This window comes from Enterobacter sp. Res13-Sevr-PEC09-46, assembly GCF_015672585.1.
Taxonomy (GTDB): domain Bacteria; phylum Pseudomonadota; class Gammaproteobacteria; order Enterobacterales; family Enterobacteriaceae; genus Enterobacter; species Enterobacter hormaechei_C.
Window position 1 is genome coordinate 1 of record NZ_JADABR010000009.1, and the last position, 57,465, is coordinate 57,465.

The 57,465-nt window shown below is 55.2% G+C and carries 53 protein-coding genes, 1 tRNA gene and 1 pseudogene (1 of these 55 only partly in view); 30 read left to right on the plus strand and 25 right to left on the minus strand.

Annotated elements, in window-relative coordinates; genetic code table 11:
- From IMQ56_RS05210 to IMQ56_RS05270, 13 genes and pseudogenes are all read left to right on the plus strand, one after another.
- Positions 1-214, plus strand: a pseudogene (locus tag IMQ56_RS05210) (hypothetical protein); the annotation flags it as partial.
- A 227-nt stretch (positions 215-441) separates the two neighbouring features.
- The gene (locus tag IMQ56_RS05215) at positions 442-1,065 is read left to right on the plus strand and encodes a common pilus major fimbrillin subunit EcpA (RefSeq protein WP_003860995.1); all 624 of its coding nucleotides are present in this window, start codon (positions 442-444) and stop codon (positions 1,063-1,065) included.
- Positions 1,066-1,110: 45 nt separating this feature from the next.
- Complete coding sequence (locus IMQ56_RS05220) at positions 1,111-1,788, plus strand: pilus assembly protein (protein ID WP_015570085.1); 678 nt, start codon at positions 1,111-1,113, stop codon at positions 1,786-1,788.
- A 6-nt stretch (positions 1,789-1,794) separates the two neighbouring features.
- Positions 1,795-4,389, plus strand: a complete 2,595-nt coding sequence (locus IMQ56_RS05225) for a CS1-pili formation C-terminal domain-containing protein (protein WP_032620742.1) — start codon at positions 1,795-1,797, stop codon at positions 4,387-4,389.
- A complete protein-coding gene (locus IMQ56_RS05230) occupies positions 4,367-5,965 on the plus strand; it encodes a hypothetical protein (RefSeq protein WP_023302845.1) in 1,599 nt (532 codons plus the stop codon). The genes IMQ56_RS05225 and IMQ56_RS05230 overlap by 23 nt, the downstream gene beginning before the upstream one ends.
- Positions 5,966-5,971: 6 nt before the next feature.
- Entirely contained in the window at positions 5,972-6,625 is a 654-nt protein-coding gene (locus IMQ56_RS05235) for a hypothetical protein (protein WP_063932404.1), read from the plus strand.
- Positions 6,626-6,698: 73 nt separating this feature from the next.
- Complete coding sequence (locus IMQ56_RS05240) at positions 6,699-6,893, plus strand: hypothetical protein (protein ID WP_013094846.1); 195 nt, start codon at positions 6,699-6,701, stop codon at positions 6,891-6,893.
- A gap of 23 nt (positions 6,894-6,916) precedes the next feature.
- A complete protein-coding gene (locus tag IMQ56_RS05245; RefSeq protein WP_001196016.1) occupies positions 6,917-7,102 on the plus strand; it encodes a hypothetical protein in 186 nt (61 codons plus the stop codon).
- A 67-nt stretch (positions 7,103-7,169) separates the two neighbouring features.
- Positions 7,170-9,266 (plus strand): peptidase domain-containing ABC transporter, encoded by a 2,097-nt coding sequence (locus IMQ56_RS05250; RefSeq protein ID WP_017383654.1) that lies wholly within the window; start codon positions 7,170-7,172, stop codon positions 9,264-9,266.
- The gene (locus IMQ56_RS05255) at positions 9,263-10,012 is read left to right on the plus strand and encodes a hypothetical protein (protein WP_017383653.1); all 750 of its coding nucleotides are present in this window, start codon (positions 9,263-9,265) and stop codon (positions 10,010-10,012) included. Before IMQ56_RS05250 ends, IMQ56_RS05255 begins: the two co-directional genes overlap by 4 nt.
- A gap of 6 nt (positions 10,013-10,018) precedes the next feature.
- Complete coding sequence (locus tag IMQ56_RS05260; RefSeq protein WP_017693988.1) at positions 10,019-11,269, plus strand: HlyD family efflux transporter periplasmic adaptor subunit; 1,251 nt, start codon at positions 10,019-10,021, stop codon at positions 11,267-11,269.
- An 89-nt stretch (positions 11,270-11,358) separates the two neighbouring features.
- Positions 11,359-12,138, plus strand: a complete 780-nt coding sequence (locus IMQ56_RS05265) for an MBL fold metallo-hydrolase (protein ID WP_017693987.1) — start codon at positions 11,359-11,361, stop codon at positions 12,136-12,138.
- 25 nt (positions 12,139-12,163) lie between these two features.
- On the plus strand, positions 12,164-13,117 hold the full coding sequence (locus IMQ56_RS05270; protein WP_017383650.1) for a helix-turn-helix domain-containing protein: 954 nt from the start codon (positions 12,164-12,166) through the stop codon (positions 13,115-13,117).
- Between the two features lie 28 nt (positions 13,118-13,145).
- On the opposite strand, the gene IMQ56_RS05275 is transcribed toward IMQ56_RS05270, so the two are convergent.
- From IMQ56_RS05275 to IMQ56_RS05290, 4 genes are all read right to left on the minus strand, one after another.
- Positions 13,146-14,234, minus strand: a complete 1,089-nt coding sequence (locus tag IMQ56_RS05275; protein WP_023295682.1) for an AAA family ATPase — start codon at positions 14,232-14,234, stop codon at positions 13,146-13,148.
- 146 nt (positions 14,235-14,380) lie between these two features.
- Positions 14,381-15,340, minus strand: a complete 960-nt coding sequence (locus tag IMQ56_RS05280) for a DUF523 and DUF1722 domain-containing protein (protein WP_015570076.1) — start codon at positions 15,338-15,340, stop codon at positions 14,381-14,383.
- 102 nt (positions 15,341-15,442) lie between these two features.
- Entirely contained in the window at positions 15,443-15,853 is a 411-nt protein-coding gene (gene uraH / locus IMQ56_RS05285) for a hydroxyisourate hydrolase (protein WP_022650126.1), read from the minus strand.
- Positions 15,854-15,952: 99 nt separating this feature from the next.
- Positions 15,953-16,678 (minus strand): MerR family transcriptional regulator, encoded by a 726-nt coding sequence (locus tag IMQ56_RS05290; RefSeq protein WP_017383646.1) that lies wholly within the window; start codon positions 16,676-16,678, stop codon positions 15,953-15,955.
- Positions 16,679-16,795: 117 nt separating this feature from the next.
- Between IMQ56_RS05290 and IMQ56_RS05295 the strand changes: the two genes are divergently transcribed.
- Positions 16,796-17,320, plus strand: a complete 525-nt coding sequence (locus tag IMQ56_RS05295) for a lipocalin family protein (protein ID WP_032652079.1) — start codon at positions 16,796-16,798, stop codon at positions 17,318-17,320.
- A 1-nt stretch (position 17,321) separates the two neighbouring features.
- Here the strand turns inward: IMQ56_RS05295 and IMQ56_RS05300 are convergent, their stop codons facing one another.
- Genes IMQ56_RS05300 through IMQ56_RS05325 form a run of 6 tightly spaced genes read right to left on the minus strand, consistent with a single transcriptional unit; the run spans position 17,322 to position 23,357 of the window.
- Positions 17,322-18,329, minus strand: coding sequence for a fimbrial protein (locus tag IMQ56_RS05300; RefSeq protein ID WP_032104015.1), 1,008 nt, complete (start codon positions 18,327-18,329; stop codon positions 17,322-17,324).
- Positions 18,329-18,847 carry a fimbrial protein gene (locus IMQ56_RS05305; RefSeq protein ID WP_015570071.1) on the minus strand — a complete coding sequence of 173 codons (519 nt, stop codon included), beginning with the start codon at positions 18,845-18,847 and terminating at the stop codon, positions 18,329-18,331. The genes IMQ56_RS05300 and IMQ56_RS05305 overlap by 1 nt, the downstream gene beginning before the upstream one ends.
- The gene (locus IMQ56_RS05310) at positions 18,838-21,363 is read right to left on the minus strand and encodes a fimbria/pilus outer membrane usher protein (RefSeq protein ID WP_196063548.1); all 2,526 of its coding nucleotides are present in this window, start codon (positions 21,361-21,363) and stop codon (positions 18,838-18,840) included. The genes IMQ56_RS05305 and IMQ56_RS05310 overlap by 10 nt, the downstream gene beginning before the upstream one ends.
- Before the next feature lie 23 nt (positions 21,364-21,386).
- A complete protein-coding gene (locus tag IMQ56_RS05315) occupies positions 21,387-22,064 on the minus strand; it encodes a fimbria/pilus periplasmic chaperone (protein WP_017693983.1) in 678 nt (225 codons plus the stop codon).
- Positions 22,065-22,117: 53 nt separating this feature from the next.
- Positions 22,118-22,702, minus strand: coding sequence for a fimbrial protein (locus tag IMQ56_RS05320; RefSeq protein ID WP_032668879.1), 585 nt, complete (start codon positions 22,700-22,702; stop codon positions 22,118-22,120).
- 52 nt (positions 22,703-22,754) lie between these two features.
- Complete coding sequence (locus IMQ56_RS05325) at positions 22,755-23,357, minus strand: LuxR C-terminal-related transcriptional regulator (protein WP_196063549.1); 603 nt, start codon at positions 23,355-23,357, stop codon at positions 22,755-22,757.
- 834 nt (positions 23,358-24,191) lie between these two features.
- Between IMQ56_RS05325 and IMQ56_RS05330 the strand changes: the two genes are divergently transcribed.
- From IMQ56_RS05330 to IMQ56_RS05345, 4 genes are all read left to right on the plus strand, one after another.
- Positions 24,192-24,980 (plus strand): winged helix-turn-helix domain-containing protein, encoded by a 789-nt coding sequence (locus tag IMQ56_RS05330; RefSeq protein WP_032668878.1) that lies wholly within the window; start codon positions 24,192-24,194, stop codon positions 24,978-24,980.
- Between the two features lies 1 nt (position 24,981).
- The gene (locus IMQ56_RS05335; protein WP_196063550.1) at positions 24,982-25,461 is read left to right on the plus strand and encodes a hypothetical protein; all 480 of its coding nucleotides are present in this window, start codon (positions 24,982-24,984) and stop codon (positions 25,459-25,461) included.
- Between the two features lie 353 nt (positions 25,462-25,814).
- Entirely contained in the window at positions 25,815-26,585 is a 771-nt protein-coding gene (locus tag IMQ56_RS05340) for a helix-turn-helix domain-containing protein (RefSeq protein ID WP_229692537.1), read from the plus strand.
- A gap of 48 nt (positions 26,586-26,633) precedes the next feature.
- The gene (locus IMQ56_RS05345) at positions 26,634-27,077 is read left to right on the plus strand and encodes a GNAT family N-acetyltransferase (RefSeq protein ID WP_017383639.1); all 444 of its coding nucleotides are present in this window, start codon (positions 26,634-26,636) and stop codon (positions 27,075-27,077) included.
- Positions 27,078-27,109: 32 nt separating this feature from the next.
- Here the strand turns inward: IMQ56_RS05345 and IMQ56_RS05350 are convergent, their stop codons facing one another.
- The 5 genes from IMQ56_RS05350 to IMQ56_RS05370 all read right to left on the minus strand — a co-directional run bounded on the left by IMQ56_RS05350 (position 27,110) and on the right by IMQ56_RS05370 (position 30,246).
- Complete coding sequence (locus IMQ56_RS05350; RefSeq protein ID WP_225561440.1) at positions 27,110-27,697, minus strand: hypothetical protein; 588 nt, start codon at positions 27,695-27,697, stop codon at positions 27,110-27,112.
- The gene (locus IMQ56_RS05355; protein WP_072052498.1) at positions 27,694-28,059 is read right to left on the minus strand and encodes a tlde1 domain-containing protein; all 366 of its coding nucleotides are present in this window, start codon (positions 28,057-28,059) and stop codon (positions 27,694-27,696) included. The genes IMQ56_RS05350 and IMQ56_RS05355 overlap by 4 nt, the downstream gene beginning before the upstream one ends.
- 9 nt (positions 28,060-28,068) lie before the next feature.
- A complete protein-coding gene (gene tssD / locus IMQ56_RS05360) occupies positions 28,069-28,554 on the minus strand; it encodes a type VI secretion system tube protein TssD (RefSeq protein ID WP_017383637.1) in 486 nt (161 codons plus the stop codon).
- A 262-nt stretch (positions 28,555-28,816) separates the two neighbouring features.
- Positions 28,817-29,854, minus strand: coding sequence for a RhuM family protein (gene rhuM / locus IMQ56_RS05365; protein ID WP_058686471.1), 1,038 nt, complete (start codon positions 29,852-29,854; stop codon positions 28,817-28,819).
- Positions 29,855-29,904: 50 nt separating this feature from the next.
- Positions 29,905-30,246, minus strand: a complete 342-nt coding sequence (locus IMQ56_RS05370) for a SymE family type I addiction module toxin (protein WP_048219263.1) — start codon at positions 30,244-30,246, stop codon at positions 29,905-29,907.
- Between the two features lie 125 nt (positions 30,247-30,371).
- Here IMQ56_RS05370 and IMQ56_RS05375 point away from each other — a divergent pair, with 125 nt between their 5' ends.
- Positions 30,372-30,563 carry a toxin-antitoxin system HicB family antitoxin gene (locus IMQ56_RS05375; RefSeq protein ID WP_032610148.1) on the plus strand — a complete coding sequence of 64 codons (192 nt, stop codon included), beginning with the start codon at positions 30,372-30,374 and terminating at the stop codon, positions 30,561-30,563.
- 49 nt (positions 30,564-30,612) lie between these two features.
- Here the strand turns inward: IMQ56_RS05375 and IMQ56_RS05380 are convergent, their stop codons facing one another.
- Both IMQ56_RS05380 and IMQ56_RS05385 read right to left on the minus strand, forming a co-directional pair.
- On the minus strand, positions 30,613-31,980 hold the full coding sequence (locus IMQ56_RS05380; protein WP_196063551.1) for a HEPN domain-containing protein: 1,368 nt from the start codon (positions 31,978-31,980) through the stop codon (positions 30,613-30,615).
- A gap of 100 nt (positions 31,981-32,080) precedes the next feature.
- Positions 32,081-32,175, minus strand: a tRNA-Sec gene (locus IMQ56_RS05385).
- 287 nt (positions 32,176-32,462) lie between these two features.
- On the opposite strand from IMQ56_RS05385, the gene IMQ56_RS05390 reads away from it, so the two are divergent.
- Positions 32,463-33,854, plus strand: a complete 1,392-nt coding sequence (locus tag IMQ56_RS05390; RefSeq protein ID WP_047364913.1) for a glycoside-pentoside-hexuronide family transporter — start codon at positions 32,463-32,465, stop codon at positions 33,852-33,854.
- A gap of 12 nt (positions 33,855-33,866) precedes the next feature.
- On the plus strand, positions 33,867-36,185 hold the full coding sequence (yicI, locus tag IMQ56_RS05395) for an alpha-xylosidase (protein WP_048219259.1): 2,319 nt from the start codon (positions 33,867-33,869) through the stop codon (positions 36,183-36,185).
- Positions 36,186-36,313: 128 nt separating this feature from the next.
- On the opposite strand, the gene IMQ56_RS05400 is transcribed toward yicI, so the two are convergent.
- Both IMQ56_RS05400 and xanP read right to left on the minus strand, forming a co-directional pair.
- Positions 36,314-38,008, minus strand: a complete 1,695-nt coding sequence (locus tag IMQ56_RS05400) for an AsmA family protein (RefSeq protein WP_048219257.1) — start codon at positions 38,006-38,008, stop codon at positions 36,314-36,316.
- A gap of 118 nt (positions 38,009-38,126) precedes the next feature.
- Positions 38,127-39,518 carry a xanthine/proton symporter XanP gene (xanP, locus tag IMQ56_RS05405; protein ID WP_015570053.1) on the minus strand — a complete coding sequence of 464 codons (1,392 nt, stop codon included), beginning with the start codon at positions 39,516-39,518 and terminating at the stop codon, positions 38,127-38,129.
- Between the two features lie 225 nt (positions 39,519-39,743).
- On the opposite strand from xanP, the gene gltS reads away from it, so the two are divergent.
- On the plus strand, positions 39,744-40,946 hold the full coding sequence (gene gltS, locus IMQ56_RS05410) for a sodium/glutamate symporter (RefSeq protein WP_006812438.1): 1,203 nt from the start codon (positions 39,744-39,746) through the stop codon (positions 40,944-40,946).
- Between the two features lie 3 nt (positions 40,947-40,949).
- On the opposite strand, the gene recG is transcribed toward gltS, so the two are convergent.
- From recG to gmk, 5 genes are read right to left on the minus strand one after another with little or no spacing between them, the layout of a single operon-like run.
- Positions 40,950-43,031 carry an ATP-dependent DNA helicase RecG gene (gene recG / locus IMQ56_RS05415; RefSeq protein WP_196063552.1) on the minus strand — a complete coding sequence of 694 codons (2,082 nt, stop codon included), beginning with the start codon at positions 43,029-43,031 and terminating at the stop codon, positions 40,950-40,952.
- 3 nt (positions 43,032-43,034) lie between these two features.
- Entirely contained in the window at positions 43,035-43,724 is a 690-nt protein-coding gene (gene trmH, locus IMQ56_RS05420) for a tRNA (guanosine(18)-2'-O)-methyltransferase TrmH (protein WP_003860922.1), read from the minus strand.
- 4 nt (positions 43,725-43,728) lie between these two features.
- The gene (gene spoT / locus IMQ56_RS05425; protein ID WP_003860921.1) at positions 43,729-45,843 is read right to left on the minus strand and encodes a bifunctional GTP diphosphokinase/guanosine-3',5'-bis pyrophosphate 3'-pyrophosphohydrolase; all 2,115 of its coding nucleotides are present in this window, start codon (positions 45,841-45,843) and stop codon (positions 43,729-43,731) included.
- 19 nt (positions 45,844-45,862) lie between these two features.
- Complete coding sequence (gene rpoZ / locus IMQ56_RS05430; protein ID WP_000135058.1) at positions 45,863-46,138, minus strand: DNA-directed RNA polymerase subunit omega; 276 nt, start codon at positions 46,136-46,138, stop codon at positions 45,863-45,865.
- 54 nt (positions 46,139-46,192) lie between these two features.
- Positions 46,193-46,816: a guanylate kinase gene (gene gmk, locus IMQ56_RS05435; RefSeq protein ID WP_006177710.1), complete on the minus strand. Its 624-nt coding sequence runs from the start codon at positions 46,814-46,816 to the stop codon at positions 46,193-46,195.
- A 250-nt stretch (positions 46,817-47,066) separates the two neighbouring features.
- Between gmk and ligB the strand changes: the two genes are divergently transcribed.
- The 8 genes from ligB (at position 47,067) to etk (ending at position 57,133) form a co-directional block, all read left to right on the plus strand.
- On the plus strand, positions 47,067-48,737 hold the full coding sequence (ligB, locus tag IMQ56_RS05440) for an NAD-dependent DNA ligase LigB (RefSeq protein ID WP_045349563.1): 1,671 nt from the start codon (positions 47,067-47,069) through the stop codon (positions 48,735-48,737).
- A 704-nt stretch (positions 48,738-49,441) separates the two neighbouring features.
- A complete protein-coding gene (locus IMQ56_RS05445; RefSeq protein WP_017383628.1) occupies positions 49,442-49,738 on the plus strand; it encodes a hypothetical protein in 297 nt (98 codons plus the stop codon).
- A gap of 115 nt (positions 49,739-49,853) precedes the next feature.
- Positions 49,854-50,498, plus strand: a complete 645-nt coding sequence (locus IMQ56_RS05450; RefSeq protein WP_023295702.1) for a YjbF family lipoprotein — start codon at positions 49,854-49,856, stop codon at positions 50,496-50,498.
- The gene (locus tag IMQ56_RS05455) at positions 50,495-51,232 is read left to right on the plus strand and encodes a capsule biosynthesis GfcC family protein (RefSeq protein ID WP_039269351.1); all 738 of its coding nucleotides are present in this window, start codon (positions 50,495-50,497) and stop codon (positions 51,230-51,232) included. The genes IMQ56_RS05450 and IMQ56_RS05455 overlap by 4 nt, the downstream gene beginning before the upstream one ends.
- Positions 51,232-53,325 carry a YjbH domain-containing protein gene (locus IMQ56_RS05460; protein WP_075262134.1) on the plus strand — a complete coding sequence of 698 codons (2,094 nt, stop codon included), beginning with the start codon at positions 51,232-51,234 and terminating at the stop codon, positions 53,323-53,325. Before IMQ56_RS05455 ends, IMQ56_RS05460 begins: the two co-directional genes overlap by 1 nt.
- A gap of 43 nt (positions 53,326-53,368) precedes the next feature.
- Complete coding sequence (locus IMQ56_RS05465; protein WP_032646765.1) at positions 53,369-54,502, plus strand: polysaccharide export protein; 1,134 nt, start codon at positions 53,369-53,371, stop codon at positions 54,500-54,502.
- Complete coding sequence (locus IMQ56_RS05470; protein WP_033486987.1) at positions 54,490-54,933, plus strand: protein-tyrosine-phosphatase; 444 nt, start codon at positions 54,490-54,492, stop codon at positions 54,931-54,933. The genes IMQ56_RS05465 and IMQ56_RS05470 overlap by 13 nt, the downstream gene beginning before the upstream one ends.
- Positions 54,934-54,955: 22 nt before the next feature.
- Complete coding sequence (etk, locus tag IMQ56_RS05475) at positions 54,956-57,133, plus strand: tyrosine-protein kinase (RefSeq protein WP_045333517.1); 2,178 nt, start codon at positions 54,956-54,958, stop codon at positions 57,131-57,133.
- A gap of 26 nt (positions 57,134-57,159) precedes the next feature.
- Here etk and IMQ56_RS05480 read toward each other — a convergent pair whose 3' ends face one another.
- Positions 57,160-57,465: the final stretch of a trimeric intracellular cation channel family protein gene (locus IMQ56_RS05480; RefSeq protein WP_015570045.1), read on the minus strand. Its footprint extends 312 nt past the window's final position; the window shows 306 of its 618 coding nt (coding positions 313-618); the start codon falls outside the window, past its right edge — the gene reads right to left on this strand; it ends in the stop codon at positions 57,160-57,162.

A 57,465-nucleotide genomic window follows, 5' to 3' on the forward strand; every position in this document is an offset into this window, starting at 1 on the left:
CAGCGTGGAAAAGGTCGACGGCAGCAATATCTTTTATATTAAGGATAAAAAGCTGAATAAATCTGAAGATGATGCGGCGCCGGATGGCGTTGTAAACGAAATGTTACTTGATAATATCAACTTCTTCTATATTACCAGCGTAAAAAAACATGCGTGGTTAATTAAGGGGCTGGTGTTGCCTGTAATGATGTGTGTAGCTGTCCCGACGTCCTGATATTTCTCTTTATTGAAAAATCGATATTTATCTATTGCTCGGGAAATTGAGTAATTTACTCAATACGTAACAATAAGATACGAGAAATTTATTTATATTTTTATTGTTGCTCTCCGTCGAGTGAATTTTTCTGTATTGCCTCGTTATTTTGCGGCTGTCTATACTCCGCCTCGAAAAAGGGGCTCCCCTTTTTATACACGTGGATTCTTTTTTGAAGGACTAAATAAATGAACAAACTGAACGCTATCGTTCTGGGCTCCCTGCTGTCTGTTTCTGCCCTGAGCGCAGTTAATGCAGCTGAAACCACGGCTTCTGCCACCTGGCAGGCAACCGCGACCAAAGACAGCGAATCCGATCTGGTTGTTACGCCAACGCGTGCTTTGAACTTCGTTTACAGCGCCAATACCAAATCTTTCAACACCGATACCGGTCTGTTTGATGTGGCTATCCGTGGCGATCACTCTACGGCGACCAGCTTCAAACTCGAAGCTATCCTCGACGATTCAAACAACACGCTGTTCAGCGTGGGTGGTGAAGCGACCAAGCTGAAAGTGGGTGCGCGTTGGGGCGGTAACGACCTGGGCTCTATCGGTGGCACCGTGGGGGCGAAATCGACCGCATGGACCACGCTGGTTGATTCTTCTTCTAACACCGGCGTCTCTTCTGGCCTGTGGAACCTGACCACCAGCGCAGGCGCGGCGGCAGATACCGAAATTACCGGCCAGGACAAATTCGTCTTCTACGTTGACTCCGCTCAGGACAACGCGGGTACTGCGAAAGAGTTCAAAGACCTGACCAACAGCCTGTGGGAAGGGACCGTGTCTGTTGCGTTCCGCGCAACCTGGGGCTAAGGCCTGATCGATCCAGGGGCGCAAGCCCCTGTTTAGGGAAATAGCATGTTTAACCTCAAATCCACCTTCTTATTTTTATTATTTATCTCTTCCTCCGCGCTGGCCATTAATGTGGGAAAAGTCACCACCATTATTTCTGCGGATGCTGACTCCACCGCCAAGGAAATAAAAAACGAAGCAGACAGCGTGCGTATTGTTTCTGTTCGCGCACAGCGGATCAGCAGCCCAATGGATGAAGGGATCGTCATTAATCCGGAGAAAGTGGACGAACTGTTGCTGACGCCCACGCGCATGGTAATGCCCGCCGGTACCAGCAATATCGTCAAATTTTACTATCACGGGAACGCCGATAACAAAGAGCGTTACTACCGCATTACCTTCACGGATGAAGGGGTAAGCGAAGAGGTGGACAGCGGTTCGCCAAAAAACGGCACCGGGATGACGCGTGCGGTGGTGAGCACCATTCTGGTGGTTCAGCCCCGGGATAAGAAGATCGACTTCGTCTATGTGGCGGGAAAAATAACCAATAAAGGGAACACCTCGTTTCGCGTCAATGCGACCGGGACCTGCCTGAAGCCGAATCCGGAATCCCCCGGCACGCCGTGTAGCAAAAACTTCTACCTGATGCCAGAGACCTCGCGCGCTATCGAGGATATCAACGTTACGGATAACCATTTTCATCTCGGAATATGGGACCTGAAACAGTTCATTCCTGTTAAGTAAGGATGCATGGTGAAAAATAAATTAGTGTTGCCGGTGATGATGGCTTGCGCATCCGGCACGCTGCCCGCGCTTGCGCATGCAGCCTCAAGCTCCGTGGTTATCGCTAATTACCGTTTTCCCGACTCGCTTTATGCACTGCTGGAGCAGGGGATCAAAATTCCCGTCTATCTGGTGAATACGCGTCCACACTCAGCACAACAAGGGAACCACGAAGGCACGGCGAGCGAATATGTTCGTATCGGTGACGTGACGCTCTTTGCAAAAGATCTGAAGCTGGGGCTGAGGGATGTTCAGGTCCAGGAGTCTGATAACGGCATTCGTCTGTCAAAAGAGATGCGGGCGTTACTGCAAAGCATTAACGATAAGCAGTTTGATGGCCAGATGCGTATTCCGGTTAGCGCGGGTTCGGCGTTCGAACTGGATCAGAAAAAAATGCGCCTGTTGCTGAATCTGTCGCAGAGCGACTACGGGGTGAATATTCGCCCGCGTGAGGTGGATATTGATGCGCCGGAGTCTGACGACCTGAGCGGCACGTTCTCCTACAACCTCGGGGCGTATCACACCGAGAGCGGCTACGGTGACAGCTGGTCGTCGGGCTATCTGAACGCGAGAAACTGGATCTCAATGGGCGTCGATCATGTGCTGATCGATGGCTCTGGCTACGTCAACGAGAGCAGCAGCGATACCCAGATGAACGCGGTTATGTGGGAGCGCGACTATCAGGGGATGCGCTACGCCGCGGGCATGCTGAACGGCTGGGCGATGCAGTCTCTGGCGAGCGTCAGCGGGATTTCCGGCGGTGAAGTCTACGGCGTTTCCATGGGCAACCAGGCCAACTCCCGCAAGCGCGATAACACGCTCTCTCTGACGCCGGTGGTGGTCTATTTTCCCACGGCGGGCGAGGCCCGTATTCGTCGTGACGGGCAGCTTATCGGCATTCAGCGCTTTGACGTCGGCAACCATGAAATTGACACCAGCAGCCTGCCCTACGGGATCTACAGCGTCGAAGTTGAAGTGGTGAGCGGAAGCCGCACCGTGTCGCGCAGCATGTACACCGTAAATAAACCGTTCTCCAGCAACGTGTCGGAAACGCTGCGCTGGCAGATGTGGGGCGGGATGTATAGCCGCGATAAATCCGTCGTCAATTATAAAAAATACGCGAAACGCAAAAACGAGCAGGATAACACCTACTACTACGATTACGACACCAAACATAAAGACACCATGTCGCTGGTGGGAGCCTCGTTCAGCAAGCGCAGCGGGATGGTCGACTGGAACGCCTCTACCTACATGATGCGGGAACACATCGTCAGCGAGCTGTGGGCCTCCCTGAACCTGACGGGCTATTTCTCGGTGAATACCCAGACCATGGCCGCCTCCGACGGAACGTATCGCGCCAACTATGGGGCGAATCTCAGCCTGCCGTGGCAGATCGGCTCGGTGTGGTACTCCCATGAACAGCTCTCCAGCGGCAAGTTCCTGGATATCTATGAGAGCAAGGGCAACACCTGGGGCGCTTCCTTTAGCCTGCCGTCATTCGGCCTGCCCTCGGCAGGCAACCTGAGCCTGATGCGTCAGGAAGACGACCTCTATCGCTATAAACGCTATCAGCTGGACTACTCCCAGGGGTTATACGCCGGTCGCTACGGTACGGCGCGCCTGCGGGTGGGAATGTCGCGCAACAAATACGACGGGTATTACGAAGAGAAAGATCGTTACGTGATGCTCGATTTCGCCATACCGCTCGGCAATACCGTGTCGGTTGGCGTTTCCCACAATCGCGATACCGGCACGGCGCTGAACGTCAGCGCCAGCCGCCAGTTTGAGGGCGATTACCTGAAATCGGCTACCGCCAACGTCTCGAAAGCCTTTAACAGCCGCCAGGATCGCAGCGTAAGCGGCGGCGGCAGCGTGAACTTCGACACGCCGTGGAACAGCAACATCCTCAGCGTCCAGAGCGGCATGAGTAAAGGCTGGAACTCCACGCTGACCAGTGACGGCAGCGTGGGCTGGTCCAAAGAGGCCATCGCCGCCGGGAAAGGTACCGAAAGCGCAGGGGTGATTGTCAGTACCGGTCTCAAATCTGATGAAGCACTGACCCTGAAGCTTAACGGCCGGGCGGAACGCATCAAAGGGGATAAGACCTGGCTGTCGCTGCCGGCATACCAGGCTTATGACCTGGAAGTGATGAACAGTGAAACCGGTACGGAAAGCTATGAGATTGGCGCGAATGCGCGTCGCCATATCACGGTTTATCCGGGCAATACCGTGGTGATGAAGCCGCAGGTGAAGAAAATCGTCACCCTGTTTGGTCGTCTTGTGGATGCAAACGGGGCCCCGGTTGGCGCCATGCAGATCAAAAACCATGTCGGGCTGACCCGGACGGAAAACGACGGACGCTTCGTGATCGACGTTGATAAGAACAACCCTGTCCTGAGTATCGCCACGCCGGACGACAGCGTCTGCGAAGTGCGCCTGGACATCGAGTCTAACCGCGGTGCGCTGTGGCTCGGGGACATCTCCTGCGACAAAGGCGATTTTGTCTGGCAGGAAGCAAAAGGAACGCAGGAACGTGACGATGAAAAAGATATTCGCTCTTAATTTACTGCTGATGAGCGCGGCGGCCCAGGCGCAGGAGCTGCCCTATTTCGCCATTAATAACCCGGACAATAACGGTACGGGAAACAGCGCGGGGCTGTTTAGTCTGAACAGCACGTCGACCGCGTTTTTACACGGTTCGCGCGAGTGGCCGACCCTGAGTGCGAAAACGAATAACGGTATCGCCACTTACATCCCGGACAACAGCTACAGCGGTCCGGCAGGCAGCGCGCTGACCATCGACTTTTCGGTGACCGGTTCCAGCGCCTCTCCGTTCTTCAAAGGGACGGCGTGTTCCTCGTCCTGCGGCAACACGGGGTACACCCCGACGACCAGCTATACCGACACGTCGATGGTGGTTAAGCCGCCGGTGATGGAGCCCGGCACGTCATACGGGCGCTGGGTACTGGGCGATCCGTTCTTTAACTATCTGCTCAACGCCGCGCCAGGGGATGAAGTGACCATCACCTCCACGCCGCAAATCAGCTCCATCAACAAAGTGACCACCACCAATACGCTTCACAAGGTGGGCACGCTGACCATGACCAACGCCAGGGCGCTTAACCTGGGGATTGACCCGATCAGCGGTGAGGTGACGATTGTCGATGGATCAACGGGGGCCACCTGCACCAAATACACCCGCAACACGGTCTCTGGCGTCCTGTGCGACCTGCTCGAATACACGTTTGTTGGGGAGGATATCTCCGGTTACAACGGGGGGCTGGCGCTCACCTCTTCCCGCGTCAACAGCGTGCTGCAATCGCACATGAGCGGCGGCACCGGGCTTGCCGCCGAGCTGACCTTCGATGAAAACACCTGGTACAGTATCTCCGGCGGTATCCTGAGCGATACGCGTGTCCTGGCGAACACCTTCCTTGCAGCGCCGCAGAAAAACGGCGGCAAAGCGTCCCTTAAAATCTTTTTGCCGAAAGCGTTAATTCTGAGCGTGGCGCAGGCGGGGGACGGCAGCAACATTGGCAATATCGTCAGCCTGTGTCTGACGCCCGGCAACAGCTCGCTGGCGGCGGATTTCTGCTTCCAGCCGGGGGGCGGCCTGGTGATTAACCCTATCGAGCCCGGGCTGGAGATTGTGCCAGACAACCCGGATTACACCCTCGATCCTGACGGTCTGGGCGGCTCCGGGAAAGGCATTATCGGCGAAGCGCCCATTGAGATCCCCTACACCATCACCTACAGCGGGGCGCAAAAAGATGCGGCGATTGCGGTCACGGTAAAAGTCACCGGGCCTACCCAAAGCCTGAATGGGGTTGACTACTGCGCCTTTAGCGGCAACGGCTTCACGGTTCCCATTCCGGGCAACGTGCTGGTGGGGAAAAGCCAGACGCTGATGGCGCACAACTGTAAAGGCGAAGTACTGTCGATCCCGGCGCCGGCCACCCATGCGGAAGAGTGGGACAAAATGAGTTCCGGCGTGACCGATATGTGGCTCTGGAAAACACCGCTGATCCTCCAGTTCGTTATGGATAATCCGGTATCGAAAACCACCTATGACGGAAATAGCTGGTTTGGCGAAGTGACCGCGCAGGGAAGAATAGATGTTAGCGCATCCTGGAATTAATCAACCATGACTGGAAAATTCCTGGCTATTTTTGCAATAAATTGCTTCATTTCCACAGGGGCAAATGCTTTAATTATCGAAAGTCTGAATATTGATTTTCTTCCCGAAAGAGAAGTTGTTTTTCAGCCGATAAAAAACGATACCAGCGAGCGTCAGAATTATACCGTTTCGCTTATTCAGGTAGACGTTCCTAAAGAGAAGGGAAAAGAAACCGAAATAAAAGACGGCGAAGTCATGTATTCGCCTAAGCAATTAACGCTGGGGAGCGGTGAACGCGCGGGTTTTAAATTTTATTATACCGGCCCGCATGACAACAAAGAGCGATACTATCGCGTAAAATTCACCGAGACGCCGCTCCAGGCAAAGGTTATCACGCGCAAAGGCCAGCGCATCCAGTCGGATGTGGTGGTCTCGCTTGAGGCTATTTTGATTGTCCGTCCATGGACACGACATTTTGATTATGCGTTTAGCAACGGGGTGATGAGTAATACCGGGAATACCTATTTTAAATATGTTTCCTCGGTCGGGTGCAGTACGCAATACAACAATTCAAAATATATTCCGCCGGGGCAACGGCTGGAAATAGATAATGCCGGGCAGGCTGCAAGGCGGATGATTATTTATGGCAATAAAATCATTCCGCTTACCACCTGCCCGTAGCAACCGCTTTCCTTCATAAAAGGAAATTAGCCTTTAGCATCATGCTAAAGATCCATCACTACAGGAGATAAAAATGAAAGCGATTTCATTCGTAGAAGCGAAAGACATTATCGGTGGCGCGTTAAACCCGTTCGCTGGTCTGGTTAAAGGTGCACAGCTGGGTTACGACACCGGCGCAAGCATCATGGGCATGGTTGGCGGTGTGGTTGGCGGAATTCTGGGTGGCGCAATGGGCTTCCTGGGTGCGCTGGTTGGTAGCTACAACTAATTCACGTTAACAGGAAAAGACTCATGCAAGTTATTGATTTCAAAAAAGCACAGGCCATCATCGGTGGTTGGGATCCGTTTGCTGCCGCTATTCAGGGCGCAAGCGCGGGCTATAACGCGGGCAGCCAGATGTTAGGCGCGCTGGGCGGCACCATCGGCGGCGTGTTCGGCCTGGTGGGCGGCTTCATCGGCGGTTTCTTCAGCGCCTAAGCGAGAAGCACGTTGTACGCATGGCCCGCATTGCCGGGCCATTTTTTTATTTCAGCCACGGATCATTATGTTTTCGCTCTTTCAGTATAAAAAACAGGGTAAGACCCCTGTTATTCGCCAGCATGAATTTACCGAATGTGGACTGGCCTGCCTGGCGATGGTGTTGGGGCACTACGACCACCATGTCTCTGTCAGCCAGCTGCGCCGGGAGATTTCCGTTTCCGCCGATGCGGGAACCTCAATGGCGGAATTGATGACCCTTGCCAGCGATAAAAATATGTCTGGCCGGGTGCTTAAAGGCGAAATCACTGAAATAGAAACGTCTGAGCTGCCGCTCATCGCCTTCTGGCGCGGCAACCATTTCGTGGTCATCGTGAAGATCGACAGCCGCAGCGTGACCGTTCACGACCCGGCCAGCGGCGTGCGTCGTTACCGTCTGAAAGAGGCGGAAAAACTCTTTTCCGGCTATGTTCTTGAGCTTAAGCCCACGCCGTGCTTCGAAAAGAAATCCCCGGATGAAAAGCTCACGCTTGGCCGGTTAGCCAATAAATCCCCGAGCCTGTTCCAGCGCCAGCTGCTGCTGTTTGTGCTCTGTATTTTTACCCTCATCACCATGCTGGCAAGCCCCACCTACGTGCAGCTGATTATGGATGAGGCCATTTCCCGCAGCGACAGCGATCTGGTGATCCTGCTCACCGCGATCTTCGCTATTGTCTTTATCTTTGAAGTCATCGGTAAATTCCTCAAGCAGCTGCTTGAGATCCTGATGCGTAACATTGCCTATGACGATTTAAGCCAGTCCGTGCGCCACTACATGCTGCGCACCCAGACCAGCTGGTTCCGCTCGCGCCCGCCGGGCATCGTGCTGGCCATTGAAAAATCGCTCCACGCCTGCGCGGAGTTCATCAGCAATGGTTACGTGCAAATTCTCTTTTCCAGCCTGATCGCCGTCACCAGCCTGCTGTTTATGCTGCTGTATAACGTCAAAATTGCGCTGCTGACGATGCTGCTGATGGGCGTGTTTTTCCTGATCCGCTTTTCGCTGATCGGCCCCTATCAACGCGCGGTGGATGACTCCATCGAGCGCACCGCCCAGTATGAATCCCTGCTGGTGGAGACGCAGAAAGGGATCATTACGCTCAAAGCGAACAATATGGAGCAGGCCCGGGATGCGGTGATGGATAAATCCCAGCGCGAACACATCGCCGGGCTGATGCGTAAAGAGCGGCTGCTGGCCCGCTTTGACGTGGCTTCGCTGCTGGTGATCAATGCCGAGCAGCTGCTGGTGGTCTGCTTTGGCGCGTGGTTGATCCTGGAAGGGCAGATGAGCATCGGGATGCTTTACGCCTATATCAGCTATAAGCGCTATTTTTCCGATGCCATGGTGCAGGTGGCGCAGAAGCTGCTGGACAAAAATGCCCTCAAGGGGCCGCTGGATCGCGTGGGCGACCTGCTGTTTGCCCCCTCTGAAACCAGCCAGTTTGGGAAGCGGATTGTCACCTCGCCGGTCTGTCTGCAATTTGAGGATGTCTCATTTGCCTATCCTGGCCGGGAGGCCACGCTACAGCATATCAATATGACCCTGAAGCAGGGCGAAGAAGCGGTGATTGTGGGCCAGAGCGGGTCGGGAAAAACCACGCTGCTGCGTCTGATCTCCGGCATGCTGCTGGCATCGTCTGGCACGCTGCGGATCAATAAGATCCCCATTGAGGAGTGCGATCTTTCCTCGCTGCGTCAGCACATCCGCATCGTCCATGCGGACGATATTCTCTTTACCGGCTCGATTCTGGACAACATCGCCTGCTTTGACAGCGCACCGGATAAAGAGCAGGTCATTGCCGCGTGTCGGCTGGCGGAGGTGGACCACGTCGTCGCCAGGCTGCCGCACGGCTACGAAACGGAGATGCTGCCGGGGAACACCTTTTTCTCTGCCGGGGAGATGCAGCGTCTGGTTCTGGCGCGCGCCCTGTACAGCCAGCCTAAGCTTCTGCTCTGTGACGAAGTGACGGCGAACCTGGATAAAACGACCGCGCAGAAAGTGCTGGCGAACCTGCGTAGCCTGGGGATTGGCCTGGTGTTTGTCACCCACTCGCCGGACGTGGTGGGCTGCCAGGGGCGTCTCTATACCATGGAAAACGGCACCCTGCGGGAGAGTGAGCAATGATGTTTCTGCCGCGTCTCTATGCGCGACTCTGCGCGCGCCAGGCCGGGCGCACGCTGCTGGCAAACCGGATCACGCAAAACTACAGCCAGTTTATGCGCTGCCCGGAGACCGATGTCCCGGCTGATTTTCTGCATCAGAACGCCCATGAGCTGAGCGGGTTTAACTTCGTGGAGCAGATCTTCCCGCCCGCGCTTTGGGCGCGCAACGTCCGCTTCGATCTGCACGCGTACGTGGCGCAGTGGACGCAGGAGCAGGCGTTTTACAGTTCATCTCGCACCCTGCTTCTGGGAATGCGCTGGGCGGGCTTTGGTCTGATCGTGGATGCGCTGCTCGCCACCGCGCCAGCCGATGTGCGCTTTCAGTTTATTACCCGTCACCCTGCGCTGCATAAGCTAATGGCCGCGCACGAAGGCCGACGCGCCAGCTCGTTTTTCGCCCCTCACCGCCTGGTGACGGTGCTGCTGATGGACGAACGCCTGCCGGATGCGCCGCTGTTCTCCACCCAGGCAGGGGATCAAAAGGCGTGGTTAACGGATGTCTCAACGCGGTTTTTATCGCGCTATGGCTACAGCGTCCGAACGCTGCTGCCGATCTGTTCGCTGCATGCGGTGGAGTTTGGGCTGGAGAGTCAGGCGTATGCGCCAGAGGATTACCGTCAGGCCGCCGCCGACACGCTGAACGCGCTGCGCAAAACCCCCACGCTCTGGAGTGCATGGGACGATCTTTCAGTGATTTATCATGGATGACATATCGTGAAATTAAAAAACCGAAGCCGACAGCGGCGGGCGCTGATCCCGCATCATTTCTCAAAAAGCTATCACATCAACGCGCCACGGCTGAAAGCCGTGCTGACCTTGTTCATCACCTTTTTTCTCTGCCTGCTGGTTTTTGCCATCGTCTTTAATTTTTCGGAAACCACGCTGGCACGTGGGGTGCTGATCCCGGCGCAGGGCGATGTGGAAGTCCGCGCCCGGGAGTCCGGTACGCTTGTGGATTTTGCCGTACGGCCAGGTCAGTACGTGAAGGAAAACGATCCGCTGTTCACCGTGTCGCAGGACTATGGCGGCAAGCAGGGCTCGGTAGTGCAGTTTGACCGCCAGCAGATGGAAGCGGAGAAGAAGCGCAGCGAGCAGCGCATCCAGGCCATTGAGGACTCGATTGCGTCGTATCGCAAAAATCTGGCGCAGCAGCTGGCTCTCACTGACAAGCAGATCGCCGTTTCCCGCGATAAGGTGAAGAAGCTGCGCGCGTTGTTAAAAAACAGCACCGACACCTACGAGGCGTGGAAATCCGTCTCCGGGAAGGGCTATGTCTCCAAAGTGGATCTCGATAAAAGCCACAACGATGTGCTCAATGCGCAGCTCAACCTGACGCTGGAGGAGAGCACTATTCTTGAGCTTGAGGCACGAAAAACCAGCCTGACCGACAGCACCCAGTCGCAAATTGACTCTCTGAGCGAAGAGCAGCTGTATGTGAAAAACCGCATCAGCGAAATTGACCGCAACCTGTCCAGCCGGGGAAGTTCCACCATGGCGATGCTGGCCCCTTCCGACGGTTACGTGGTGGCGATTAACTTCCCGCCTGGCCGGGCCATTACGCAAAATAGCGAGGTGGTGGTGGTGATCCGTAAAAATACCGCGGCGACGATGGAGGGGTACCTGTATGTTCCGGCAACGGGGGTGGGGCGCGTGGCGAAAGGCGATAAGGTCAAGCTGCGCTTCGACTCCTGGCCCGTAGACAAATACGGTTCCGTGGAAGCGACGTTGTCCGATTTCTATGAGGTAAACATTGATGCCCATTCGGCGCTGATCCCGCTCCAGGAGGGGCAGAACTACTACCTGGCTAAAGTGCGCGTCCCCTCCTGGTTTACCGACCCGGACAAGAAAAAGCGCATGCTGATGGGCGGAATGACGGTGAACGCCGATATCGTTATCGATCGTAAGCCGCTTATCAATCTGCTGATTGCGCCGCTGGAAAGGGTACGCAAGCGGTTTATCGATTGACCCGATTTCATCGATCATCGCCCTTTAGCCCACATTCTTAACGGCACCCTGGGGCTATTCTCCTTCTCATACCAACCGGAGGATAGCCCATGAACATTACGCAAATTCGCAATGCCACCCAGCTGATCACTTACGCGGGAAAACGCTTTTTAATCGACCCAATGCTGGCGCCAAAAGGCACTTATCCGGGTTTTCCCGGCACGGCGCGGGCTGATATTCGCAACCCGATGGTCGATCTTCCCGTTGACGTTCAAACGCTTCTGGATGCTGACGCGGTGATCGTCACCCATACCCATGCCGATCACTGGGATCAGTACGCCGTTGAGCTGATCGCCAAAGGCAAGCCGATCTACGTGCAAAATGATAGTGATGCCGCGCTGCTGCGCAGCCAGGGATTTACCAACCTGACGATCATGACCGGGGAAACAACGTACGGCGATATCCGGATAGTGAAAACCCACGGCGGCCAGCACGGTACTGACCGCGCTTACGCCGTGCCGGAGCTGGCAGAGTTTCTGGGGGAAGCCTGCGGCGTGGTGTTCCGTCATCCCGATGAGAAGACGCTTTATATCGCAGGGGATACCATCTGGCGCGATGCGGTGGCGGCCGATCTGCAAAAGCACCAGCCGGATATCGTCGTGCTCAACGCCGGTTACGCTCATGTCATTGGGTTTGGGCCGATTATCATGGGGGAAGAAGATCTGCTTAACGTGCATTTCCTGCTGCCGCAGGCGAAAATCGTGGCGACCCATATGGAAGCTCTCAACCACTGCCTGCTGACCCGCCGCGCGCTGCGCGAGTATGTTGATGCCAACGAGGCAGGTGACGCGGTGAGCATTCCCCAGGACGGCGAAACCGTTATATTCTGACTGTTAAAGGGGACAGGAGAGACAGATGCCGCTTATTAACGTTGCCATTGTCGCGGTGGACGGGTTTAGCCCGTTCCACTACTCCGTCCCCTGCATCCTGTTTGGCGACACGGTATCCGGGGAAAAGCGCTTTAACGTCACGATCTGCGCTGAAAAACCGGGATTCCTGAACTCGAAAGACGGTTTTGCCCTGCATGCGACGCAGGATTTTTCCGCGATCGCATCGGCTGAAATTGTGGTTGTACCCTACTGGCAGCACGTTCTGGAGCGCCCGCCTCAGACGCTGCTCGACAGCCTGGTTCAGGCCAGAGACAACGGGGCGGAAATTGTTGGGCTGTGTCTGGGATCGTTTGTGCTGGGCTATGCGGGCATACTCAGCGGCAAACGGGCCGCCACTCACTGGGAGTTTGAACGCCAGTTCCAGTCGCTATTTCCGGACGTCCGACTGGATATCAACGCCCTCTACGTGGATGACGGTAATATGATTACCTCGGCGGGTACCGCCGCCGCGCTCGACTGCTGTTTGTATATCATCCGCCAGCGCTTTGGCAGCGTCGTCGCCAATCAGATTGCCCGCCGAATGATCGTCCCGCCGCACCGAGAGGGCGGGCAGGCGCAGTTTATTGCGCAACCTGTGCCGAAAGATACCCGTGATGGGCGGATTAACTGTCTGATTGACTACCTTCAGCAGCATATTTCCGAACCGCATAACCTGGACTCTCTTGCGGAAGTGGTGTCGATGAGCCGGCGCACGCTGACCCGCCATTTTATCAAGGCGACGGGCATGAGCGTTGCCGACTGGCTTACCGCCGAGCGCCTGCGGCGCAGCCAGATCCTGCTGGAGTCCGGCAACCTGCCAATCGAAAACGTCGCCGGGCAGGTGGGGTTTTTATCAGCGGTGACGTATCGGCAGCAGTTTAAGGCGCGCTTTGGCGTCAGCCCGGCGGAGTGGCGCAAGACGTTTCGTACTCGCCAGTAGGCCAGGTAAGCGTAGCGCCACCTGGCAATTACCCCAGCCTCTCCATCCTCGTCTCCCCCTCCGCCATCGACAGCTGATACAGCGAAAACGATCGGTGCTTCTCAATCAAATGCGCCAGCTCCGGCGAGTGGCTGGTGAGCCAGATCTGCGAATAGCGGCTGGCCTCGGCAATGAGGCTTGCCAGGGCGGGCAGCATCTGCGGATGCAGGCTGTTTTCCGGTTCGTTGAGGGCGATGAATGCGGGAGGGCGCGGGCTTAACAGCGCCACCGCCAGGCACAAAAAACGCAGCGTGCCGTCGGAGAACTCTGCCGGTTCCAGCGGTCTGCTCAGCCCCTCGCGCTGCATCATCATGCGGAAGCGCCCGCCGGTGTTGTCGCTGTAAAACACGCAGCCGGGGAAGGCCTGGTCGAGAATGCGCATCAGCAGCAGCTCGTCGCCAATTTCGACAATGGTCTGAAACGCGGCGGCCAGGTTCGCGCCGTCGCTGGCCAGCACCGGGGAACGAAAGCCCACCTGCGGGGCACGGATCGCCGAGCCGGATGAGACGGAAAACTCGTGATAAAATCGCCAGTTACGCAGGGACTCGCGCATCTGCGACACTTCGGGGTAGAGGTGCGGTTCACCGAGCTGACCGAACACCGACTCGTTCTCATACAGCGTGCCGCTGTGGGTCACTTTTTCGTGATGCACGTTGTTCAGGAATACCGCCTGATTCTTACGCTTCATCAGCTGTGACGACGGGCGACGGTGCTGTCCGCCGAGCCAGATAGATTCCTCCTTGATCACCGGATCGAGCTGAAACTGTGAGGGGTAGGGCAGCTTTTCCACGAACCCGACCTGAAGCTCATATTCATAGGTTTCCGTTTCCACCGCCAGGTTCATGCGTCGCAGCTGGTCGCTGCGGGTTTTTCCCGCCCAGAACACTTTCAAAATTCCCCCCTCGTTCGCCAGCGCCTGGGAGAATTGCCCCTGCGCCGCGCTGTGCATCAGGTAAATCGCTTTATAAATATTAGATTTTCCGGTGCCGTTGGGGCCGAACACGATATTGAGCTGTTCCAGCTCAAGCGACATATCGCGAATTGAGCGGTAGTTCTGAATATGCAAATTTTTGATCATCGGGGTACTCCGCTGTGCACGCTTAACCTGTACAGAATTACAGTATTTTACGCTGAGCGCAAAAAAAAGACGACAGTGAGGGTGTCGTCTAAACGGGGTACTGCTTTGGGCCTCTGTGGGTCAACAGGGCCTTCGCTTCTTTCTTATCAGGTAACGGCCAGACGCAGACCCAAATCATCAGGATAGGGATCAAAGTAGTTTTGCGTCATCAGATACCGGTCAGGGTATTCAGCCAGATAATGCTTCAGCAGCGTCAGCGGCGCGAGGATCGGCAGCAGCCCGTCCCGGTAATGCAGGATCACATCCCGCAGTTCTCCACGCTGGCGGCTGTTCAGCTGGTTACGGAAATAGCCCTGAATGTGCATCAGCACGTTAGTGTGATTCTTCCGCGAAGCGGGTTTTTTCAGGATGGTCATCAGCTTGTCACGATAGGTCACGAAAAACGCGTCCAGATCGTCCCACTCGTGCAGTGAAGCCACGAACGGACCAATTTCACGGTAGCCTGCCTGATGGTGCGCCAGAAGCTGAAGCTTATAGCGGCTGTGAAAGTCCAGCAGGGCACGGCGCGTCAGGCCATTTTTACGCATTACGTTCAGTTCGTGGAGAGCGAAAACGCGCTCAACAAAGTTTTCCCGTAGTACCGGATCGTGCAGGCGACCGTCTTCTTCGACGGGCAGCCAGGGGAAAGTTTCAAGGAGGGCGGCGGTGAACAGCCCGACACCCTCCTTGCGGCCCCGGTTGCCGTTTTCGTCGTACAGCCGCACGCGCTCCATGCCGCAGCTGGGGGATTTTGCACAGACGATAAAACCCGCCAGATCGCCGATTTTCGGCAGATAATCTGCCGTAAATGCGGCCATCTTCTGCGTAACGTCATCGTGCGGCGCTTTGCTGAACCGCATTTCTGTCTCGCCGCCGGTGGTCATCACCAGACGCAGCGCCGGACGAGGCGTGGGCAGGCCGATAGCCATTTCAGGGCATACCGGACGGAAAGCGACCCACTGCGCCAGCTCATCCATCACAAAGCCCATACGCTTATGCCCGCCGTCAAAGCGAACGGCGGAACCGGTCAAACATCCGCTAATACCCAGCACAGGTTTTGTTGTCATGGTGTGCACCTCCCGATCTCATACCTAAAAGTTACACAACAATGCGTATTTGTCCAAGTACTGGCGGGATTATTTTTAAATCGTCTTTAAAATCAAGAGCAATCAGCTGCCCTTGTAGGTTGAGTAACCGTACTGGCTGAGCAGAAGCGGGATATGCAGTTTTTCATTGGTGCGGGTGACGGTGAACAGCACCGGAACTTCCGGGAAGAAGGAGTCCAGCTTTTTGCCGTGGAAGTAATCTGCGGTTTTGAAGGTCACTTTATACACGCCAGGCGCCATATCCTGATCCTGCGGATAGAGCGATTTGATGCGCCCGTCGTGGTCGGTTTTACCGCTGGCAATCGGGGTCCACTTGTCCTGCTCCTGCTTCTCCAGCGTGACGGTCACATCCGCTGGCGGCATACCGGTTTGCTGGTCCAGAACGTGAACGCTCAGGGTGCCTGCCGGGGCGCTGAACGCGGCAGGCGCGAAAGCCATTGCAGCCAGCATCATCAGAGGGAGTGTCTTTTTCATCGTGTTTTCCTGTTGAGTTGTCGGTGACAGGAAAACGTTAGCACTCGCTGCGCGAAAAAATATTCAACTTTTCGTGAAGATTGCCACAGCAGAAAATAATCAGAGGATAATCACCTCAAGGGAAACCTGCTGCTGCCACTGTGCAACCTGCTTTTTCCGCGCGGCGGTAAGTTTACCGCTGGTGACCAGCAGCCATTTGCGGTCCGGGAAAATTTCCGGGGCCAGCGCGGCAGGGGGAACCGGCAGTATGTCGATGCGGTGGCCCTGGCCGGTGCGCGTCAGAGCTTCAAGCCAGATCTCACACGGGTCGTTCAGATGCCAGCCGCTGATGAGGATGTTATCGCCCGGCGCTTTTTTATCGCCCTCAAGGCAAAACGAGGTATAGGCGATGAGGATGCCGTCGAGGATCTCACGCAGCGTCATGGCGGCGGCGACGTTCGCCGAAATCTGGCTGCGCAACGGACGCAGCACGTTAGTGACCAGCTCTGGCCTTGGGTATTCGCGTCCGGCGTCGTAAATCATCTGACGCAGGGACTCAATTTTCCCCTCCTGCAACTTTTGCAGCATGGCCTGTTGCAGGGTTTGCCAGTTATTGGCGCGGCGCGGCGCAGGGCGTTCCAGCAGTGATTTTACCTGACCGATGGGTACGCCTTTTTTTACCCAGTCGAGGATTTTCAGCGCCTGCTGAACGTCCTCATCGCTGTACAGGCGGTGACCGCCGTCCGTACGCTCGGGTTTGAGCAAGCCATAGCGTCGCTGCCACGCCCGCAGCGTGGTGGCGGTGATGCCGCTGAGTCTGGCGAATTCGCCGATGGAGTAAGCCATGTCTGCATCCGAAGAGAAGGAGTTGTCTCAATATACTACGAATATTCCCCGACGGGATGAAGCGCCGCACGGGTGCGCTACACTTAACGTCCAACCGCGTAAATGAAAGGAGTTCTCATGAGGCTATGGCCTGTCGTTACCGGTGTCGCCATTGCGCTGACGCTGGTTGCCTGTAAATCTCCCACGCCGCCGAAAGGCGTGCAGCCCATTACCGGCTTTGATGCCAGCCGCTATCTCGGCAAATGGTATGAAGTCGCCCGACTGGAAAATCGCTTCGAGCGCGGTCTGGAACAGGTCACCGCGACGTACGGCAATCGCAGCGATGGCGGTATCAGCGTACTGAACCGCGGCTACGATCCGGTGAAGAAAAAATGGAATGAGAGCGAAGGAAAGGCGTACTTTACCGGCGAACCGACCACGGCTGCGCTGAAGGTATCGTTCTTCGGCCCGTTCTACGGCGGCTATAACGTGATCAAGCTGGATGATAAGTACCAGTACGCGCTGGTCAGCGGCCCGAACCGTGACTATCTGTGGATTTTATCGCGCACCCCGACCATTCCGGATGCGGTAAAACAGGACTACCTGAACACCGCACGCGAGCTGGGCTTCCGGGTCGATCAGCTGGTGTGGGTGAAGCACTAACCTACTGATACGAAAAGGTGATGCTTGCCAGGGCGTTGGCCGAGCCGGGGACCAGTTCACCGGTTCGGATGTACTGCGCCTGGAACGGCAGGGACAGCGTTTGTGCCGAGCTGGTGGTCTGGATGAAAAACTGTCCCGTCGTACCTGCGGACGAGCTGTCCGGCCCCATCATCAGCGGCCCGGTACCGTTATAGAAAAACTGTACGCCAATGCCGGAGGCCGTGGAGTCCCCGGTCAGCGTCACGACCGACGAGGTATTTGACGGTGTGGTCTGATCGGTCATCACTGCGTTAACCGCCACGTTCTCATCGCAGGTCAGGCTGACGTTAAACTCCCCCGACGGCGAGGTGCTGCCTACGCTGGGCAGCGTGTGAACATCAATGGTGCCCAGGTCGACGTTGGCGCTTTTTGTGCCTACCGTGCAGCCGCTTGCCGTCACCGTGATGGTGGTGGGGTTGATGATCACCTGCGCGGTTTTCACTTCGTTGTTATAGGCCGTCAGGATCGCCGCGTTAATGGTCGGGGTCTGGTATACGCCGGATTTCAGCGGAACGCCGGTCTTGATAAACGTCACTTTTGCCGACCAGCCCAGTGCGGTGGCGTAACCGTTAGTCCCATCGGCCGGATAGCTCTGCGTAATGCCCGTCTGCATCGGGACATAGGTGGTGCCGTTATAATCTTTAAGCCCAAGAATGAAGCCGATGCCGGGCACGCCCGTTTCAAATACCATGTAATTTGCGCCATCAAGAATAACCGTGATGCCGGTGGCGGTTATACTGCTGCTCGGCTCCAGCGTCCCTTTGGAGCAGGTAAATACCAGGCCGCACCAGAACACTTCCGAGACGCTCGCAGAGGCGCTCCATTCAGAGCCGATCGTCTTTCCAGGCACGATGGAGTCTGCCGGGCCGGACCACGACATAGGCGTTGGCGAAAGGGTGATATCCGATGTCCAGGAGAGGGCAAGTGCCTGAGAGGACATGAAAAACAGGGCTAAAAACAGTAAACGCATTATTGATACTCCGTCGTCCAGGTTGCCACTGCCGAAACGTCTCCGGCATTGACCGGCGCACCCGTGGCGGCCAGTCGCGCATAGAAGGTCATTTTTACGCTGTCATCCCCCGCCGCGCCGTAAGCAGCGGTTTGGGTGTCCAGCGGGATAAGTACGCTGTCTTTATCCAGAATCTGCACCGCCACGCCGGTCGCGCCGCCGTCAGCGACTTTCAGAAGCTGCGGGTTCTCGTCATCCGGCGTACCGCTGAAGCGGATTTTCACGCCAGCAAAGGTGGGGCCGCACGCTTCAAGGGTGAGCGTGAAGGGCGTTTTGATATTGCTGACCGCGCCCGCCTCGCTAAATTGCTTCACGCCGAGGGTGCCCAGCGGCACGTTTTGCTCCTTCGAATCTTCCGAGACAATGCAGGTATTGCCGATCACGTTGCCGGTCACGGAAACCAGCACGTCATAGCCGCGCGCGGGAACGGTGATGAACATCAGCAGGATCAGGGGGAGGAACCGGATGGTTACTGACATATGACCTCCTGGGAATAAAGCCCGGTGCGGGCGTGATAATTCTGCGGGTTCAACGCATAGCGGATCGTGCAGCGCTGGGCGCTGTTGCGCCCCCATACGGCATGCAATGTTCCCTCCGCTGACAGGCCGGTCAGATACACGCTGCCGCCGTCGCCGACGATACCGCTGGCTTTGTCATCCTCTGACGAGACCAGCGTACCGAAGGGGAGCACGTCTTTAGCGTGACGTACGATAAACATCGCTTTTGCCCCCTGACGCGTGGTGAGGGTGGCGCGAACCAGTGCCCCGTCGGTGGGGATTTTATTGGCGATGGCGTTCTCAAGTTCCACGTCATTGCCCACGGTGGTGACATCCAGCGCAACCTGATTAACGCGATACGGCGTGGCGTACGGGATCACCGCATAGCCCCGGCTGTCGGTTTTGATGCCCTTGTGGTTGAGCACGGCGACATGACTGGCGCCCGGGGCTTTCACCAGAATATTGGTGTTCCCGAGCGGCTGGCTCAGCGTCAGACCATCCTCATGCAGCACCGCACCGCCGCTCATCCCGTAACTGAGGTTGCGGGAGTCACCGGCGTAGCTGTAGCCCAGGTTATAGTCTCCCCACGCGCCCTCGTATTGCAGCGCGGCATCGCCGCCGTAGTGCTGCTGCGCGCTGTAGCGCTGGTTGACGCTATAGAAAAGATTCTCCTGCCCCGGCAGATAACCACTGACACCGGTACTGGCGGTGGTGCCAGCGGGATCCGCATGGGTAGCGGTAAAACGGAGACGGGTCGACAGCGCCGGGTTACCCAGCGGCACCGACAGGGACAACGCGAGGATATTGTCTTTCTTGTTGTCGTACAGGCCAGAGCTACGCTGGGCGCTGATGCCAAGCGACAGGTTACGAAACGTCGCGTTCCACGCGAACTGCAAACTTTGCGTGGTTTTTGACGTATTCCAGTAGGTTTGTTGATCCCAGGACAGCGACAGCGCGCCGTATTCGCCCATCGGCTGCGACAACAGCAGCTGATTTTTTGCCTTACGCGACATATGCAGGTTGTAAACCGTGTCGTAGTGAGTGGTGACGGTGCCATCGTCTTCCACGGTCTGTTTTGGCGCTCCGCCCGCCATGCCTTTGTAAGTGGTATCGCTGAGGGTATAAAACCCTGCCGTTGAGTAACGCAGCGAGAAGAAATTGACTCGCGTACCGATATCGTTCAGCAGCTTGCTGTACCGCAGGCGCACCGAATCACCGGTGTAGTGCTGGTTATCAGCCAGCTGGCTGCGGGCATGGGTGAGGTCGAGGGAGTAGGCGCCAAAGCGGCCGAGATTCTGCCCGATACCGAAGGCCAGGCCGTTGTAGCGATCGGAAAACTGCGCCCCGCCATAAAACGTGAGGCCGTATCTCCAGCCCAGGAACAGCTCGCCCTGCGCGAAGGAGGGCGAGATCTGATTGCCCGCAGGGCGGTATTTCCCCGCCCCCAGAGCATATTTGACCTGACCGTTACGCACCAGATTCGGCACGCTGGCAAAGGGCAGGGTGTATTGCGTCTGGCTACCGTCGCTCTCCTGAATGGTGACCGCGAGATCGCCGCCGGAAGAGGTCGGATAGAGATCTTTCAGCACAAACGCCCCCGGCGGAACGGAGGTTTGATAGATGACGTTACCGTTCTGGCGAACCGTCACCGTGGCATTGCTGCGCGCGATGCCACGCACTTCGGGCGCGTAACCGCTCAGGCTGGCGGGCAACATATTGTCATCGGTCTTCAGGGCAACCCCACGCAGGCCAACGGCGTCAAACACCTGCGATGAGGTGAACGTTTCACCGGCATAAACCTGGGCACGCAGGGCGCGGATATCCCGCTGTAGCCAGGTCTGGACGTGGGTGAGCTCGTTACTCTCTTTGGTCCACGTGGTGAAATCACGTAGCCGCCATGCGCCCAGGTTGGCGCCGCTGTTTAGGCTCACAAACAGCTGTTGTTCCCGCGTGCGCGTCTCGCCCCGGTAGTCATTATTCGCGCCATTAACCACATAGTTCAGCCACGCGGCAGGGATGCCGGACTCCCAGCTCTCCGGGCTGACGTACCCGCGCGGCATATTGCGCATCGCGCTTTGCGGTACGGTGAAGTTGAGGGTAAGCGTCCTCTGGTCAAAATCAAACCGGGTATCGGCGAATGACTGGGTTAAAAAAATGCACCGCTGCGCAGGCGGCAGCTCACCCCCTTTAGCCTGACGGCTGTCGATGCCAAGTGCGGCGAATTGCGCAGGCGTAAGGCACGGCAGGGCTTCACCGGCGGTGTTTTCAGCGACGCGAAACGTGACGTTACCTGTGAATGCGAACTGGGTGTTGATATATACGTTAAGATTGTACTCGCCCGGCGGCAACGCGCTCCCGGCGTTGACCCAGGCGAGATCGGCGCTGTTGGCGCGCTCGCCGTTGAGAAACGCAGGATTAAATTGCAGCTCGCTTTCGGCAGCCACGGCTTGCCGAATCACCAGGGCGATCGCCGTGGCGCACAGGATTTTAATTTTCATGTGGTCACGCCTTACTGTTTTTATTATTGGGACAATGACGTGCGGGTAACGGGCGTCCAGGCCCCATAATCGTTAATCGTCTGGTAGCTCATGCTGCTCGCATGGCTGAAGGTGTCTGCCAGCGTCACGCTGGATTTCGGCGGCACCATGACGGGCGACACCGGCCTGCCATCAATTTTCACGTTAATGGTGGTGAGGTAATACGGCGTTGGGTTGGTCAGCGTGACCTTGCCCGCGCGGTAGGCGCCGGCAAGGTTTTTCCATGCCTCCCCTGCACCTTCCCTGAGCCGCTCCGGGCGATAAAAGACCTTGATGCGGTTGGCAGAGGCGAATTGCAGCGAATTGCCGGAACCGTTTTTAACCTGCTGTGGGATAGCTTTGACCGTCATCCAGTACAGCGTCTCGCGATCGGCTGGCAGGGCGTCGCCGCTGAACATGATTTTCACCGCGCTTTCGCTGGCGGGCTTCATGACGTACAGCGGCGGCGTGATGACGAAGTCGTTGGTACGGCTCCCTTTCTCGTCTTCCATCCAGGACTGGATCAGAAACGTGGCATCAGGGTGGGTATTTCTTACCTGCATCATCGTCTGCGTAGCCGCGCCGGTGTAGATCAGCCGCGTTGCGCCTAACCCCACGCCGCCTGCGTACACGGCGGATGAACATAACGTGCCAGCCAGACAAATCCATGTGTTTACGCGCATAGTGCGTCTCCTGAAAGCTGAGTCAGACCCGGCCAGCAGACCGGGCCTGAAGATTACGAATAGGTCACGGTGTAGGTGGCGACCGCGCTGGCATCACCCGCCGTGGCGTTGCCCAGTGGGGAGTAATATTTCGCGCTGAAGTTCAGGATGTTCGCCCCTGCACGCAGGGGGATCGCTGCTGCCGGCTCACCCAGCCTGACGACGTTGCCCTGTTCGTCATAAAGACGGATAGCGACATGCTGCGCCGAGCCCGCGCCGCCGTTTACTCCCGCGGCCAGGCTATTCACATCGGTACTGTCCGGTGTACCGGTGAAGGTGATAGCCACGGTCGTTGCGGCAATAGGGTTATCTTCCGTGGACGCGGAGGTATCGGCGATTTCGCAATCTTCCAGGGTGATGGAGAAGGCTTTTGCGGTACTGGCTTCACTGCCTGCGGCAGCCAGCGTGGCGGTACGCACTTCACCCATGTCGACGTCGATATTGGCGCTACCGGCGCTGATGGCACAGGCGGAGGTCACCACTTTACCGCTGAAGTTAACCGTGCCGCCGCTGGTGGTGGCGGCCAGTGCTGCGCCCGCTGGCAGCAGGGCGGCAATGCTTAATGCCAGCAGAGAATGGCAAGTAAGGCGTGCTTTCATTTCATAGTTCCTTGATTTTTTTATTACGAGATTTGCTCTGAAAGCGGCAGGTCTAACTGGTTAAAAAGACCAGCAAATCTGTCTTATTCCTGAGCCCGAGTTTCCTTATCGCTGAGCTTTTTAAGGCGCTCACGCGGCGATAAGAAAGTTTCTCCAGTTCTGCGATGTAACGTATATCCAGTCCGTTCCTGAGTTCCTTTAATACCCTCCTTTCTCCAGGCGTCAGCGATAACGCCGCTGGCTGCTTTTGGGGCCGATAATGGCTATCGACCATTTTTGCTAGCTTTATCCGCCACTGATAAACCGTGTTCTGTAGCGAGATATAGGCATCAATATCTTCCCGGACCCATAACAGGGAATGGGCAGAGGTTGAGTACAGGCAGATAATCACTTCAGGCTGCGTGACTTTGATTTTTTTTAAATATTTCAGTGAGTCATACCCTGTATGGTATTTCTCTGCGCCGGATATAAATAAGATATCGATACGAATCGACGACAGCGCCTTATCCAGTTCCTGATAACCTCCTTCGATGATAATGATGTGAAGGTCGTCGCGGATGCTGCTTAATAACGTTTTAATGCCGTTTCTTGCATAATGATCGCCGCCCATCAGTGCAACAGTTATATACTGTGTTATTTGGCTATTGTTCGTCATGTTATTCCTCGATTTATAATAGTAATCAGGCGAATTATTTATAAGGTTATCGCCAGTATTCTCGAAGCAATGACGTATTGCATACTGTAGGCCTACTATACGTCGGCCAATAAAGAGGTAATCTGAATTAATCTAAAATTGTATTAATTACTAAGATCGAGACCGGTTACGACGCTTCCCTCTGATTGGTCTTATTCCGCTTCGCTTTCTGTAAATTATGATAGCCGCTATTTTTAATGAAAATTTAGCTTTGATAAATGTTTTGTAAGGAGTTTGTCGTCTGGTGTCAGTGCGGGTGTGAAGTTGCTGACGGGGAATAACAATTTACGAATGTTATCATCGATAAAAACTGATAGAAAGGTGGCTTAAAAGCATACAAAAACCATGTAAGTTATTGATATTGGTCAGGTTGAGAAAACTTAAGGCTTAAGGGTGCTGAATATTTCAGACACGCATGTCCGTGGCGTACAATGTTTTTTTATGTAGATATTTGTCAATGTCAAGAGGCGAGAAGTGCGCCAAAAGATGAGGCCCTGATAAATGAGATGCTGCCGGTAGTCAGATACTTCTGTGGAGCGGAAATTCACTTCACAAAACATCATAATGAGGATGATCGCGGATGAAGCGGCTCTGCAAGCCGCATTCTACAAGGGTTGAGTTCTTATGCAGGTTCAGTGAAGCTTAAGGGATGAAATATAAATTAAGATTTTTCGCCAATGGCGAAGATATACAGCATGACGTTAATCAGTCACATTAATCCCGACGTGAATGTCATCCCATACATGCGGTGACCCAGGTTCAACATCTGTTAACCGGAGAATTCATACTGCCCCTATGCATAAGCATTACATTATAAATAATATCGTCGAATTTCATCCTGCGGCCAGCACGTTACGTGATATCAACAATCCTGACCGTGTGGTTGTGTTAAATTCGCCAGCAGGCCGATGCCTGTTGTTATTAATCGACAGAGCGGGGTCGATTGTCACTCAGCAAGAGTTCCTTGATATTGTCTGGCAAAGCCGCGGCATGCTTGTCTCCTCCAATACCTATTACCAGAACATCTCCATCCTGCGCAAAGGGCTCAAAAAGATTGGTTTTGAAACTGACCCTATCGTTACCATTCCGCGGATTGGGTTGACGCTGGCAAGCGACACGCAAATAACCGTCAGAGAGTCTTCACCCGTCGCGCCTCAACCCGCAGAGGAACAATGTGGGGAGGCGCCAGCGATCGAGGAGGTCTCTGCACCCTCCGAGCCAGCAACACCCGTTGCCAGGAAGCCCACGCGCTGGCTGGCTGTTGTCATGGGTCTATTGATCGTCCTGGCCGGGGCAGGCGTGACGGGATATATGAACGCCACAGAAAACCGTTTTGTTGAGGATTACCGTTTTGCGGCATCCGTCGGAGCCTGTCGCGTTTATCTTGCGAACGACATTCAGACTCACGCTGAACGCGCTTCAGCGCTGACCTATGTGGAACAATTCAAGGCTGAATGCGCGCAATATCCCTGGGTTTACATCAGCTGGTACGCTCTGCTTCCTCGTGCGTCGGTTATTCGCTGCGACCGGCCAATGAAAGAACCGAACCGCTGTATATCTGATTATTTCCTGAAGGATAGCTAGCATGACTCGTTTTCGGCAGATGCTGTATATCATCGTGGCGGGCCTCGTCACGGCAGGCGTGCTGACGGGCTATTACCTGTGGCACCGAACTTACGTTCAGCCTTTTTCATGCCAGGCCAATCTGGTACAGCACCATCCGGATGAGACGCTGACGGTCTGGCTGAATTACACCTTCGACGGGAAATTCGGCACCCTGAGCATGAATGGCCGGGCAAAGAGCGATCCGGGTAAAACCATCGACAGGAAAATTTCCTTTCGGGTGGAGAGACAAGATCATCTCTATTTGCTGACGTCAGAAAAAAATATGACGTTCCCGGACGATAATGTCGACGACAGCTGGCTGGAAAAATATGAACCGCAATTTTTTGTCTATCCGGGCAAGAGTATTTATATGCGGATCAATGAACAACATAATGGTAACTATATCTTTACCTTAGGAACATTACCGACATATGTGTGTCGTGGTTCAAAAAAAGAATGATATAAACGAGAAAAACATTATATTTTCCTCCCGTCTCATTTATGCTTGATTTAAAATATCAGGATTATCTTAGAAATATAAAGTGCGACAGATCATGTTGCGATAATGTAATTAATTTTAAATTTGGCAAGTAAATGAAAAGTGTATTTGACTCCTCCGATGGGGGGAAATCAGTACCGGAAAAGTGTCTGCATATTGGGTTGATATTATGGCCCCGTTATTCACTTCTGGCCGTCTCCGGGTTGCTGGAGGCGCTGCGTTATGCAGCGAAAGCGCAGGATAAATTAGCATTTAAAATCAGCCTGATAAGTGAATTTCCTGATATCCCGATTATCAGCAATGCGGGGATTATCATGAGACCGGATTCCCCCCATGCGCCGCCGGACAGTTTTAACTACCTTGCTGTTATCGGCGGTGAATTGCAGTATCTGGACTTAGGGTATCAGGGGGATAAAGCGTATCTGGCACATGCCCACCATGCCGGGGTTCCGCTCATTGGCATTGGCACCGGCAGTTTTGTCCTCGCACAGGAAGGATTGCTGAATGAACGACGAGCGTCCATCCATCCTTTCCACCTTGATGCATTTCGGCAGGCTTTCCCGCTGGTGTATGCTGAGCAAGGGTATGATTTCATCGACGATGGCGATGTGCTGACCTGCCCGGGCGGTATTTCCACCCTGACGCTGGCAACTGAGCTTATCCGCGCCCATGCCGGGGATGATATCGCCAGCAACACCTGTCAGCGTTTGTCGCTCGTTCCGCATGAAATTGCCACCCCGCGTCCGGCGAATTTTGCGCTTATCCCTGACTCGCGGTTGCGCCGCGCCGTCATGCTGATAGAACAGTTCCTGACCCGGCCGCTCACTACCGCCGGGCTTGCGCGAGAAGTGGCATTGAGTGAACGCCAGCTCAACCGACTGTTCCACGCAGAATTCGGCAAAACGGCCCGCGAATTTATCCGCAGCGCCAGACTGCGCTATGCTTGCTGGCTGCTGAAGAACTCACAGCAAAGCGTGACGGATATTGCGCAGCGGATGGGGTTCAGCGACTGCGCGCACTTTATTCGTCATTTTCAGACGGAGTATGGTTGTACGCCTGGCGTGTGGCGCACGTCGCAGAGCTGAATATCATTACATTGCTGCCCTGAAACTTTACTCAACCGGAATATCACCATGAAAATAGAAGCCGCACACCCCTCACAATTTGAACGCCTCGTCGCAGTCTGGGAGTCGTCCGTTCGCGCCACGCACCGCTTTTTGCAGGAAAGCGATATCGCGGCGCTGCGTCCGTTATTGCTCAACGCATATTTGCCTAATCTCAGGGTTGTGATTGCCCGGGATGACGTGGGTATTATTCACGGCTTTTTGGGCGTGGATAAAAATCGCATTGAAATGCTGTTTGTGGATGATGCGAGCCGGGGGAAGGGTATCGGGAAAATGCTGCTGCAATATGCCATTGCAGAATTCGGCGTAAATGAAGTGGATGTGAACGAGCAGAATCCGCAGGGGGTGGCGTTTTATCGTCATATGGGGTTTGAGCAGGTCGGGCGCTCGGAGCTGGACGGGCAGGGGAATCCGTTTCCGCTGTTGCATATGCGGTTGAGTGGACAGGCTTAACGCCCTCTCCCTCTGGAGAGGGCGTCTGCAAGCTAGTTACTGGTAATTTGCCCGATGATTACACCACGCACTTTTTCGCCATCGAAGTAATACGAGACCGTATTACTCTGGATGAATCCATTCTGTACTGGCGTCTCCTGATAAAAAAGTATCGCTTTCTTTTTGGCGATCCCTTTCTTGCCGAACATTTCAATTAGATTCCTGTGAGTAGCATTCAACAATGGAACATTCGCGACTGAGACGCTGACAGGTTCCGTTGTTTTAGCACACTCTTTATGGATGCCATCTTTGGCAATAACTAGCGCAGTTAACAATCCTGCACCCATTTCGTTATCAGAAATGAACCAGTAATTCGTGCCATCGTCGTCATGAAGGCAGACCCAGCGTGCTGAGCTGTCTTTGTTAACTGGTGTGCTGGTGATATCTGACAGGTGAGTAACCTCCATTCGTACGGCTTGCTTGCCTATAGCGATGGTCGGTGAAAGGGGCACTGTTGTAGAAATTTCCGTCAATGATCCGTCTTCATCGTAATACTCGGTCGCGAAGCCGGTCATTTCCGTTGCTGAGACGTGCGAACTGACTGCAACGAGTAATGGCAATAAACAAAATAAACGCTTCATTTGACTATCAATACCGTATCGTTGCTTTTCCAGATACTCCTTCTGGCACTCAGAGGAGCAATGATGCAGCCCTCTGAAGAGTCGTCAGGGTGCAAACTGCTTTTACCATGTATTTTAAATGAGTCTCTACCACACATCTCATTTGTCGAGTAGGGCGTGAGGCTGAGAGTATATTTCCCGGTGTGGGCTGAATTATGAGGGGACCCAATAGTGTAGGTACCTCGTGGCAGCGGTCCGCTGTTTTTTACACATTCTTGTGACGGATCGTTTTTGTAACCACTAGCACCTGCGTAATCTGCATCAAATTGGTAGACACCATCCAGATAAAATTTGTGCTCTTTTACATCATATTCCCAGGACATACTTTCTCCTTAAGCGCGTTCCTTCCAGGTATCAGAATGAATGATGTTTCCATCTATGTAATGCCATGTTATTTTTTCATATGTTAGATCTACATATTCACAATGTGTATAGCGTTCGTTTCGCGGTAGTTTAATGTCAAACATGAGTGGTTCAATTTGAACTACTCTTGCATTTTCTAAAGTTGTCTTAAAGTAAGCCTCTTCAAGTCCGTTATAGTTGATTCTGTAAAATATGAACTCTGCTTTTTTAAGTGTTTGCCCAGTGCATAAGGCTTTGTATAGATAAGAGGATGATGAATCAATCTCTTTCATGAATGCATAGGTACTACAAATGCGTTTTGCAGTGATTTTACCGGAGAATTTATCTATAGGTTGTTCTATAGAATGCATAAATTCAATCACTTCTATTGAACCTTCGCGATCTTTTATATCGACAGATCCATTAATCCTCCGGCCTGAATCATCCTCGAGCCATAAGTAAACAGGTATAGCCATCTCAATCTCCTTTTATAGACTGAGGGAAACTACTCTTCATAATGGATTTAAATTGTGACTTTCATTTCAAAACAGGAATGTTAAAGAATTTCGGTTGGTTTAATAGAAAGTTGTAGTTGCGAGATATGGATGGTATCAATTGACGTTTAAAAATTTATAATGTTGATTTATGACTATTCTTCCATCGCAAGAATAATAGTCACTAAAAAAGCATCAAATATTGAAATGATGAATATCATTGAATAATGAACCTATGCCGGGATTAGCGCTTAGCCTGCTTATCCCATTTTAATAAGCTGGCGATATCTTTCTTACCTTCGGCTTCTTTCAGCAGGCGCTGCTTTTTTTCAAACTCGAGGTATTCTGAGCACGCCTTTTCATCAGCCGTTTTCTTGCTGATTTTGCCTGCTCCTTCTAAAACGTCCCGGTCATTAAATTGCAGAAACTGATCGAGCTTGGTTTGCCAGTCTCGTAAAAATACCTGCTTGCGGCGTTTGGCCTGATCTTCGGCAAAATCGAGCCACATATTAACGACGCGATTAAGCTCGCTCACCTCATCCTGAGACAGATAATTTTTTGCGGTGGTGACATCGCTTTTACGGACTTCTTCGCCTTTATAGCTGGTCAGCCCCATATGCGGTTGAGTGGCGTCCGCACGTTGGTGAATCAACTCAGCAGCGGTGTGCCCAGTGCAGGCAAAATGCAGTTTATTCTGGATGGTCTGAAAGAATTGCGTGGTTTCTTTGAGCGACGGCTGATAGTCAGCAGCTAATGCGAAAATCTCCCTCACGCGAAGGTAGACCCGGCGTTCGCTGGCACGTATATCGCGAATGCGTTCCAGCATTTCATCGAAATAGTCAGGGACGGCGGAAGATCCCACAGGCGGATTTTTCAGGCGCTCGTCGTCCATAACGAAGCCTTTAACCAGGTATTCCTGGAGCGTTTGGGTGGCCCACTGGCGGAACTGCGTACCTCGCGTGGATCGGACGCGATAGCCGATGGCGAGAATGACGGGCAGGCTATAGTGAAGTGTGTTGCGATTGACCTTGCGCTGACCTTCTTGCTGAACTTGTAAGTAAGCCTTACAAGTTGCTTTTTGTTCAAGCTCACCTTCTTCGTAAATAGCTTTAATATGCTGAGTAATAGCTTGAGGGGTGACCTGGTAAAGAGACGCAATGGCTGCTTGCGACAGCCAGAGTGTTTCATGTTCAAAGCGACATGTGATGCGAACCGTTCCATCATCACTGGCAAACATAACAAATTCGCCTGCCGGGGATTGGATTACGTCTTTATCTGCCATGTCGCCTCCACATCTAATGCACCAGGCAGGTAGTATGCCAGAAACAGCCGCTAAGCCAGGTGGTTTGTATTTGATTTTGCGAGGCGCTTTCCAGCATGTGGAATTTGGATCGCTGCAAGCGCGTCCTCTATCTCAATAAGCTTTGCTTTCGTCCGTTTATAATCATCCTGCAAACGCTGCTCCTGCTCGTTATACGCCACCAGAACGATGCATCCTTTCATGACCTTTACCGTGACCTGCTGTCCGGTATCAAACCCCGCCACGCGCAGCCACTTGCCGGAAAGGATGATTTTTGGGGTAGATTTGTCGTAAACATTCGGGCGGTAACCCACAATTAACGAACGCTCGGTTCCGGATTGGTCGGTGTCTGGGGTAGAATGCGAATCAGCCATAATCAACTCCTTGATAGTTGGTGAGGTTAGACGCTCCGGTTGTGTTCCCGCACTTCGGAGCGTTGCTAATACAGGAGGATTAGGTGGCCTCCTATGTGTGTCAGAGTAGGTGGATAGGTGGCCTCATGTCAATCATATCGCGCGAAAAAAAACCAAAAGGCGGCGGACAATCTCCGCAGTTTAAGATGCGTATTGATCCGGCATTGAAGGAACAGTTGGATGCGGTAGCGGCTGAGGAAGGGGTGAGTCTTGCTAGTTGGTTGAAAGAACTAGCGAGGGAAGCGCTAAGGAAGAAAGGAAAAGAACCAAGAGGGTGATTAATTTCCCAATGTGATTTAATTACTGATTGAAGGTTAGGTATGTAAGTTAGGATTGGTTATTTTTGGAAAGATAATCATAAAAAGAATTAATTAACTTTATGTCATCCTCTCTTTTTAAGCCAACGTGAAAGAAACCTATACATGCTGATATAAGAGCTTTGCTGGTAAGTTCACTATATCGGCCGGCATATAACGGTTTTGTTTGACGATAAAGTGACCACGAACCATGTACGATTTCTGAGCGATAGTTATACATTTCTTTTGCTATGCTACTCCAGTCGCTGTTGTCTTTATGGTACATATTCAGCAGAAGTGTAACTCTATTTATAAATGTGGAAGTGATGTTATCTTTTTGTGTGTTTACAAGGCGTTCAAGTGCTGTAGTTAGTTTTACGATTTTTGATGAGTCATCATTATCTTGCATTGCACTTCTAAAAATAAATATTGCATCTATAAGCCTATCCACTAAAATGGGATTCGATTTTGGGGTTGTTGCATGAATTATAGTCTGTTTTATTATGCTACCAAGTTCTGATGCATTCTCTTGTTTGAATTTTTGCCAAAACACTGCGCTATGAACAATTGTTCCTTTGCTCGAAAAACAATAATTGTATCCATCATCATTATTTGTAATGTAAAAGGACTCGTAGTTAGGATACGGGTTTAATGATAAAGCAACCACGTCTGAATCTATGTGAAAATGTTCACTAAATAATTGTATTATTCCAACGATAAAGTTGGCGATTTGCTTAGATAAATACTTCCTTCTCTCTTTAGAGCAGTTTTTTATGGTTATTTTAAGGAAGTGTTTATAAGGATGTAATTGTGAATTACAAAACTCTTCGGCTAGTTCAATTACGTCGGTTGTAAAATTGGGTTGGATATCCGAGAAGATGTTTTCTTTGGGAATGATCGAAGCGATACCTAAATTTATCTCATCTTTTTCTAGACCGTTGGCTAGTATCGGGAAATAAAAATCTTCGTCGAGTAGACTGTCTTTTATTCTATTGACCACTTCATTAAGTATTTTAAGACAACCATCATGATCTATATTTCCATCACCAAGAAAGAAATGATTATAAAATATCTTTTTAAATTCAATATAAAACTCATTGGTTGTTGAGTTCATCTCTAAGTTTACTTCTTTAATGAGTTCATTTAGCATATGAAGTATGGCAGATTTAGATTTGTTAGAAAGTTTTATTTCTCTTCTTGGGTCATGTTTATATTCTTCTGTGAAATCATTCGGTGAGCTTATAGACATGCCTAATCCAGCCAACCCTTCCCCATACTCTTTTTGATGAAATTCATTGTAATTTTTATTTTTCAATGCTTTTAAAATCTCATCGTCAATTCTCATGGATTCAGAGATAATAAAACGAATTGTGTTAATTCTGGCTTTAGTAATTCTCATTTTATTAATTCTTAATTTCAATGATAGTGGGTGTTATAATAATATATTTAGGAAGGATAGTTAAATTTCTAATGAATTTTATGGGGGGAATTTAAAATTTTGGCGGAAGATCACAGGAGTCGAACCTGCCCGGGAACGCTGGCGTCCCCAACTGGATTTGAAGTCCAGCCACCTCACCGGAGATGACGATCTTCCGCGCCTGCATTGCTACATGGAGGCGGGGCGCATTATAGCTACTTTCAGGCATTTACCACATACCCCACACCACTTTTTTCACCTCTCTTTTGACCTTAACCCCCCTGTTTCAGCTAATTCTTAAGAAAATCCTCAGGTTAGCATTTCGTGCTCATCAACTTTTATCCCGATCACAAAAAACAAGAAACGTAATCTCTTAACCAGAAAACGCAATACCCGCCCCTGAAACAATGGTTTAAAAAACGGTAACCGGTCTCAGCGCCCCCTACAGCGTGAAGGATAAAAATATGAGCGAAGTACTGTCAGTAAAAGAGAAGATTGGCTACGGCATGGGAGACGCCGCCAGCCATATCATTTTTGATAACGTCATGCTTTATATGATGTTTTTCTACACCGATATTTTTGGTATTCCCGCCGGGTTTGTCGGCACCATGTTCCTGCTGGCCCGCGCGCTGGATGCGATCTCCGACCCGTGCATGGGGCTGATTGCCGACCGCACCCGCAGCCGCTGGGGCAAGTTCCGCCCGTGGATTTTGTTCGGCGCGATCCCGTTCGGCATCGTCTGCGTGCTGGCGTATACCACGCCGGACCTCAGCCTCAACGGTAAAATGGTTTACGCCGCCATCACCTACACCCTGCTGACCCTGCTCTATACCGTGGTCAACATCCCGTACTGCGCGCTGGGCGGCGTGATCACCAACGACCCGACGCAGCGTATCTCCCTCCAGTCCTGGCGCTTCGTGCTGGCGACGGCGGGCGGCATGCTCTCCACGGTGCTGATGATGCCGCTGGTGAACCTGATTGGCGGTGATGACAAAGCGTTCGGCTTCCAGGGCGGGATCGCCGTGCTGTCGGTGGTCGCGTTCCTGATGCTGGCGTTCTGCTTCTTCACCACCAAAGAGCGCATCCAGGTGCCGCCGAGCACCACCTCCATGCGGGAAGACCTGCGCGACATCTGGCACAACGACCAGTGGCGCATCGTCGGCGTGCTCACCATCCTCAACATTCTCGCCGTATGCGTGCGCGGCGGCGCGATGATGTACTACTGCACCTGGATCATGGGCTCGCAGGAGGTGTTCGTCGCGTTCCTCACCACCTACTGCGTCGGCAACCTGATTGGCTCCGCGCTGGCGAAACCGCTCACCGACTGGAAGTGCAAGGTCAGCATCTTCTGGTGGACCAACGCCGCGCTGGCGGTGGTCAGCGTGGCGATGTTCTTCGTGCCGATGCATGCCACCGTCCTGATGTTCGGCTTCATCTTCGTTATCGGCGTGCTGCACCAGCTGGTGACGCCGATTCAGTGGGTTATGATGTCCGATACCGTCGACTACGGCGAATGGACCAACGGCAAACGACTGACCGGCATCAGCTTTGCGGGCACGCTGTTCGTGCTGAAGCTCGGCCTGGCGCTGGGCGGGGCGATGATCGGCTGGATGCTGGCAGGCGGCGGCTACGACGCGGCAGCCAAAACCCAGAACAGCGTGACCATCAGCATCATTATCGGCCTGTTTACCCTGGCCCCGGCGGTCTGCTACGTGCTGAGCGCCATTATCGCCAGGCGCTACTACACGCTGAAAACCCCTTTCCTGACCAAAATTCTGCGCGAGCTGGCGCAGGGCGCGCGCCGCAATCAGCAGGAGTTTGAAAACCTGCCGGTCAGCAAAGAATTGCAGAACTAAGAGGACGTAAGCATGAAAATCAGTGATGGAAACTGGCTTATTCAACCGGGCCTGAATGTGACCTATCCGGTGCAGGTGTTCGACGTGGAGCAGCAGGACAATGACCTGGTGGTGTATGTGGCGCCGCGTGACGTGCGCGAACGCACCTGGCAGCTCGACACGTTGATGTTCACGGTGCGCCTGTTTGCCCCGCAGGAAGGGATTGTCGGGGTGCGCATTGAGCACTTCCAGGGTGCGCTGAACAACGGCCCGCACTATCCGCTGAACGTTCTGAAGGATGTAAAAGTTGAGATTGAAAACAACGCCGAATTTGCCGAGCTGAAAAGCGGCAGCGTCAGCGTGCGCGTCGCCAAAGGCGAGTTCTGGGCGCTGGATTTCCTGCGTAACGGCCAGCGCATTACCGGCAGCCAGCTGAAAAACAACGGCTACGTGCAGGACAGCAATACCGACCGCAATTACGTGTTCGAACGTCTGGATCTGGGCGTGGGCGAAACGGTCTACGGCCTGGGCGAGCGCTTTACCGCGCTGGTGCGCAACGGCCAGACGGTCGAAACCTGGAACCGCGACGGCGGCACCAGCACCGAACAGTCCTACAAAAACATTCCGTTCTACCTGACCAACCGCGGCTACGGCGTGCTGGTGAATCATCCGGAAAATGTCTCGTTTGAAGTCGGCTCCGAGAAGGTCTCCAAAGTGCAGTTCAGCGTGGAAGGGGAGTATCTCGAGTACTTTGTGATCGACGGCCCGACGCCGAAAGAGGTGCTGAACCGCTATACGCAGTTCACCGGGCGTCCGGCGCTGCCGCCTGCCTGGTCGTTCGGCCTGTGGCTGACCACCTCCTTCACCACTAACTATGACGAAGCGACGGTGAACAGCTTTATCGACGGCATGGCCGAGCGCGACCTGCCGCTGCACGTGTTCCACTTCGACTGCTTCTGGATGAAGGCCTTCCAGTGGTGCGACTTCGAGTGGGACCCGGTGACCTTCCCCGATCCGGAAGGCATGATCCGCCGCCTGAAAGAGAAAGGGCTGAAGGTCTGCGTGTGGATCAACCCGTACATCGGCCAGAAATCGCCGATCTTCCGGGAGTTGAAAGAGAAGGGCTACCTGCTCAAGCGCCCGGACGGCTCCCTGTGGCAGTGGGACAAATGGCAGCCGGGGCTGGCAATCTACGACTTCACCAACCCGGACGCGTGCCGGTGGTATGCCGACAAGCTGAAAGGCCTGGTGGCGATCGGCGTCGACTGCTTCAAGACCGACTTCGGCGAGCGTATCCCGACGGACGTCCAGTGGTTTGACGGTTCCGATCCGCAGAAGATGCACAACCACTACGCCTACATTTATAACGAGCTGGTGTGGAACGTGCTGAAAGAGACGGTGGGAGAAGAAGAGGCGGTGCTGTTTGCCCGTTCTGCCTCCGTGGGTGCGCAACAGTTCCCGGTACACTGGGGCGGCGACTGCTACGCCAACTATGAGTCGATGGCCGAAAGCCTGCGCGGCGGGCTGTCGATTGGGCTGTCCGGCTTCGGGTTCTGGAGCCACGATATCGGCGGGTTCGAAAACACCGCTCCGGCGCACGTCTACAAACGCTGGTGCGCGTTCGGGCTGTTCTCCAGCCACAGCCGCCTGCACGGCAGCAAATCCTATCGCGTGCCGTGGGCGTACGATGACGAGTCCTGCGATGTGGTGCGCCACTTCACGCAGCTGAAATGCCAGCTGATGCCGTACCTGTATCGTCAGGCGGCGCTGGCCCGCGAGTTCGGCACGCCGATGCTGCGGGCGATGATGCTGGAGTTCCCGGACGATCCGGCGTGCGATTACCTCGACCGCCAGTACATGTTGGGGGATTCAATGATGGTGGCGCCGGTGTTCTCCGAGGCGGGCGACGTGCAGTTCTACCTGCCGGAAGGGCGCTGGACGCACCTGTGGCACAACGATGAAATCGAGGGTAGCCGCTGGCATAAGCAGCAGCACGATTTCCAGAGCCTGCCGGTCTATGTGCGCGACAACACGCTGCTGGCGCTGGGTAACAATAACCAGAAGCCGGACTATGCGTGGCACGAGGGGACGGCCTTCCAGCTCTTCAACCTGAGCGATGGCGCAACGGCGGTAAGTGAAGTGCCTGCGGCGGACGGCTCTGTGGTGTTTACGCTGAAGGCGTCACGTCAGGGCGACGTCGTGACCTTTACCGGCGCGGGAGATGCGCAAAACTGGTCGGTGTGCTTGCGCAACGTGCAGAAGGTCGGCGGCGTAAAAGGCGGTTCACATGCGGGCAGCGAATGGGGTGTGGTGGTGAAAGCCGAGGGGGATGAGGTGGTGGTTCACCTCTGAGCTGGAAAAATGCCCGGTGGCGCTTCGCTTACCGGGCCTACGGTAATTATGCGGTCTGATGCCCTCACCCACGGTAGAAGGAACCAAAACCTCGTAGGCCGGGTAAGGCGAAGCCGCCACCCGGCTTTTTACTGTGCCGGAGCCACCGTCGACACCACACCACCCGTCATGGTCTGTTGCACCTGCTGTTTATCCATATTCACCGCGCTCAGCTTCCCGTTCACCGTCGGCTTCAGCGGCGCATTGGCCTGCACGCTTCCGCTGGCGGTGAGCTGAATATTGCCGTCGCCCGCAATCGGCAGCGCTGGCCAGCCCCACTGCTGCATAACGTTGAGTGGTACACCGCGCCCGTTCAGGCTCACGGTGGTTTGTCGCTGTGGCAGCTGTGACACGGTGGCGGTTGCTTCCAGGATCCCTTTCTCGGTAAAGGCGCTCAGATCGGTAATATTTACCGTTGCGGCGTTGGCATTCAGCGCCAGCGACGGGCGACGCACGTCGACGCGGTTAAAGGTTGCTGCCGCCCCGTTGAGGATTGCGTTACCGCCCCACACGCCCCACTTGTGATCCTGCGCCAGCCGCAGATTAGCGCCATAACCGTCGAGGGAGGTGATCTGCCACGGGAACGCCGGATCGATGTCGATCACCAGGTTGCGGCTCAGGCCAAATTTTTTCAGCGTCACGCTGTTCAGCCATGCCGGAAGCGGGTCCATCCACAGCGTTTTCCAGTTTTCCGGAAGCGTATATTCCAGCCCGGCAATGGCAACGTCGTCCAGCACCAGCGCCTGACCCTCGCGCAGCCAGTTGCCGGAGGTGCGCACCATGCCCCCTTCCCAGCGGGAGGTGAACTGACGCAGCGCAATGCCCTGCGGGGAGAATTCCGCATTCAGGATAGGGTCAAACAGATGCAGCGAGCCGTAGATAAATTCGCTGGCGTTCATGGATAACCGTCCCTTCTGGCTTTGCCAGTCACCTTTACTCAGGGTGAGGTTACGCAGGCTGAGATCGAGGTCGGTTACCGCCCAGTCTGGCCCCTGTAGACGGGCATCGGTCACTTCCAGCCGCCCAATCTGTAACGAAGGCAGGGTGGAGAGAGGGGCGAAGAAATCCAGCAGCGATTTGTCGCTTTGCAGGCGGATCTCATTCAGACGCAGGGTGTTGATAACCCAGCCACCGTCGGCATTACGCAGAGCCGAGCCCGTCAGCGAGCCGCGCGCCATATCGGCACCGATGGTATTCAGCACCACCTCTTTGCCGTTGAGTTGTCCCTGAATCAGCACGTTGTTGGCCGGTATGCCGTTGAGCGTGAGCGACCCGGCGCTCATCTGGATTTGCGCATTTTTCCCGAGTACGTTCCCCGCCTCGGGCTGCCACGGGCTGACGCCGCCGGTCACCTTTTGCGCACTGAGATCCCACTCCGTATTCGGGCTGTTAAAGGCCATGTTATTCAGTTGCAGACGGTCGGCCTGGAACGGCAGCGGCGCCGTCTGCGGCGATAAATTCAGCGTGCCATCGAACAGGGTGATGGCATCCATATGCAGCGGGTCGGTGATCTGGCGGCTGCTTAAGCCAATATCCACTTTTTTAGCGACCAGCGTGGCCGGTTTGCCATCTCGTCCGAAGGTAACGTTTTCCAGAAGGATGTGAGAAGGGGATGAAAAGCGGTGATCCATCAGGTCAAAGTTGAGCTCGTAATCGGTATTCACCGTGATCCAGCTGCTGACCTGCGATGCGCCCCAGCGGGTCTGGAGCAGAAAATAAAAGGCGAGCACTACAATGAGCAGGGCTACCAGAAGATAGATAAGCAGCTTTCCAATAAATTTCATGGTCTTCCTTCCCGCGAAACGCACATAAGGGTGTTATGCACGATTTATGCGCAATGCTCAAGGCGGGAATGGTGTAAAGAGATGTCACGGCAGGCATTGACAGCCTGCCGTGTGGGGATCAGTTCTTTTCAGGCGGGAAAATGAGATTCAGCACAATAGCGGTAATACCGCCCGCGGCGATGCCGGAAGAGAGCAGGTTTTTCACCCAGTCCGGGGCAAACTGCAAAATCATCGGCTGCTGGGAGACGCCAAGCCCTACGGCGAGAGACAGCGCAATAATCATGATTGCGCGGCGGTTCAGCGGCTCGCGGGAGACGATACGCACGCCAGAGGCCGCGATGGTACCGAACATGACCAGCGTCGCGCCGCCCAGCACCGGCTCAGGGATGTGCTGCACAAACCCGCTCACCGCCGGGAACAGGCCGAGGACCACCAGCATCAGCGCTACCACGAAGCCCACGTAGCGGCTGGCCACACCGGTCAGCTGGATCACGCCGTTGTTCTGGCCAAAGCAGGAGTTCGGGAAGGTGTTGAACACCGCCGAGACAAACGAGTTCAGTCCGTTCGCCAGCACGCCGCCTTTCAGACGTTTCATGTACAGTGGGCCGGAGACCGGCTGCTCGGACACGTCGGAGGTGGCGGTGATATCGCCAATGGTTTCCAGCGAAGTGATCATAAAGACCAGCATCAGCGGCAGGAGCAGACTCCAGTCAATGCCCAGGCCGTAGTAGAGCGGCGTTGGCACGGTAATCAACGCGCTGTTGGTTGGGGTGGTGTTTTCCGGCAGCATGCCCAGCGCCCACGCCAGCAGGTAACCGGCCGCCATGGCGATCACCAGCGATGCCACGCGCAGGTACGGGTTACGCTGGCGGTTAAGCAGAATAATGATCGCCAGCACGACGCCTGCCAGCAGCAGGTTTTTCGGCGCGCCGAAGGTATGGTCGCTCATTGCCGCGTAGCCGCCCCCGATGGAGGTCAGACCCACCTGGATCAGTGACAGGCCGATAATCATCACCACCACGCCGGAGACCAGCGGGGTGATCACCCGGCGCGCCAGGTGCAGAACGCGGGAAATGATCATCTCTGTGCAGCTTGCCAGCATCAGGGTGCCGAAAAGCGCCGCCATCATCGTCGGGACATCTGCGCCGCCGGTTTTCAGTGCCGTACCGCCCATGATCAGCGGCGCCACAAAGTTAAAGCTGGTGCCCTGAATCGACAGCAAACCCGAGCCCACCGGACCCCAGGCTTTAATTTGAATGATGGAGGCCACGCCGGAAGCGAACAGAGACATACTGATGATGTGTTGCGTATCCTGTGCCGGTAACCCCAGCGCCTGGCAAATCAGCAGAGCCGGCGTGATGACCGCAACGAACATCGCCAGCAGGTGCTGGCAGGCGGCAAACAGGGTTTGAGGCAGCGGGGGACGATCTTCAAGGCGGTAAATCAGTTCGCTGTTTTGCTTCTGCGCAATCGGTTGCGCATCAGCAGACTCCAGAGTGTTAACAGACATCGGCGGCAATCCCACGGTGGAAAAGCGGGCATTTTAGCTGACCACCTGGTAAAAGCAAACGATTGCCAGCAAAAAAAAGAGAGAAAATCTGCCGGTGTGAGCAGGTTTTCTACAACGAACAGGAAAAAAAAATTACACTTTTCGCGCCGGCGGCTCATGACGAGCATCACCCGGCCCAGGATAACGCCGCGTGTGTATGGAACACGCGCATAACAGGAGCCTTTTATGATTCATCTCGATACGTTGTCGACCCTTGTTGCCGCAACGCTGGTTCTTCTGCTTGGTCGCAAGCTGGTACACAGTGTTTCCTTTCTGAAAAAGTACACCATTCCTGAACCTGTCGCCGGTGGATTGCTGGTGGCGCTGGCCCTGCTGGTGCTGAAAAAAAGCATGGGCTGGGAAATCGATTTTGATATGTCCCTGAAAGATCCGTTGATGCTGGCCTTCTTTGCCACTATCGGCCTGAACGCTAACCTCGCAAGCCTGCGTTCGGGCGGCAAGGTACTGGGCGTGTTTCTGATTGTTGTGGTGGGCCTGCTGCTGATGCAAAACGCCATCGGCATCGGTATGGCGTCATTGCTGGGGCTGGATCCGCTGATGGGTCTGCTGGCGGGGTCGATTACCCTGTCAGGTGGCCACGGAACGGGCGCGGCGTGGAGCAAGCTGTTCATCGAACGCTATGGCTTTGAAAACGCAACGGAAGTGGCAATGGCCTGCGCGACCTTTGGCCTGGTGCTTGGCGGGCTGATTGGCGGCCCGGTAGCGCGCTATCTGGTGAAACACTCCACCACGCCGGAAGGCAGGCCAGACGATGAAATGGTGCCGACAGCATTTGAAAAACCGGACGTTGGCCGCAGCATCACCTCGCTGGTGATGATTGAAACCATCGCCATGATTGCCATCTGCCTAACCGTGGGCAAAATCGTTGCGCAATGGCTGGCGGGAACGGCTTTCGAACTGCCAACCTTTGTCTGCGTGCTGTTTATCGGGGTGATCCTGAGCAACGGTCTGGCGCAGATGGGCTTCTACCGCGTCTTTGAGCGCGCAGTGTCCGTGCTGGGGAACGTCAGCCTGTCGCTGTTCCTGGCGATGGCGCTGATGAGCCTCAAGCTGTGGGAACTGGCCTCGCTGGCGCTGCCGATGGTGGCGATCCTGGCGGTGCAGGCCGTGTTCATGGCGCTGTATGCCATCTTTGTTACCTGGCGCATGATGGGCAAAAACTATGATGCGGCGGTACTGGCTGCGGGTCACTGTGGATTTGGTCTGGGAGCGACGCCAACGGCCATCGCGAATATGCAGGCGATCACCGAACGGTTCGGCCCGTCGCACATGGCGTTTCTGGTGGTGCCGATGGTGGGCGCATTCTTCATTGATATCGTCAACGCGCTGGTCATTAAGCTCTACCTGATGCTGCCGATGTTTGGCTGATCGTCAGGCGTTGGAATACCGCTCGGTTTCCGGCATCCAGCGTTCAATTAACGCTGCCGCCTGTTCGGGGTAGCGTTCATGAATATGACGCGCAAGGCGTTGTACTTCGGGGATCATGGCCTGATCGCGCAACAAATCCGCCACTTTAAATTCGGCGTTACCCGTCTGACGTGTGCCCAGCAGTTCACCCGGGCCGCGGATCTCCAGATCTTTTTGCGCAATCACGAAGCCGTCATTGCTGTCGCGTAATACCTGCAAACGCATCTGCGCGGTTTTCGACAGCGGGGCTTTGTAGAGCAGCACGCAGTGAGAGGCGATCGCGCCACGGCCCACGCGCCCGCGAAGCTGGTGGAGCTGCGCCAGGCCGAGACGCTCCGGATTCTCAATAATCATCAGGCTGGAGTTCGGCACGTCCACGCCCACTTCGATGACCGTGGTCGCAACGAGTAAATGCAGTTCGCCCTGTTTAAACGACTGCATCACCGCCTGCTTCTCGGCAGGCTTCATGCGCCCGTGAACCAGACCGACGTTCAGCTCCGGCAAGGCGAGCTTTAACTCTTCCCACGTGGCTTCGGCAGCCTGCGCTTCCAGCAGCTCAGACTCTTCAATCAGGGTACAGACCCAGTAAGCCTGACGTCCTTCGTGGGTGCAGGCGTTGCGCACGCGGTCAATGATGTCGCTGCGGCGCGTGTCCGGAATGGCGACCGTCGTCACCAGCGTACGGCCCGGCGGCAGCTCGTCGATGGTGGAGGTATCCAGATCGGCATAGGCCGTCATCGCCAGGGTGCGCGGAATCGGCGTGGCGGTCATGATCAGCTGATGCGGGTGGAAGCCCTGTTGCAGACCTTTCTCCCACAGCGCCAGACGCTGATGAACACCAAAGCGGTGCTGTTCGTCGATAATGACCAGCGCCAGGCCGTTAAACTGCACCTGTTCCTGGAAAATGGCGTGCGTGCCGACAATCATCTGCACCTGCCCGCTGGCAATGGCTTCCTGCTGCGCAAGGCGCGCTTTGCCCTTCTGCTTCCCGGCCAGCCAGCCCACTTCAATTCCCAGCGGGGCAAACCAGTTCCGGAAATTGTTGGCGTGCTGCTCGGCCAGCAGTTCCGTCGGCGCCATCAGCGCCACCTGCTTACCGTGGGCGATGGCGCGCAAAGCGGCCAGCGCGGCGACCAGCGTTTTCCCGGAACCCACGTCGCCCTGCACCAGGCGCATCATTGGCACATCCAGCGCCATATCGCGTTCGATCTCGGCAGTCACCCGCGCCTGGGCGCCGGTGGGTTTAAACGGCAGTGAGGCCAGCAGCTTATCTTTGAGCTCATCACGCTGGCTTAATGGCTGCGCGTGGAAACGCTGCGCACCTGCGCGCAGGGCCAGCATGCTCAGGTTGTGAGCCAGTAATTCCTCAAGGATAAGACGCCGTTGGGCGGGGTGTTTACCGCTTTCTAAATCAACAAGCTGAAGCGTTGGCGGTGGACGGTGCAGGGTGCGCAACGCCTCCGGCAGGCTCATCATGCCCTGTGCCAGCTCCGGCGGCAGCAGCTCGTTAATGGCGCAGGTATCGAGCAGCTCCAGCGCCTGGTCGGTGAGCTTGCGCAGCGTAGCCTGCTTAATGCCTTCAGTGGTTGGATAGACCGGCGTGAGCGTCTCCTGTAGCTCAGGTGAGCTGAGATCGCCCTGCACGCGGTATTCCGGGTGGATCATCTCCGCGCCGTATTTGCCCCGTTTGGCTTCACCGTACGCAAGTACGCGTCGTCCAGTGGCAAGGCTGTTTTTCATTGCCGCATTGAAGTTGAAAAAGCGCATGGTGAGAATGCCGGTGCCGTCGCTGATCTGGCAGGTCATCATTCTGCGTCCGCCAAAGGTGATGTTGCAGTTCAGCACTTCCCCTTCAACGGTGGCGTAAATAGCGGGCAGCAGATCGCCAATTTTATAAAGCTGGGTACGGTCTTCGTAACGCAGGGGGAGGTGGAGCAGGAGATCCTGCACGGTGTGCAGGCCAATCTTCGCCAGTTTACTGCTTTGAGCCGCGCCCACGCCCGTCAGGCTGTTGAGCGGTATGGCGTCCAGCAGGCGGCCTTTCATGATTTACCCCGCGTACTGCATGGTGGACCACCACTCGGCATCGGCTTCAATTTCGCCCTGCGCGTTGACGTGGGGGTAAGGCAATTTCTTCTGCTTCGCAACGCGAGCCAGCACCGGATAGCCACCTTCAAACAGCAGGCGCTGCTGCTCCTCTTCAGGCAGCATGCTGTTGCTGCGCTCGTACATTCCGGCATTCTGACGCTGGCGCTGCGCTTCATACAGGATCAGCGCTGAGGCGACCGACACGTTGAGTGACTGGACCATGCCGATCATTGGAATGATGATGTCCCGATCGGCCAAATCCAGTGCTTCCTGCGTGATCCCCGTTTTCTCCTGGCCCATTAAAATACAGGTCGGACGGGTGTAGTCGATCTCACGGAAATCCACGGCTTTAGCAGAGAGGTTGGTTGCCAGAACCTGCATGCCACGCCCTTTCAGGTGCGAGACCGCTTCACCAATAGTCTGGTGAGTTTTCACGGATACCCAGCTGTTGCTGCCTGCGGCGGTGGAGGCCATGGTACGCATACGTGCGCCAGGCCAGACGGCGTGGACTTCATGCACGCCGACGGCATCTGCGGTGCGGACGATAGCAGAGACGTTATGAGGTTTATGGACCTGCTCCATGCAGACCGTCAGATCAGGCTGACGCCTGGCGAGCATTTCGCAGATTCGCTCGTAACGTTTTGAATTCATAATGCTAGTTTCGGTTACGGGTGACTTTAATGACGTCCGGCATCACGCGGATCTTGCGCATAATATTGGCCAGATGCACACGGTCACGGGCGGTCAGGCGAATAAAGGCGCTATAAACGCGGCCATCTTTTTCTTCCGTATTCAGGCTTTGAATGTTGGATGAGGCGGTGTTGATCGCTGCCGTCAGGTTCGCCAGGGCACCCTGGTGGTTGAACATATCCACCTTGATTTCAGTGATAAATTCCTGCGCCGTCTCTTTATCCCACTCGACCGCCATGAACTTCTCAGGCTCTTTCTGATAGCCACGGATGTTACGGCAGGATTCATGGTGGATCACCAGCCCTTTACCCGGGCTGACGTGCGCAATAATCGGGTCGCCCGGGATAGGACGGCAGCATTTGGCGAAGGTGATGAGCACCCCGTCAGCGCCTTTGATCGGCAGGTGACCATGATTTTGCGTGGTGGCAGGAACGGCTGTCGTTTCGCCTTGTTGCAGGTTCTTCGCCACGACCACGCTCATGGCGTTGCCGAGACCAATCTCTGCCAGCAGGTCATCCAGCGAGGCGAGCTTCATACGCTCCAGCTCATGCTGAATGTTTTCTGGCGGGATCTCTGCCAGTTTGCGGCTGCCACCCAGCGCGTGATTGAGCAGACGACGCCCCAGGCTAACGGAGTCGTCGCGCTTGAGGTTTTTCAGCAGCTGGCGGATTTTTGCGCGCGCTTTTGAGCTCACGACAAAGTTCAGCCAGGCGGCGTTAGGACGTGCCCCCGGCGCGGTAATGATCTCCACCGTCTGTCCGCTGAAGAGCGGCTGCGACAGCGGATAAGGCTGCCTGTCGACGCGGGCACCTACGCAGGCATGGCCGATATCGGTATGCACGGCGTAAGCGAAGTCGACCGGTGTCGCGCCCGCAGGCAGTTCGACAATGCGCCCTTCCGGCGTGAAAACGTAAATCTCATCCGGGAAGAGATCGGATTTAACGCTCTCGATAAATTCAAACGAGCTACCTGCGCTCTGTTGCAGCTCCAGCAGGCTCTGCATCCAGCGCTGGGCGCGGATTTGCGCGGTGGTGCTGCTTTCGCCGCCGTGCTCTTTGTAAGCCCAGTGCGCCGCGACACCCATCTCAGCCATTTGATCCATATCTTCGGTACGAATCTGCACCTCAACAGGGACACCGTGCGGGCCAATCATGGAGGTGTGCAAAGACTGGTATCCGTTCGCTTTTGGAATGGCGATGTAATCTTTGACGCGCCCCGGACGCGGCTTGTACAGGCTGTGCATCTGCCCCAGCACGCGATAACAGGTGTCTGAATCGTGGACGATGACGCGGAACGCGTAGATATCCATAATCGAGTGAAAACGCTGCTCTTTGAGCACCATTTTGCAGTAGATAGAGTACAAATGCTTTTCGCGACCGCTCACGCGGCACGGAATGCCCGCTTCCTGCAAACGCCCTTCGATTTCAGAGAGGATCTTTTGAATCATCTCTTTACGGTTACCGCGAGCGGCTTTCACCACCTCTTTAATCACGCGATAGCGGTTCGGGTACAACGCCTCAAAACCCAGCTCTTCCAGCTCGGTTTTAATGTGATGAATACCTAAACGGTGCGCCAGCGGACTGTAAATTTCGAGGGTTTCACGGGCGATGCGGCGACGTTTATCCGGGCGAAGTGAGCCCAGTGTGCGCATATTGTGGGTGCGGTCAGCCAGTTTGATGAGAATGACGCGGATATCCTGCACCATCGCCATGATCATCTTGCGGAAGTTTTCGGCCTGCGCCTCTTTCTTGTCGCGGAATTTCAGCTTATCAAGCTTAGAGACCCCTTCCACCAGCTCGGCAACGCTTTTGCCAAACAGCTGTTCCATGTCCTGGTAGGTGGCAGGGGTATCTTCGATCACGTCGTGCAGCAGGGCGGCCATCAGCGTTTCGTAGTCGAGTTTCATCTCGGCCAGAATACAGGCCACCGCTACCGGGTGCGTGATATAGGGTTCACCGCTTGAACGTGTCTGGCCCTCGTGAGCGTCACGTGCAACGAGATACGCCTGCTGAAGACGCTTAATCTGGTCTTCAGGCAGGTAGGTTTGAATCAGTTGATTCAGGCTTTCAAACAGATACAAGGGCGACCCGCAGGTTTAATTAACGACGACCTTCAGCAATAGCGGTAACAGCTTGTAATTCAGCGGCTTCCTGCTCTTGCTGCTCCTGGCGCTCACGCACGTCGAGGATCTGGTTGTTGATCAGACCTTCTTCGATTTCGCGAAGTGCAATAACGGTGGTTTTATCGTTTTCTTCCGGTACCAGCGGATCTTTACCGCCTACCTGCATCTGACGAGCGCGACGCGCGGCGACCAGCACCAGGTCAAAACGGTTACCAATTTTCTCTACAGCGTCCTGAACAGTTACGCGTGCCATACTTAAAATGCTCCACAGGTGAAGAAATGACTGGGCATGATACTGAAAGTGGGTTCAGTCTGCCAACAGTTTGGTGATTAATGCGTCATGTCGCTGCTTCTGGCGGCTCATACGCAGACGTTCTGCGCGAAGGATAGTTTTGAGATCGCTCAGCGCGGCATCAAAATCATCATTCACAATAAGGTAATCATATTCCGCGTAATGGCTCATTTCTGCAACTGCCTGCGCCATACGCTTCGCGATAACTTCTTCGCTGTCCTGGCCGCGACCACGCAGGCGGCGATCCAGTTCATCTTTCGATGGCGGTAAAATAAAGATACTGCGCGAATCAGGCATTTTCTTACGAATTTGCTGTGCGCCCTGCCAGTCGATATCCAGGAACACGTTCACGCCGGTCGCCAGAACCTGCTCAATGGTTTCACGCGAAGTACCGTAGTAGTTACCGAAAACTTCTGCGTGTTCAAGAAACGCGTCTCTGCCAATCATCGCTCTGAATTCGTCGTGATTCACAAAGAAATAGTGTTCGCCGTGCACTTCACCCGGACGCGGTGCTCGCGTGGTGTGAGAAACAGAAACCTGCGTATCGTACAACGGTTGGGTTTTTAACAGTGCCTGAATAAGGCTGGATTTACCCGCGCCACTAGGGGCAGAAACAATATAAAGCGTGCCTTGAGCCATGAGAGTCTTTTGTATGTGTTAACGAAGAAGTCCTACATACGGGCTTATTATACACGTCGCCGCTGTGTGACGTAGCCTTTGTCACACTTTTTCCCCTGGATGATTAAATTTTGCGTGCCGTTTTCAGCTTTTACCTTCTTTTTGCTGCAATAAAAACAATGCGCTGAAGCGCGCTCGTAAAATGCAATTTTGCAGCTGGTCTGCGGCTCCCGGGCAGGGTATACCCTTCGCAAAACAGGGAGGGGTAATAATGGTGAAATGGATAAGCATACTGATGATCTTCTTAAGCAGCGGGGCGATGGCTATCTGCCCGGTCTGGTCACCGGCTAAAGCCGGGCAGGAGATCGCGGCCCTGAAGGCGCAGCTGACCCGCTGGAATGATGATTACTGGAAGCAGGGCCGCAGCGAGGTGAGCGACGACGTTTACGACAGGCTTAACGCCCGCTTAAAACAGTGGCAGCGCTGTTTTCACGATGAACCGCTGCACGACGATCTTCCAGCTGCCAGTGGGACGGTGAAACATCCCTTCGCCCATACCGGCGTGCATAAGGTAGAAAGCAAGCAGGCGCTTAGCCGCTGGATGGCGACGCAGCAGGATCTCTGGGTACAGCCAAAGGTGGATGGTGTTGCGGTCACCCTGGTCTACAAAAACGGCAAGCTGGTGCAGGCGATTAGCCGGGGCGACGGCTTACAGGGGGAAGAGTGGACGGCACAGGCGCGAATGATCCCCGCTATTCCGCAAACGCTGGCCGGGCCGCTTGCCAACAGCGTGTTGCAGGGTGAACTTTTTCTGCTGCGCGAGGGGCATATCCAGCAGCGGATGGGAGGGATGAACGCGCGTGCGAAGGTAGCGGGAGCGATGATGCGCGCGACCGATCGCGCAGCGCTGAAGCAGACAGGCATTTTTATCTGGGCCTGGCCGAACGGCCCAAAAGCGATGAAAGCACGCCTTTCCACGCTGGCGGAGGCAGGTTTTACCCTGACGGCCCGCTATACCGTGCCGGTTAAAAACGCGGCTGATGTGGAGGCGCAGCGGACGGTTTGGTTTAAGGCTTCGTTGCCCTTCGCCACGGATGGCATTGTGGTTCGCGCCTCGGCAGAGCCGCCGGGCGAGCGATGGCTGCCGGGGGAAGGGAGTTGGGTCGTCGCATGGAAATACCTTCCTGTGGCCCAGGTGACGGAAGTCAAAGCGATTCACTTTACCGTTGGCCGTACCGGGCGGATCACCGCGATTGCGCAGCTTGAGCCGCTGATGCTCGACGATAAACGCGTACAGCGCGTCAGCTTAGGGTCGGTTAACCGCTGGCAGAGGCTGGATATTGCCCCCGGCGATCAGGTGCTGGTAAGCCTGGCGGGACAAGGTATTCCCCGGCTGGATAACGTGGTGTGGCGCAATGTGGATCGCCGTAAACCGCAGCCGCCCTCATCGCGCTATAACGGCTTAACCTGTTTCTATGCCTCCCCGGAGTGCATGGAGCAATTTTTTGCCCGGCTGACGTGGCTAAGTTCCAGGCAGGCGTTAGATATCGAAGGAATGGGCGAATCAGGATGGCGGACCCTCTATCAGGCGCATCGGTTTGAGCACCTCTTCTCCTGGCTACAGCTCACGCAGGCGCAGCTCACCGCGACGGCGGGGATATCGGCATCGCATGGCGCTGCGCTGTGGCATCAGTTTAACCTGGCGCGGGAGCGGCCTTTTATCCGCTGGATCACCGCGATGGGAATACCGCTGGCCCGGTCGACGCTCAAGGCGGCAGGGGATCGCACCTGGCAGGCGCTGATTCAGCGAAGCGAAGCGGAGTGGCGGATGCTGCCGGGTGTCGGGCAGGAGAAGGCCCGCCAGATCGTAAACTGGCTGCATCAGCCTCAGATTGATGCCCTGGCAAAATGGCTGGCCGCAGAGCACATCGGTGGATTTTAATCTGCGTGCGCTCCTGAACAGACTGGCGAGGGGGCACACTTCCGCTGCCGTGAATAGCGTATTTATGAGACGCGGTTTATATACGCAATAATTATGAATATAAATGAATTATTCATGGTAAATATATTTTGAGGAAATATTATCCCTGAACCCAATTTCAGAATTTGCTCTGCTTGCGTTTTTATTTTCTTTGAGAGAACGGCTTAATTGATCTCAATCACTATTAATCGAGAGCAATAGCCGGGAATGAAGGAGTTGTAGGCAATGCAGCCTGAGTATTGTTCGTATTTTTGCTTTTAATTTCAGTTTTTTAACTATTTTATTAATAATATGTTGAGTGTTTTCTGGTTAACAATTAGTCATATTTATTCTGCCGGAAATCATTGCGTCAAATTATTATAAGAATTATCTTATCCAAAATTTTTAAGGTAGTTACCGCTGGGGTGCATTTCGCATCACTTCTGCGTTTTCCTTTCTTTTTGCACCCCGTGAGGGAGTTAACTATCTGAACTCCAATTGAAGCAATTAAGGGTACCGAAATATATCCTGGCGGTTTATATGCGCTGGTGTTCAGAGCCCAGGGCTTTTACATGGATGATTTTCCGTCCCTGTCGGGCCGGAATTCAGCCCCGGGCTTTATGCCCGTTAACCGGGACCTGGTTTCCAGGTGCTCATATTTTCCTTCATTTGAATGAGGACCAAAAATGAAAAGGACGCTTTGTACAGTGCTGACGGCACTCACGCTGGCGACTGCCCTGCCTGCTATAGGCGCTACCACCGAAGCAGGTAGCACCAGCGCAGCAACAACCGGTACAACAACCGGAGCAACGGTGGGAACTACCGCTGGCACTACGGGGGGACTGGCGGCAGGCGCGATTGGGACAACCGCTGTTGTCACCACCGCTGCGATTGCCGGCGTAGCGACGTTAGCCGTTGTCGCGGCAAGCGACAGTGGCGATGACTCAGGCAATGGTACTTCCACGACGACAGTTACCCGCTAAGGCTGGTGCGCAAGGCGATATAGCCTTGCGCTGAACAGCGCAACGACTTGACCCGGTGGCGATATCAAAGCCGGGTATTTAATTGATTTCAATGTTATTTAATCAAGGATTTCTGGTGAGACTGTTTATTCTGCTCATCATGACTCTGCTGATCCAGGGATGTACGCCGAGCCAGCAGAGCATTATTGAGACCTTTAACGCCAGCCTGGACGGGCGCCAGGATGTGACGGTAACGGACGGGCAGATTCAGGTGCTCCCATACTCAACCATGTACCTGCGTCTGGATAATGGCCCGAGGATCCTGGTGGTTCTCGGATACATCGAGCAGGGAAACAGTAAGTGGTTATCGCAGGATAATGCGATGATCGTCACGCATAACGGTCGCCTTATCCACACGCTCAAGCTCCCTTATAACCTGCTTGAGGTAACCAACCTTGAGCACGATCCGCTGCGCCACACGCCGCAGCTCCGCGACGGCAGCCAGTGGTCGCGTGATGTGCGCTGGCAGGAAGAGGGGCGGTATCGCTCCGCACACCTGACCTCGCGCTTCTCCCTGAGCGGGACGGAAAACCTGACCCTTGCCGGAAACACGCTACGTTGTCAGGTCTGGCAGGAGACGGTGCAGGCCGACGGCCTCGATCGTCGCTGGCATAACACCTTCTGGATTGATTCCGCCACCGGCCAGGTACGCCAGAGCGAACAGATGCTCGGCGCGGGCGTATTCCCTGTCACCATGACGATGTTGAAGCCCGCCCCATGAACAGACTCAGAAAATGGTTACCTGGCGTAGGGCTATCTCTCTTCAGCCTGCCCGCCTTATGCGCAAGCGTCGTTACCGTGCATCAGCCGGGCAAAACGTGGTCTGCTGGACAGGCCGATACGCTCTCCCGGCTGGTCACCCAGCCGCAGTTGAACAACGTCTGGTGGCAGGGTGCTGTCATCGCAACCCCTTCCGCCACGCGGCGAGCGCAACAGACGCAACAGCAGGTGCTGGCGTCGCTTTCAGCCTGGCAGAATCGTGCCGATGACGAGCAGATCGCGACCATTCGCGCTGTCGCTACACAGATCCGCTCCCTGCGGATCGTCGGGCGGCAGTTTGTCAGCCTCGATCCAGACGCCGTGCGTACCGACGCCCGCGGCGATCGTTCCCTTGAGGGCCGTTACGATCTGTGGCTCTCGCCTGCGCCCCGCACCGTCACGCTGATGGGGGCGGTCGCCACACCGGGGAAACTGGCCTGGCGACCGGGCGCAAGCATCAGGGATTACTTACAGGGGCAGCTGCGGCTGGCTGGCGCCGACAGGAATAACGTGACCGTTATCGATCCTGACGGCAGTAGGGTTGTTGCGCCGGTGGCGTACTGGAACGCACGCCATATTGAAGCAGAGCCGGGCGCTGTTCTGTGGGTGGGGTTTGATCCCCGGGCGGTGCCGGACGATTTTACCGGTCTGAATGAGCAAATCGTTGCGCTCCTGACGCGGCGGATACCTGACTGATGAACAAACTTTTTTTACTGAGCGGCCTTGCTCTGGCGATCTCTTCTGCCTGCCACGCGGAGCTGCGTACCTGGCCCGATCCGACCGGACCTTCACAGTCCGACTTTGGCGGCACCGGCCTGATGCAAATGCCCGACGCGCGCTTTGGCCGGGAAGGGGAATTCAGCGTCAACTACCGCGATAACAACCAGTATCGTTTTTACTCCTCTTCGGTCGTGCTCTTTCCGTGGCTGGAAGGGACGATTCGTTATACCGACGTCCGCACCCGCAAATACAGCAGCGACGAGGATTTCAGCGGCGATCAAAGCTACAAGGATAAGTCATTCGATTTTAAGGTTCGTCTGTGGGAAGAGGACTATAGCCTGCCGCAGGTGGCGCTCGGCAAGCGCGATATTGCGGGCACCGGCCTGTTCGACGGTGAATATCTGGTTGCCAGTAAAATGGCCGGACCGGTCGATTTTACCTTTGGAATAGCCTGGGGATATCCCGGTAATAGCGACAACGTGGGTAACCCGCTGTGCCACGACAACAATAAGTATTGCACCCGCGGCGAATCACATGATGCCGGGGATATCAGCTTTAGCGATATGTTTCGTGGTCCGGCGTCGCTGTTTGGCGGCCTCCAGTATCAGACGCCCTGGCAGCCCCTGCGCCTGAAGCTCGAGTATGACGGCAACAATTATGCCGATGATTTTGCCGGCTCCATTAAGCAGTCGAGCCATATCAACGTGGGGGCAGTCTATCGCGTTGCCGACTGGGCCGATCTCAACCTCAGCTACGAGCGCGGCAATACGCTGATGTTTGGCTTCACCCTGCGGACCAACTTTAACGATCTGCGCCCCGCGCTGCGTGATAACCCGAAACCGGCCTGGCAACCGGCACCGGCAGGCGAGACGCTGGACTATACCTCGGCGGCAAACCAGCTCACCGCGCTTAAGTACAACGCAGGCTTCGATGCGCCGGAGATCCTTCAGCACGGCAATACCTTATACATGACCGGCGAACAGTATCGCTATCGCGATCCGCGCGAAGCGGTGGATCGCGCCAACCGTATTCTGATCAATAACCTGCCCGACGGGGTCGACACGATCGCTATCACCCAGCGGCGTGACCATCTGCCGCTGGTCACGACGCAAACCGATGTCACCAGCCTGCGCAAACAGCTGGCGGGACAGCCGCTCGGCCAGGAGGAGGCGCTCAGGCAGCAGCGCGTCGAGCCTGTGGATACCACAGCGTTCGGGCGCGGCTACCGTATTCGCGCCGATCGCTTCAGCTACAGCGTCAAACCGACGCTGGCGCAGTCGCTGGGCGGTCCGGAAGATTTCTATATGTTCCAGGTGGGGGTGATGGCCAGCGCCAGCTACTGGCTGACCGATCGTCTGCTGCTCGACGGCGGCGTGTTCGCCAACCTCTATAACAACTACGACAAGTTCAAATCCTCGCTGCTTCCCGCTGACTCCAGCCTGCCGCGCGTCAGAACCCATATTCGCGATTATGTCAGCAATGACGTCTACATCAACAACTTACAGGCCAACTATGTCGATGCGCTGGGGCACGGCTTCTATGCCCAGATTTATGGCGGCTACCTCGAAACCATGTACGGCGGTGTGGGAGCAGAGGCGCTCTGGCGCCCGCTTGATAGCGACTGGGCGCTGGGCGTGGATGCGAACTACGTCAAGCAGCGCGACTGGGACGACATGATGCGCTTCACCGACTACAGCGCGCCAACCGGATTTATCACCGCCTACTGGAACCCGGCGAAGCTCAACAGCGTGCTGATGAAGCTGAGCGTCGGGCAGTACCTGGCGAAGGATAAAGGCGCCACCCTCGACGTCGCGAAGCGATTCGACAGCGGCGTGACGGTAGGCGCCTGGGCGGCGCTGACCAACGTCTCGAAAGAGGATTATGGCGAAGGTGGCTTTAGCAAAGGCTTCTACATCTCGATCCCGCTTGATCTGATGACGATCGGCCCAAATCGCAACCGGGCGGTGGTCTCGTGGACGCCTCTCACCCGTGATGGCGGCCAGATGTTAGGCCGTAAATATCAGCTCTATGACATGACGTCAGAACGCGAAACCCCGGTAGGGCAGTAGTACCGGATGAAACAGGCATTACTTAACCAGATGATTTTCCTGAATGAAAAACGTTAAATTTTCCGTGCTTGCGTTGGCTATGATGGCGTTAAGCGGTTGTACTATCGTACCGGGCCAGGGACTTAGCACCCAGGGCAAAGATATTATCGATCTGCCTGACAGCAATTACGATCTGAATAAGATGGTCAACGTCTATCCGCTCACGCCGGGGCTGGTGGAGCAGTTGCTGCCTGGCAAAGTCGACTCCCGCGCGAATCCTGAACTGGATCGCCAGCTCCAGAACTACCAATATCGCATCGGCGTCGGCGACGTGCTGATGGTTACCGTCTGGGACCACCCGGAGCTGACCACCCCCGCAGGTCAGTACCGTAGCGCCAGCGATACGGGCAACTGGGTGAATGCCGATGGCACGATCTTCTACCCCTATATCGGCAAAATCCGCGTCGTCGGCAAAACGCTGGCCCAGGTGCGCGATGAGATCGCCGCCCGGCTGGACTCGGTGATTGAGAGCCCGCAGGTGGATGTCAGCGTCGCGGCGTTCCGCTCGCAAAAAGCCTACGTGACGGGCGAAGTGGCCAAGTCTGGCCAGCAGCCCATCACCAACATTCCGCTGACCATAATGGATGCGATCAATGCGGCAGGCGGCCTGACGTCGGAGGCGGACTGGCGCCACGTGGTGCTGACCCATAACGGCCAGGACACGCACATTTCGCTCTACGCGCTGATGCAGCGCGGCGATCTCACCCAGAATAAACTCCTCTATCCGGGCGATATTCTCTTCATTCCCCGTAATGACGACCTGAAAGTGTTTGTCATGGGCGAGGTGGGTAAACAGAGCACCCTGAAGATGGACCGTAGCGGCATGACGCTGGCGGAAGCGCTGGGTAATGCGCAGGGCGTAAATCAGGATATGGCCGACGCCACGGGGATCTTTGTGATTCGTCCGTTGCAGGGCAAGCAGAACGGCAAAATCGCCAACGTCTACCAGCTTAACGCCCGGGATGCCACCGCGATGGTGTTGAGCACCGAATTTCAGCTTGAGCCTTACGACATCGTCTATGTCACCACCGCGCCGCTGGTGCGCTGGAACCGCGTGATCTCTCAGCTTGTGCCGACCATTACCGGCGTACATGACCTGACTGAAACAGGGAGATATATCAGAACATGGCCAAACTAACGTTTAACGCCATCCTGGTGATCTGTACCGGCAATATCTGCCGCTCTCCCATTGGGGAACGGCTGCTGCGCCGGCTGCTTCCCGCCGCCCGGGTCGATTCAGCGGGAACGTGTGGCCTGGAAGGGCGCGCCGCCGATTCACAGGCGACAGAGATCGCCGCCGAACGCGGCACTCTGCTTGAGGGCCACGTGGCGCGCAGGCTCACCCCCGCCATGGTGCGCGACTACGATCTGATTCTGGCGATGGAGCTGGAACATATCGAGCAGGTCACGGCTATTGCACCGGAGGCGCGCGGCAAAATGATGCTCTTTGGTCACTGGACGGGCAGAAAAGAGATCCCGGACCCCTACCGTAAAAACCGGGACGCATTTGAATATGTTTATGGGCTGCTGGAGCAGGCCAGTCTGGAATGGGCGAAACGGCTCAGTTAATCACACGGGATAGTTACGTTTTATGTCAACAAATAACCTTCACGCCCATGATGCGTCTGCCGCGAATAACGAGATCGATCTTGTGCGCCTGTTGGGTGAGTTGCTCGACCACCGAAAATTTATTCTCATCCTTACCGCGCTGTTCACGCTGGCGGCACTGCTTTATGCGCTCTTTGCCACACCAGTTTATCAGGCCGATGCGCTGATACAGGTGGAACAGAAGCAGGGCAACGCGCTACTCAGTAACCTTAGCGAGTTCATCCCTGACTCCTCGCCAGAGTCGGCGCCGGAGCTTCAGCTTCTCCAGTCGCGCATGATCCTCGGTAAAACGATTGATGACCTGAACCTGCGCACGCAGGTAAGTGAAAACTATTTTCCCCTTGTCGGACGCGGCTGGGCGCGGCTCACCGGCCAACAGCCTGGCATCGTCGATATCCGTATGCTCAATCTTCCCCCTGTCGCGGGCCGGGCGCAAAAGCTGACGCTGACCGTCGGCGAGAAGGGCCACTATCAGCTGGAAGGCGATAACGTGACGTTACAGGGCGTAGTGGGACAGCCGCTGAGCGCGGCGAATATCGCCATTACCATTGCCGCTATCCAGGCGAAGCCGGGTACGCAATTTACGATTACACAGCTGAGCGAGCTGGAGGCCATTGACGCGCTACAGCTGCGTTTTTCCGTGAGCGAGCGCAGCAAGGACAGTGGGATGCTTGGCCTGACCATCACGGGGGAAGATCCCGATGAGATGGCGCGCGTGCTTAACTGCATCGCCGATAACTATTTACAACAGAACGTGGCTCGCCAGGCGGCGCAGGATGCGAAAAGCCTGCAATTTTTGAAGCAGCAGCTTCCGCAGGTGCGCAGCGAGCTGGACCAGGCCGAGGAGAAGCTCAACCGCTATCGCCAGCAAAATGACTCCGTTGACCTGAACCTGGAGGCAAAAGCGGTGCTGGAGCAGATTGTAAATGCGGACAATCAGCTCAATGAACTGACCTTCCGGGAAGCGGAAATTTCGCAGCTCTACAAAAAAGATCACCCCACCTACCGGGCGCTGATTGAGAAACGCCAGACGCTGGAGCAGGAAAAAAACCGCCTGAATAAACGGGTATCGTCCATGCCGTCAACCCAGCAGGAGGTGTTGCGCCTGAGCCGTGATGTGGAGTCGGGACGCGTTATCTACCAGCAGCTGCTTAACCGCGAACAGGAGCTGAGCATCGCCCGGTCAAGCGCAATTGGTAACGTCCGCATTATCGATCCGGCCGTGACCCGGCCGCAGCCAGTCAAGCCGAAAAAAGCGCTGGTCGTCGTTCTGGGGGTTCTCCTGGGTCTGTTCGTCTCTGTGGGCTGGATCCTGGCGCGCAGTATGCTGCGTATGGGCATTGAAACGCCGGAGCAGCTGGAGGAGCACGGGATTAACGTCTATGCCACCGTACCGCTGTCGGAATGGCTGGCTAAAAAGATGCGTTTGCGCAAAAAAGACTTTATGTCCCCAGGGCTGCGCCATAAGACCAAACATATCCCCTTCCTGGCGGCGGATAACCCGGTCGATCTCTCCGTGGAGGCGATTCGCGGCCTGCGCACCAGTCTGCATTTTGCGATGATGGAGTCAGCTAACAATATACTGATGATCTCTGGCGCCACGCCTGACAGCGGTAAAACCTTTGTCAGCAGTACCCTGGCGGCCGTCGTGGCGCAGGCGGGCCAGAAAGTGCTCTATATTGATGCGGATATGCGTCGCGGGTATGCCCATGATCTGTTTAAGCTCGACAATACCTGCGGCTTATCGGAGATGTTGTCCGGTAAGGCGGAGTATACCCAGGGCGTTCAGACCTTCGATAAAGGCGGGTTCGATACCATCGTGCGCGGGCAGATCCCCCCTAATCCGGCGGAGCTTCTGATGCATACGCGTTTCCAGCAGCTGCTGGACTGGGCGAATGAACGCTACGATCTGGTGATTATCGATACGCCACCGATCCTGGCGGTCACCGACGCGGCTGTTGTCGGCCGTCGCGCAGGCACCACGCTGCTGGTCGCCCGCTTCGGGATGAACAGCGTGAAGGAGATGCTGGTCTGTGTACAGCGTCTGGAGCAGAGTGGCGTCAATACCAAAGGGGTGATTCTCAACGGCGTCGTTAAGCGGGCAAGCAACGCTTACGGCTACGGCTATCATCACTACGGTTACAACTATTCGAGTAATTGATTATCCGGCGCCTGCCCGTTCTGACATTAATGCGCATTGTGTTTGTAATGAAAAACGGGCAGGCCCAGCTTAAGGCGCAATGCCAGCATACGCGCGGTGAAGCCAAACAGCAGGGTGGAGATAACCACCACATCGTGGCTGGTGACATAGTGCTGCAAGGCGACATAAAGCACTGCCGCGGCAAAGGAGATGCCGGCATACAGTTCCTTCTGGAAAACCAGCGGGATACGTTTGCAGAACATATCCCGCAGCACCCCGCCAAACACGCCCGTGATCACGGCAGCAATGGTGGCGATAACCGGGCCTTCACCCATATCGAGAGCGATTTGTGC

Excerpts from the sequence above, each read along its gene's own strand:
- IMQ56_RS05255 (WP_017383653.1), top strand. The coding sequence starts at position 9,263 with ATGATGTTTCTGCCGCGTCTCTATGCGCGACTCTGCGCGCGCCAGGCC.
- IMQ56_RS05280 (WP_015570076.1), bottom strand. The coding sequence starts at position 15,340 with ATGACAACAAAACCTGTGCTGGGTATTAGCGGATGTTTGACCGGTTCC.
- IMQ56_RS05215 (WP_003860995.1), top strand. The coding sequence starts at position 442 with ATGAACAAACTGAACGCTATCGTTCTGGGCTCCCTGCTGTCTGTTTCT.
- IMQ56_RS05390 (WP_047364913.1), top strand. The coding sequence starts at position 32,463 with ATGAGCGAAGTACTGTCAGTAAAAGAGAAGATTGGCTACGGCATGGGA.
- rhuM (WP_058686471.1), bottom strand. The coding sequence starts at position 29,854 with ATGGCAGATAAAGACGTAATCCAATCCCCGGCAGGCGAATTTGTTATG.
- IMQ56_RS05320 (WP_032668879.1), bottom strand. The coding sequence starts at position 22,702 with ATGAAAGCACGCCTTACTTGCCATTCTCTGCTGGCATTAAGCATTGCC.
- IMQ56_RS05325 (WP_196063549.1), bottom strand. The coding sequence starts at position 23,357 with ATGACGAACAATAGCCAAATAACACAGTATATAACTGTTGCACTGATG.
- rpoZ (WP_000135058.1), bottom strand. The coding sequence starts at position 46,138 with ATGGCACGCGTAACTGTTCAGGACGCTGTAGAGAAAATTGGTAACCGT.
- tssD (WP_017383637.1), bottom strand. The coding sequence starts at position 28,554 with ATGGCTATACCTGTTTACTTATGGCTCGAGGATGATTCAGGCCGGAGG.
- etk (WP_045333517.1), top strand. The coding sequence starts at position 54,956 with ATGTCAACAAATAACCTTCACGCCCATGATGCGTCTGCCGCGAATAAC.
- IMQ56_RS05380 (WP_196063551.1), bottom strand. The coding sequence starts at position 31,980 with ATGAGAATTACTAAAGCCAGAATTAACACAATTCGTTTTATTATCTCT.
- ligB (WP_045349563.1), top strand. The coding sequence starts at position 47,067 with ATGGTGAAATGGATAAGCATACTGATGATCTTCTTAAGCAGCGGGGCG.
- IMQ56_RS05250 (WP_017383654.1), top strand. The coding sequence starts at position 7,170 with ATGTTTTCGCTCTTTCAGTATAAAAAACAGGGTAAGACCCCTGTTATT.
- yicI (WP_048219259.1), top strand. The coding sequence starts at position 33,867 with ATGAAAATCAGTGATGGAAACTGGCTTATTCAACCGGGCCTGAATGTG.
- IMQ56_RS05470 (WP_033486987.1), top strand. The coding sequence starts at position 54,490 with ATGGCCAAACTAACGTTTAACGCCATCCTGGTGATCTGTACCGGCAAT.
- IMQ56_RS05235 (WP_063932404.1), top strand. The coding sequence starts at position 5,972 with ATGACTGGAAAATTCCTGGCTATTTTTGCAATAAATTGCTTCATTTCC.
- uraH (WP_022650126.1), bottom strand. The coding sequence starts at position 15,853 with ATGAAAAAGACACTCCCTCTGATGATGCTGGCTGCAATGGCTTTCGCG.
- IMQ56_RS05340 (WP_229692537.1), top strand. The coding sequence starts at position 25,815 with ATGAGACCGGATTCCCCCCATGCGCCGCCGGACAGTTTTAACTACCTT.
- IMQ56_RS05345 (WP_017383639.1), top strand. The coding sequence starts at position 26,634 with ATGAAAATAGAAGCCGCACACCCCTCACAATTTGAACGCCTCGTCGCA.
- IMQ56_RS05225 (WP_032620742.1), top strand. The coding sequence starts at position 1,795 with ATGGTGAAAAATAAATTAGTGTTGCCGGTGATGATGGCTTGCGCATCC.
- IMQ56_RS05275 (WP_023295682.1), bottom strand. The coding sequence starts at position 14,234 with ATGATCAAAAATTTGCATATTCAGAACTACCGCTCAATTCGCGATATG.
- IMQ56_RS05455 (WP_039269351.1), top strand. The coding sequence starts at position 50,495 with ATGAACAGACTCAGAAAATGGTTACCTGGCGTAGGGCTATCTCTCTTC.
- IMQ56_RS05465 (WP_032646765.1), top strand. The coding sequence starts at position 53,369 with ATGAAAAACGTTAAATTTTCCGTGCTTGCGTTGGCTATGATGGCGTTA.
- IMQ56_RS05370 (WP_048219263.1), bottom strand. The coding sequence starts at position 30,246 with ATGGCTGATTCGCATTCTACCCCAGACACCGACCAATCCGGAACCGAG.
- recG (WP_196063552.1), bottom strand. The coding sequence starts at position 43,031 with ATGAAAGGCCGCCTGCTGGACGCCATACCGCTCAACAGCCTGACGGGC.
- IMQ56_RS05400 (WP_048219257.1), bottom strand. The coding sequence starts at position 38,008 with ATGAAATTTATTGGAAAGCTGCTTATCTATCTTCTGGTAGCCCTGCTC.
- IMQ56_RS05330 (WP_032668878.1), top strand. The coding sequence starts at position 24,192 with ATGCATAAGCATTACATTATAAATAATATCGTCGAATTTCATCCTGCG.
- IMQ56_RS05315 (WP_017693983.1), bottom strand. The coding sequence starts at position 22,064 with ATGCGCGTAAACACATGGATTTGTCTGGCTGGCACGTTATGTTCATCC.
- IMQ56_RS05290 (WP_017383646.1), bottom strand. The coding sequence starts at position 16,678 with ATGGCTTACTCCATCGGCGAATTCGCCAGACTCAGCGGCATCACCGCC.
- IMQ56_RS05310 (WP_196063548.1), bottom strand. The coding sequence starts at position 21,363 with ATGAAAATTAAAATCCTGTGCGCCACGGCGATCGCCCTGGTGATTCGG.
- IMQ56_RS05245 (WP_001196016.1), top strand. The coding sequence starts at position 6,917 with ATGCAAGTTATTGATTTCAAAAAAGCACAGGCCATCATCGGTGGTTGG.
- IMQ56_RS05350 (WP_225561440.1), bottom strand. The coding sequence starts at position 27,697 with ATGAAGCGTTTATTTTGTTTATTGCCATTACTCGTTGCAGTCAGTTCG.
- IMQ56_RS05355 (WP_072052498.1), bottom strand. The coding sequence starts at position 28,059 with ATGTCCTGGGAATATGATGTAAAAGAGCACAAATTTTATCTGGATGGT.
- IMQ56_RS05265 (WP_017693987.1), top strand. The coding sequence starts at position 11,359 with ATGAACATTACGCAAATTCGCAATGCCACCCAGCTGATCACTTACGCG.
- IMQ56_RS05375 (WP_032610148.1), top strand. The coding sequence starts at position 30,372 with ATGTCAATCATATCGCGCGAAAAAAAACCAAAAGGCGGCGGACAATCT.
- IMQ56_RS05460 (WP_075262134.1), top strand. The coding sequence starts at position 51,232 with ATGAACAAACTTTTTTTACTGAGCGGCCTTGCTCTGGCGATCTCTTCT.
- IMQ56_RS05335 (WP_196063550.1), top strand. The coding sequence starts at position 24,982 with ATGACTCGTTTTCGGCAGATGCTGTATATCATCGTGGCGGGCCTCGTC.
- IMQ56_RS05300 (WP_032104015.1), bottom strand. The coding sequence starts at position 18,329 with ATGCGTTTACTGTTTTTAGCCCTGTTTTTCATGTCCTCTCAGGCACTT.
- xanP (WP_015570053.1), bottom strand. The coding sequence starts at position 39,518 with ATGTCTGTTAACACTCTGGAGTCTGCTGATGCGCAACCGATTGCGCAG.
- IMQ56_RS05230 (WP_023302845.1), top strand. The coding sequence starts at position 4,367 with ATGAAAAAGATATTCGCTCTTAATTTACTGCTGATGAGCGCGGCGGCC.
- trmH (WP_003860922.1), bottom strand. The coding sequence starts at position 43,724 with ATGAATTCAAAACGTTACGAGCGAATCTGCGAAATGCTCGCCAGGCGT.
- IMQ56_RS05295 (WP_032652079.1), top strand. The coding sequence starts at position 16,796 with ATGAGGCTATGGCCTGTCGTTACCGGTGTCGCCATTGCGCTGACGCTG.
- gmk (WP_006177710.1), bottom strand. The coding sequence starts at position 46,816 with ATGGCTCAAGGCACGCTTTATATTGTTTCTGCCCCTAGTGGCGCGGGT.
- IMQ56_RS05240 (WP_013094846.1), top strand. The coding sequence starts at position 6,699 with ATGAAAGCGATTTCATTCGTAGAAGCGAAAGACATTATCGGTGGCGCG.
- IMQ56_RS05220 (WP_015570085.1), top strand. The coding sequence starts at position 1,111 with ATGTTTAACCTCAAATCCACCTTCTTATTTTTATTATTTATCTCTTCC.
- IMQ56_RS05445 (WP_017383628.1), top strand. The coding sequence starts at position 49,442 with ATGAAAAGGACGCTTTGTACAGTGCTGACGGCACTCACGCTGGCGACT.
- gltS (WP_006812438.1), top strand. The coding sequence starts at position 39,744 with ATGATTCATCTCGATACGTTGTCGACCCTTGTTGCCGCAACGCTGGTT.
- IMQ56_RS05305 (WP_015570071.1), bottom strand. The coding sequence starts at position 18,847 with ATGTCAGTAACCATCCGGTTCCTCCCCCTGATCCTGCTGATGTTCATC.
- IMQ56_RS05270 (WP_017383650.1), top strand. The coding sequence starts at position 12,164 with ATGCCGCTTATTAACGTTGCCATTGTCGCGGTGGACGGGTTTAGCCCG.